This is a genomic window from Ruegeria sp. YTSA144 (genome assembly GCF_059610125.1).
The window spans coordinates 54,068-108,582 of the sequence record NZ_JBXWNA010000008.1 but is presented as its reverse complement, the minus strand read 5'-3'; the positions used below and the strand labels follow the sequence as shown (position 1 = coordinate 108,582).

The window sequence follows — 54,515 nt, the reverse complement described above, 5'->3', positions numbered from 1 at the left end:
CTGGCGATGGTCGAGGCCGAATGCAAGAAACTGCGCAATCTGAACCCGACTGACCCGTATTGCTCGGCCCTCCATGCCTTCACCCACAGTGTTGCCGGCAACACGTCAGAGGCTTGCAGCTTGATGCTTGCCGTCGTGGAACGTTTCAGCGGAAGCCCGGAATTGTTGGGATATTATGGTATCCTTTTGGTGTATGATGACCGGGCCGAAGAAGGCGTTTCAGTCTGCAAGAAAGCGCTGGCGTTGACGCCGCATCCCCCTATTTGGATCGAAGCAAATCTGGCAATCGCAATGATGATGACCGGGGACAAGGCCGCGTGGCAGCATGCCCATAACGTGTTGCGGGTTGACCCCGGGCGCGTTCGTCCCAGGGTGGTGCTGTGCATGCTGTCCGCCGCCGCCGGGAACCATTCCCTGGCGCGCCGACATGCCCGGCAGATTCTGGAATTGCAGCCGGGCTTTACGGCCGAACGCTGGGCCTGGCCCGGCTGTTTCAAGAACAGGCGACACTACGAAAAAGGCGTGCGGCTGTTGTCGGCGGCTGGTCTGTGACAGGTCGTCAGGCTTCTTCCAACACCTTGCGGGCCACGCGAAAACACTCCAGCGCCTGAGGAACACCGCAATAAATCCCGACCACGTGGATGATGGCGCGGATTTCTTCCTTTGAAACCCCGTTGTTGATGGCGCCCCGGCAGTGGATTTCCCATTCATGCATCTTGCCCAGCGCACCGATCATCGACAGGTTCATCATCGACCGGGTCTTGGCGTCGATCACGTCGTCGCCCCACCCAAAACCCCAGCACCAGGCCGTCATGGCTTCTTGAAACGGGCGGGTGAAGTCGTCGGCGGCAGCAAGGTTTTTCTCCACATACTCTGCGCCCAGCGTGTTCTTCCTTTGCTCCAATCCTTTCAGAAACAGGTCTTCGTCGAAAATGTCGGCCATTGCGGGTCTCCGGTGTGTCAGTATGTCAGGCGGTGTCTGTAAAGGTGATCGTAATGCGGTTTCATCCTTCGGTGCACCTGTTTCACACGGTCTGGCGCGTCCGCGATGTCGATATGCGTGCGGGTCTGCGGCGCAAGCCCGGTCGATTTCGCCAGGTTGCCATGGAACGACCCGCCGTCCCACCAACTGAGGGCGGACGGATCACCGCCCGGTTCCCAGCTCAGCGCCTCTTGGATGAACGGAATTCCCACCGCGTCACAGAAGGCCCGGGTCATGCCGTGCGGGTCTTCCAGCAGGTCATCGCTGTCAATGACCGGCGGCGGAGTTCCGTTCAGTGCGGTCAACAGATCGAACAGGGCACGCTGTTCGGGAAAGCCAACCTCGCCTTCGGCAAAGTCCGGCCATTGCTTGTACATCGAAGTGATGGTCTTGGCCGGGTCCCGGATCAGGAAGGCGTGGGTGAAATGCGACAGAAACTCGGCATCCCACATGTGGTTGATGTAATGCGGAAAGTCCTTGAGGAAGACCGGCCCCCGTTTCGCCCGCTGCTGAATGTCCAGCCACACGCTGTCCAATGTCAGGCCTGGCGTTGTCACGTCCCCTGGTTGGAACCGATGCCAAAGCGGGTCTTCACCCTGATACCACGCCTCGCCGAAGGGCTCGTGCAGGCAGTCGAGATCACCGCGTTGCCGCATCATCCACTCGAACGCGGTTGACGTGGACCTTGGTACGGCCCAGAGCGCGAGGATTTTGGGCATGGTCATGACCTCTCGAATAGCTAAAGACGTTTCAACAATTGCCCGTGCGGTGTACCGGGCGCGATACCGAGGGATTTGAAGATGCGCCAGTAAAGCGCGATGTCGTGGCCGATCACCGGTTTGCCCAGCGCGTCTTCAAGCATATCGGCCAGATGCAGCGGGCGCTGGGGCAAGCCACCGGGCCCGGTCCGGAAATTGCACATGCCATTGATCAGGATCGCTTCGGCCCGGGGTGCCTTGTCGGCCACATATTCAAAGCTTTTCAGTGCCAGATCACCATCGAACACCCAGCGGCAGTCATTCACGGCTTCCTGACTGTCGAACCAGCCCTGATCGTAAAAATTCCCGGCCCAGACCACATCAAACCCGGCTTCTTTCAAGAAACCGACCGTGCCCTGCCACCATTCCGGCCAATGATAGGCGGCGTTCAGGGCAACCTTTTCGACGTTCATGTCGCGCAGCGCTTCGACCATGGCATATCCGGCCATGTGAAAGCGGGTGCCATATTTGTCTGACAGGTCTTCGCAGTGTTGCCGGACGCCTTCCACGCCCAGCCCGCAGGCATGGACCCAGTTCGAACCGACCTGACCGCAGACATCGACGCCGTTGCGGGACATGCAGTGCACGAAGTCTTCGAGCATGCCAAAGTTCTGTCTCCGCTGATCCAGCCCGTGCGCATAGTCTGGCACGTGCAGCATCCAGCCATGCACGCCCACCGTTTCGGGGCACATGCGCAGGAAATCCGAGGGCGCGGCGTCAAAATCGAACGGCGGGCAGGTGAACCCGACCTGATGGCGGAACAGTTTGTGTTCCGGGCGCCAGACTTCAGGCATCAGCATCAGCGTGCAACCTCGGCCACTAATCCACAGCCTCGCGCATCCATTGCTGAAGCCGCGCGATGGAGTGTTCCGACATCACGCCGCAGCCCGGATCCAGAACAAGCGGTCCGGGGCGATAGCCCCGCGACTTGAGCCCGCGATGAACGGATTCCACAAGGCGGATGTCTTCCTCGACCGTCGTTTCGCGGTCCTGGACCGCCAGTTGCCGGATGACCGCGCTGTCCGAACCGCCCTCGGTGTACCAGCCGCGCCAGACGGTGCAGTGATCGGCATCAACCGCGCGCCAGTGATAGGTGTTCAGCACGTTGCCGGGATAACACTGGAAGGAAAACATCGGCCACAGGAACCATGACTGGTAATCGCCCGCGTGGGGTACCAACAGGTCGATGGGGTAGGTCATCTTGTCGAGGCTCTGGCATTCCGTCGTGTGACGCAGCACATAGCCGCCGCCCGCATCCGGCTGAATGTCATAGGTCTCGGGCTTGACCACACCTTCGGCAAAGGTCGGGTGATTGGTCGGGCAATGGTAGCATTCCGAGTAATTTTCGATACTGACCTTCCAGTTGCAGTTTTCGGGAATCTCGACCCATTCCAGCGGTTCCAGATCGTCGACATGCGGGACGAATGCGCGGATTTCCTCGCGCACACCGGGGAACCATTCATCCATGGGGGCGGCGTCATCGTCGAGGTTGACGAAGATGAACCCGTTGAACACCTCAGTTCGGACCGAGGTCAGGCAGATCGCACTGCGGTCAAAGCCGGGGACCGATTTGATATTGGGCCCGGCACGCAGCTGTCCGGTCAATTCATAGGTCCACGCATGATAGGGGCAGACAACGACGCGGGTGTTGCCCGCGCCGGTGACCATCTCATGCGCCCGGTGCTGGCAGACGTTGTAGAAGGTGCGGATTTCGCCGTCGCGGCCGCGAATGCAGAACAGGTTCTGGCCGGCGATCTCAAACGCAAAGTAATCCCCTGCTTCCCGGACCTGCGCGACATGGCCCGCAAACTGCCACGTTCGGGCCAGAAGCCCCTGCATTTCCTGCTCGAAAATCGCAGGGTCGGTATAGTATCGCGCGTCCAATGAGTGGGTCAGGGGTGCATTCATTCCGGCTCCTCCGCGTAGAGGCCAAGTTGGTGTCTGCGTTGGTGAAACCGTTCCACCCGCTCGACGATCTCATCGCTGGACACGGCGATCACGAAGGACAGCAGTGTTTCCAACAAGGCGATGGTCGAGACGGATGACGGAAAAAACTGCGGCGTGTCGGCGGCAACGACAAAGCCGTGATGGGCGTTCAGGATCACCGGGCTGGCCGGGCTGTCGGAAATACCGATGACGGTCAGACCCTGTTGCCGTGCCAGCTTGATCGCCTCGATGACTTCGGTGCGATAGGGGTGGCAGGTGATCGCGATCAGCACGTCCTGTTCATCGGCCCAGGCCAGATCATCCACCGGGGTCGAGCCGGGGCGGGGAATCGCGTGGAACTGCTTCATCCCGGTTGACGCAAGATAGGTGAAATTGCGCGCGTTCGAATTGTTGACGCCAACGCCCAGCGTGAAGATCTGGCGGCAGTTCCAGATATCCTCGGCGGCGGATTTCAGGCTCGTTTCATCAATTCCAGCGAAGGTGTCTTCAATATTGCGGATCGCCGCACCCACCATATCGGCATAAAGCCCACCCAGCTCACCTGACTTGCCGATCTCTTGCAGCCAACGGGCGCGGTCGGGAAACGACACGTTGCCCCGTCGAATCGCTTCGCGGAAGGGGGCCCGGAAATCTTCGTATCCTTCGAAGCCCACCTGCCGGGCCATACGCACGAAAGTATTGGGTTTGACCTTGGCCGCCTCGGCAATCTCGCGCACGGTCGAGACCCCAACATCCGTTGGGTTCTCCAACACGTAGCGCGCTGCTTTCTGTGCCTCGGGGGTTAGGGCGTCCCATTCCCGGCTCAGGCGGTCGAGGACGGTTGATGATACATTTGTGTCATTCATGATTGACGATGGTACATTTGTGGAATTAGCCTGTCGAGCAGAAACGCGACTCGGGAAGAGGAAAAATCATGTCCGGGAACGAACTGCCGTCACACGCCCGCGTGGTTATTGTCGGAGGCGGCGTGATGGGGGTCGGTCTGGCCTATCATCTGGCGCATGAAGGGTGGGGCGCTGATACCGTCCTGCTTGAAAAGGCCGAGCTGACCAGCGGCAGCACCTGGCATGCAGCGGGACAGATCACGCATTCGACCTCAAGCTTCGGGCTGGGAAAATGCGTGGATTACAACATCGGGCTGTATTCCGGCCGGTTGGAGGCCGAAACCGGCCAACCGGTCACATGGCATGGCTGCGGATCGTTCCGTCTGGCCTATACCGAGGATGAGATGGACTGGCTGCGCCACACCCTGTCGGTTGGTCGGTCGCTGGGCTTCAATATCGAGCTTGTCGGCCCCGAAAAGGTGGCTGAACTGCATCCGTTCTACAATCTCGAAGGTGTTTTGGGCGCGTTGCACACACCCGATGACGGCCATGTCGATCCGACCAATGTGACGATGGCGATGGCGACCGGCGCGCGTCAGAAGGGCGTCCGCATCTTTCGCAGCTGCCGCGCGACCAACATCACGCAGGCCGGGAACGGTGAGTGGGTTGTTGAAACCGAAAAGGGCACGATCACCTGCGAGCATGTAGTGAACGCAGGCGGAACCTATGCAAGGCAAATGGGCGAGTGGTCGGGGCTGCAACTGCCGATGACCTCGATGACGCACCATTATTTCGTGACCGAACCGGTGCCGGAATTCCAGAACCTGGACAAAGAACTTCCGGTGATCCGCGACGACCGCAAGGTCTCGGGCTATATCCGGATGGAGCAGCAGCGCGGTCTGATCGGGATTTACGAAAAAGAGAACCCGAACTCGGTCTGGCATGACCATTGCCCGTGGGAATACGAAAACTGGCTGTTCGACGCGGATTACGACCGGGTGATGCCGTGGCTTGAGGAAAGCCTGAACCGGATGCCGATCTTTGCCGAACTGGGTATTCAGCGCGACGTTCACGGGGCGATCTCGCATCCGCCGGATGGCAACCCTCTGATCGGACCAGCACCGGGTGTTCGGAACTATTGGTGCTGCTGCGGGACACAGATCGGCATCGGCTGGGGGCCGGGTCTGACCCGCGAACTGGCGCGGTGGATGGTGCATGGTGCCGCCGATATCTCGATGCGCGACTTCGATCCGCGCCGGTTCGGCAGCTATGCCACGAAGGATTGGCAGGTGATCAAGGCCGAAGAAGACTACTGTCTGCGCCATGAAATTCCCTTTCCGCATTTCAACCGTCTGGCCGGGCGACCGATCAAGCCGTCGCCGCTGCATGAGCTGCTGAAATCCAAGGGCGCAGTGCATGAAGAAGTGTATGGTTTCGAACGCCCCCGCTGGTTCGCCCGTGACGGCGTGGAACAGCGCGATCACTATTCCTTCCGTCGCACACCTGCCGACGACATGGTCGCGGCCGAGGTCAAAGCGGTGCGCGAAAGCGTCGGCATCATGGACGTCACCGCCTTCACCAAGGTCGAGGTTTCGGGGCCGGGGGCCTATGCCCTGCTTGACCGGCTGACTGCAAACCGGATGCCGCAGAAGGTCGGCTCGATCACGCTGACCCATATGCTGAACCGTCGTGGCCGTATCGAATTGGAGACCACGATTGTCCGCATGGCCGACGACCGCTTCTATCTGGTCTGTGCGGCCTTCTTTGAACAGCGCCTGCTGGATCATCTGGCGCAGCAATGCGCGGATGAGGATGTGCAGGTAACAGCCCTGTCCGCAGACTGGTCGGCCCTGTCGCTGAACGGTCCCCGGTCGCGGGATGTGCTGGCGCGCTGCACCGATGCCGATCTGACCAATGCCGGGTTCCGCTGGCTTTCCGCGCAGGAAATCAACATCGCCGGTCACAAGGTCTGGGCCTTCCGCATGTCCTATGCCGGGGAACTGGGCTGGGAGCTGCACATGCCCAACACCGCCTGCCTCGACGTCTACAACGCGCTTTGGGCCGCGGGCGAGGCGTATGGCATCACCGACTATGGCAGCTTTGCCATGAACGTGATGCGGATGGAGAAGGGCTTCAAAGGCGCGGGCGAGCTGACCAACGAGGTTACTCTGGCCGAGGCCGACGTGCTGCGTTTTGCGCGCACCGACAAGGATTATCTGGGCAAGGACAAGACGCTCAACACCGATCTGCCCTGGATCTGTGCCTATCTTTCAATTGAACCGGATGGAGAGATTGATGGCCATGGCGGAGAGGCGGTGCTGCTGGACGGGCGCGTCGTCGGGTCCACGGCGTCGGTCGCTTATGGCCACACCGTCGGCAAAATCCTGGCCTTTGCTTACCTCAAGCCCGAAGCGGCCAAAGCCGGGACAGAGCTGGAGGTCGTGATCCATGGCCAACCCCGTGCCGCCCGCGTTCTGGGTGAACCTGCCTACGATCCCGACAGTTTGCTGCCCCGCAGTGACGCCATACTGGAGACCGCGTGATGAGCCTGCCCGATACGATGAGAGCCATGGTCACGATGGGCCATGGTGGACTGGAACAGATGGTGTTGCAGGAAGACTGGCCGCGCCCCGAACCCGCTGCCGGTGAAGTTCTGATCAGGGTCGCAGCCTGCGGCCTGAACAATACCGACGTCAATACGCGGTCCGGCTGGTATTCCAAGACCGTAACGGATGCGACCACCGGTGGCGCATTCGAGGAAGTCGGTGAAGAAGACCCGACATGGGGCGGCAACCCGATCACCTTCCCGCGCATTCAGGGCGCAGATGTCTGCGGCCGTATCGTGGCCGTTGGCGAGGGCGTGGACGGCGCTCGTATCGGCGAGCGTGTCATCACGGATGGCTGGCTGCGAGATCCGGCTGATCCCGGCAACATGAACAAGACAGGGTACTTCGGGTCGGAACGCGATGGCGGGTTCGCCGAATATACCACGACTCTGGCGGTCAATGCGGTGCCGATCACTTCGGACCTGTCGGATGCCGAACTGGCCACGTTCTCCTGTTCTTACTCTACCGCCGAAGGGATGCTGTCGCGTGCCAACGTGACGGAAAAAGACACCGTTCTTGTGCCCGGGGCCTCTGGCGGGGTGGGTGGTGCGTTGGTTCAATTGGCCAAACGCCGTGGCGCGCGTGTGATTGCGATGGCAACCGAATCCAAACACGCCGACGTGGCCGATCTTGGCCCTGATCTGGTTTTGCCCCGCGCACCTGAAGATCTGCGGTCGGCGCTGGGCGACGAGAAGATCACCGTGGTCGCCGATGTGGTAGGTGGCCCTTACTGGCCGAACCTGATCGACGTACTGGAGCGCGGCGGGCGCTACACCTGTTCGGGTGCCATTGCAGGTCCGATGGTCGAACTCGACCTGCGGACGTTCTATCTGCGCGATCTGACCTTCACCGGTTCGACCGTGATTGACCCGCAGGTGATGCAGAACCTTGTGAAATACATCGAAGCGGGTGAGATCAAACCGGCGCTGGCTGCGACCTACCCATTGGAAGAACTGCGGGAAGCGCAAGCCGCCTTCATCGCCAAACAGCATACCGGCAACATCGTGGTGGTGCCATGACGCTGGATGATGTTCTCAGCGCGGCCCGCCAATTGCATCAGGCGCATCCTGACCTTGCCGCGTTTGCATCATGGCCGGACGATCTGACACCGACGGGTTTGCAGCCTGCGCACATGCCGGCGACCGATCTGGTGGGCGATTTTGGCCTTGATGGCGTGGCGCCAACCCATGATCTGGTCGCGGCGATCAAGGCCAGCGCGCATCTGGCGCAATGGAAACACACGTACACCGCAGAGGAAGTCGGCGCGGATTTCCTGAATCGGTACGGGTATTACGAACTGTTCGGACCGACCGGGCATTTCCACTCGACCCAATTACGCGGCTACGTGGGATATTGGGGCGCTGGTCTGGATTATGACTGGCACAGCCATCAGGCGGAAGAGCTGTATCTGACCCTGGCGGGCGGAGCGGTTTTTCGAAGCGACGAGGATGAAACCTTCGTCGGCCCGAACCAGACACGACAGCACAAAAGCTGGCAAAGCCACGCCATGACCACGACGGGCCAACCGATCCTGACCTTTGTCCTGTGGCGCGGCGAAGGGATGGGCGACCTGCCCAGAATGGACGCCGCATGAAAACCACCGGCATCCGAATTTACCAGACCGGACTTCCCTATGCTGGCAGTGCGTATGTCCGGGGTGCGGACAGTGTTATTGAAACTGCCATCGCATCGGTTGTGGCCCGTTTCTCGGCGTCGACCCCGCCTGAATACCTTCAGAACACAACGGATCTGATGAACTACAACACGCGATCTACCGGGTTCGGCGGCCCTGTCGCGAAAGACGGAACGCTTTATGCAGCCGATTTGCCGGGATTGGGTGTAACCCTTGGTTTTGAAAGCCTCGGCGCACCCGTGGCGGAGTATGCTCCATGAAGATTGAAACCATCACCGTTTTTCAGGTCGATTTGCCGCTCGAGCATCCCTATTGGCTGTCCGGTGGGCGTTTGAAGTTCGAAACGCTTGATGCGACGCTGGTCAAGCTCGTAACCGATACCGGTCTGGTCGGCTGGGGCGAGGGCACGCCTTGGGGGCACACCTATGTACCCGCGCACGGGCCGGGTATCCGGGCCGGGATCGAAACGATGGCCCCCTTCATCCTCGGCCTTGATCCGCGTCGCGTGCTGGACGTGGAACGGGCCATGGATATTGCCTTGCCCGGGCATCTCTATGCCAAAAGCCCCATAGATATGGCCTGCTGGGATATTGCCGGTCAGGCGGCGGGCCTGCCGATTGCCGATCTGATGGGCGGCGGATCGCGGACACCGCGCCCGATTGCGTCCTCGGTCGGGGCGAAAACCGTCGAGGAAACACGCGAGGTCATGGAGCGGTATCGCAAGCGCGGCTATATCGCCCATTCAGTGAAGATCGGCGGAGATGTCGAGCGGGACATTGCCCGTGTGCGGGATGTGGAAAGCATCCGGCAGCCCGGAGAGATTGTCCTGTATGATGTCAACCGTGGCTGGACGCGCCAGCAGGCCCTGCGGGTGATGAGCGCCTGCGAAGACCTGCACGTGATGTTCGAGCAACCCTGTGAAACACTGGATGATATCGCGACGATCTCGGGGCTTCATGCATCCCCAGTGTCTGTGGACGAGTCCCTTGTGACCTTGCAGGATGCCGCCCGGATTGCCCGCGATGGTCTGGCCCAGATATTCGGGATCAAGCTGAATCGCGTGGGTGGCCTGACCAAGGCCGCGCGGATGCGCGATATCGCGCTGGCCCATGGGATAGACATGTTCGTGATGGCCACCGGCGGGACGGTTCTGGCCGATACCGAAGCGCTGCATCTGGCCGCCACGATCCCGGATGACCACTGCCACGCGGTCTGGGCCTGTCAGGACATGATCACGGTTGATGTTGCAGGTGGCCGCGGGCCCCGCAACGTCGATGGCCATCTGCATCTGCCCGAGGCGCCGGGGCTGGGCGTGCATCCGGACGAAGCCGCATTGGGTGATCCAGTAGGAGAATATGCTTGAGAATTGACAAGATAACGCTCTGGTCCGTCGAACTGACCAGCCATGAAACCTATCACATGGCTGACGGCAAGACCTGTGCGACCGTGACGTCTCATATCCTGCGCCTTGAGACGGATACAGGTCTGACAGGTTGGGGTGAGGTCTGCCCGATCCCGCATTATCTGCCAGCCTATGCGAATGGCGTACCGGGGGCCATCGCTGAAATGGGTCCCGAGATTCTCGGGATTTCCCCGATCGGGGTCGATGCGCCGATGCGAAAGCTGGACGGGTTTCTGCAAGGCCACAGCTACGCGAAATCGATCGTGGACATTGCGCTGTGGGATCTGTTCGGCCGCGCGGCGGGGGTGCCGGTTTACGCGTTGCTGGGCGGGCGAACACGGGCGGATATGCCGCTTTACCATTCGATCACATGTATCGCGCCGGACGAAATGGCGCGCATCGCCAAGGCGGCCTTCCAGACCGGTATTCGGCAATTCCAGGTCAAGCTGGGTGTCGAGGGTGATTGGCAAGCCGATGCCGAGCGGCTGATCAAAGTGCGCGAGGCCGTGGGAACCGGGCCGCTTGTGTATGGTGACTGGAACTGCGGGGCATCGCGCCTTCAGGCAACCCGAACCGGACGCGCGGTCGCGCATCTGGATGTGATGCTGGAACAGCCCTGCAAGACGCTGGAAGACTGTGCCGCTGTTCGTCAGTCGACGGGTCTGCCCATGAAGATCGACGAAAACGCCTTTGATCTTGCATCGCTGATGCGGGCGCATGAATTGGGGTGCATGGATGCAGTTGCGTTGAAGCTGTCGAAATTCGGCGGTCTGTCAGCGATGCGCCGTGCGCGCGATCTGACCGTTCAGCTGGGCGCCGAGATTTGTGCGGAATGCACCTGGGGATCGGATATCGTCACGGCGGCCTCGTTGCATTTTGCTGCTTCAACCCCGCATGGATCGCTGATGAACACATGCGACTTGTCCTCTTACGTTGCCCCGCGCCTGTGCCCTGACGCACCAAACCGTGAAAACGGTCGGATTGCCCCGCCCGAAGGCCCGGGTTTAGGTGTGACACCTGACCTCGAAATTCTTGGCGCCCCGATTTTGGAGATTGATTGAGATGCTGAAGATCCAGACACAGTCCGAGTGGATAGCGCGTGCAAACGAAGTTTTGCCTGCCGGCGGTTTCGGCAACTTCGATCCGGGTATCATCATCGCCCGTGGCGAGGGCAGCCATGTCTGGGACGAGGACGGGAACGAATATATCGACTATCTGATCGGGTCCGGTCCGATGTTGCTGGGCCATGGCCACCCCGAGGTGATGGAAGCGGTGCTGGAACAACTGCCCAAAGGCATGACCTTCTTCGCCAACAACAGCAAGGGCATCGAACTGGCCGAGGCCATCATCGAAGCCGTTCCCTGTTGCGAGCAGGTGCGTTTTGTTGCCTCTGGGGGCGAGGCGGACATGTACGCCATGCGGCTGGCGCGCGCCTATACCGGGCGCGACAAGATCCTCAAGTTCGAAGGGGGGTATCATGGTATGAGCGCCGAGGCGCAGATGAGCCTGGCCCCCAGCCGTCGGGTCAATTTCCCTCAGGCCGTTCCCGACAGTGCCGGTATCCCCCAAAGCGTGGCCGAGCAGATGCTGATCGCGCCTTTCAATGATCTTGAGGCGGTGGCAGCGTTGCTGGATGAGCATGACGATGTCGCAGCCATCATGGTCGAACCCTTGCAGCGGATCATCCCGCCCGAACCGGGGTTTTTGCAGGGCTTGCGGACCTTGTGCGACAAATTAGGTGTGCTGCTGATTTTTGATGAGATCGTCACCGGGTTCCGTCTGGCTTACGGCGGCGCACAAGAGCGATATGGCGTGACCCCGGATATCTGCACGCTTGGCAAGATCACCGGTGGTGGCTTTCCTCTGGCCGCACTGGGCGCCAGTGCCGAGATCATGAAGCACTTCGACAAATCGAAAGTCGGAGAACAGGGCTGGCTGATGCAGTTGGGCACTTTGTCCGGCAACCCCGTTGCCTCAGCGGCGGGGCTGAAGACGATGGAGGTTTTGCGGCGCGAAGGCACCTATGAACACCTGCGCTCGATTGGGAAGCAGTTGCAACAGATGCAAACGGACGCTTTGAACGAAGCAGGCATTGCCCATCGCATCTGCGGTGACGAGACCTTGTTCGACATTTATTTCACCAAGGCCGAATGTCGGGATTATCGCAGCGCAAACCATGATGACCCGCAGCGCAACGCCACTTACAATGCAACGTTGCGGGCGCATGGGGTCTTCAAGGCTCCGGGCAAACTGTACCCGTCGCTGGCGGTTACCGAAGCGGATCTGGATCAGACCAGAGAGGCCGTTCGTTACGCCGTTGACGCGATTTCCTGAACGCGGGTCGGGTACAACGTAATCTGCCACAACGTAAACGGGTCGCTGTTGAACCCAACAGCGACCCTCTACCTTTGGAAGCCGGGGGTCAGTCTCGCCCCCTCGAATACTGATTAAAACACCGGCAATCTGAAAACTTTTCGATACTTTCGAGACTGGCCCGACTTCCTCTTCGGTATGTCACAGTAATGCCTGATTGTTCCGCCTGCTACAGTGATCAAGTTCACACTAAGCAAATTTATTTTGAATTTTTCCAATCGAATAGATCAGGTCCCGCCTGTTCAAGCAGTTCCGCCGCCATTTCGCGGGCCATCTCAGGCCCATCCTTGACGGGGCCGGTCATATCTCTGCTGGCGGTTTCCGTTCCGTCCGGGCGCAGCACTTCGCCCCGCAACCTTAGGGTGTCGCCGTCCAGTTCGGCAAGGCCGGCGATCGGGGTTTCGCAGGACCCGTCCAGCGCAGCCAGCAATGTGCGTTCGGCCGCCAGGCGGTATCCCGTTTCGGTATGATGAATCGCTTCAAGCATTTCGGCTGCGCGCATGTCGTTGCTGCGCCGTTCGATGCCGATGGTACCCTGCGCGATTGCCGGCAGCATGTCGTCAGGAGAGATGGCGCTGGCCGGAACCTCATCCATTCCCAAACGGCGAATGCCTGCCATTGCCAGAAACGTGCAATCGGCAACCCCGTCTTCAAGCTTTTTCAGCCGTGTCTGCACATTTCCGCGAAACTCGACCACTTTCAGATCCGGCCTCCGGTTCAGCAGCTGTGCACGGCGTCGCAAAGACGAGGTGCCCACCACGGCGCCTTCGGGCAGATCGTGGATCGAGCCCAATCGCGGAGAGATGAAGGCGTCGCGCACATCCTCGCGCGGCAGGAACGTGTCCAGGACCAGCCCTTCGGGTTGTTCAACGGGCATGTCCTTTGTTGAATGCACGGCGATGTCGATCTCGGCGCGCAGCATCGCCTCTTCGATTTCCTTGGTGAACAGGCCCTTGTTGCCGATTTCCTTCAGCGGGCGATCCGCGTCGATCATGGCGCGATTGTCACCGGTCGTCTTGATCACCACGATTTCGAACGCATCCTGTGGCAGATCGAACGCATCGCTCAGGCGCTGGCGCGTTTCATAGGCCTGAGCCAGAGCCAGTGGCGAACCACGGGTGCCGATTCTGAGGGGCGATGCGGGGGTGGGCAGGGTCAAAGTCATGTGCACAGCTTTAGTCGCGTCACATTGCCCTGACAATGGGGGCTGAGCTTGACAAATTGCCGCCGAAGGACGACCCGTTGCCAAAACCTGAATGCTGGGGGCGAACATGGCCGAGACAAAGAAACTGCTGCGGGCGCTGGCGGGCGAAGTACAGGATGTGCCGCCGATCTGGATGATGCGTCAGGCGGGTCGGTATTTGCCGGAATACCGGGCCACACGTTCTCAGGCCGGGGATTTCCTGTCACTGTGTTACAATCCTGAACTGGCAGCAGAAGTTACCTTGCAGCCAATTCGGCGATATGGGTTCGATGCGGCGATCCTGTTTGCCGACATCCTGCTGGTTCCACAGGCGCTGGGGGCTGACCTTTGGTTCGTGACCGGCGAAGGCCCGCGTTTGTCCACCATCACGCAGCAGGCCGAGTTTGATGCGTTGAAACCGGTTGACGCGATTCACGAGACATTGTCACCGGTTTACGAAACGGTGCGCATTCTGTCGCGGGAATTGCCGTCCGAGACCACCTTGATCGGATTCGCAGGCGCGCCGTGGACAGTTGCCACATACATGATCGCAGGGCGCGGCACGCCGGATCAGGGTCCCGCCCATGCGCTGCGCGAAGGTAATACTGCTTTGTTCGAGGCGCTGTTGGATCGCATCACCGCGGCAACGATTGAATATCTGTCCGCTCAGATCGACGCCGGGGCCGAGGTGGTCAAGATATTTGACAGTTGGGCGGGGTCTTTGAAGGGCGAAGCTTTCCGCAAATACGCGGTCGAGCCGTGCCGGGTGATCACGCACGCCATCAAGGAACGCCATCCCGGCATCCCCGTGATTGGATTTCCGCGGGAAGCAGGCGACGGGTACATAGGGTTTGCAAGGTCGACCGGCGTGGATTGCGTGGCGCTGGACAATTCCGTGTCGCCCGAATGGGCAGCTGAGAAGGTGCAGATTGATGGCTGTGTGCAAGGCAATCTGGCATCGTCGCACATGGTTACGGGCGGGCAGGCGCTGGTGGATGAGACCCGGCGCATCGTGCACGCATTCTCCAAGGGGCCGCATATTTTCAACCTCGGCCATGGGATCACACCGGATGCAGATCCTGAGAATGTTCAGCTGATGATCGACACGGTGCGCGGCGGGTAGGGCGCGTGGGAGGGGGCCAGCCCCCTCTTGGCCGCTGGCCAATTCACCCCCGGGATATTTCCGGCCAGATGAAGCGTGCGTCAGGTGCTTTCGGGGGCTTGGAGGTCGCTCAGGATCTCGGTTGTGTGCTGGCCACGGCCCGGGCTGGGTTTCGGATGCCATTGGTGTGTGGAGAAGCGTGGGGCGGCGGCGGCCTGTAGGGTGCCGTCTGTCTTGCGCCAGGATTGACGGGCCGCATTCATCGGATGGGCTGCGGCCTCGTCGGGGCTGAGAACCGGGGCGACGCAGGCATCTGACCCGTCGAACAATTTGGCCCAATGGTCGCGCGGTCTGGATGAGAAGATCTCGGCCAGGCGCCGGGTCAGGTCGGGCCAGAACTTGCGGGTGTATTGTTGTTGGAACGCCGGGTCATGGGACAGGCCCAGGATTTCCAGAAATCGGGCGTAGAATTTTGGTTCGAGGCATTGGACCGAAACAAATCCACCATCCGCGCAGGCGTAGGTTCGGCTCCAATGCGGGCCGTCCAGCAGGCTTTGGCCGCGGGTCTCGGACAGGTTGCCGGTTTGGCGCATCGTCATCAGCAGGTTCATCATATGGGCCGAGCCGTCGTAGATGGCGGCGTCAACCACGGTGCCTTTTCCGGTTCTTTGCGCGTTGATCAAACCTGCCAGGATGCCCGCAAGAAGGTACATGGCGCCTCCGCCGATATCGCCGACCAGGGTTGCCGGGGTTTGAGGCGGCTGATCCGGGAGAGAGGCGTACCAGAGCGCACCGGACAAGGCGATGTAATTCAGGTCATGTCCTGCCGTGTCGGCCAGCGGACCATCCTGCCCCCAGCCTGTCATGCGGCCGTATATCAGTTTTGGGTTGCGGGTCAGGCAAAGATCCGGGCCAAGACCCAGCTTCTCCATCACGCCGGGGCGAAAGCCTTCGATCAGTGCATCCGCCGTGTCAATCAGGCGGCGGGCGGTCGCCAGATCTTCGGTATCCTTCAGATCAAGCGCGATCGATCGTTTGCCGCGGTCCAGAAGCGAGCGGTCCGGCATGCCCGGTGTTACTGCCTGGCCTTTGCGATGGATCGTGATGACGTCGGCGCCCAGATCAGCAAGCTGCATGGCGGCAAAAGGGCCGGGGCCCAGCCCTTCGATTTCGACAATACGTATTCCATTCAGCATCAGCGCCCTCCGTTGTGGCAGAGTTTGCGGGTGGGTTGACGGATTGCAAGTTGGAATTGAGCATGGTCCTGACAACCACTAGAAAATGCGCAGCACGTTGTGCGGAATTGCCCTGTTACAGGCTGGTTCCGCGCGATAGGGTTTCGGTCGGAACGGGGAACGGATATGACGACCATTTTGTCCATCAAAGATCTTCGCAAATCTTACGCCGATGGGTTCGAGGCGCTGAAGGGTGTGTCTCTGGATATTGAAGAGGGTGAGATACTTGCGCTTCTGGGACCAAATGGCGCCGGGAAGACAACCCTGATTTCGACGATTTGCGGGATAACAAACCCGACCTCGGGGGTGGTCACGGTTGGTGGACATGACATCCAGTCCGACTATCGCGCAGCGCGCAGGATGATCGGGCTTGTACCGCAAGAGATCGCGTTGGAACCCTTTGAAAAGGTCTGGAACACGGTTCGGTTGTCGCGCGGGCTGTTCGGCCTTGGCAAGGACAACGCGCGGATCGAAGAGATTCTGCGCAAGCTGTCCCTATGGGACAAGCGCAACAACGCGATCAAGGAATTGTCCGGGGGCATGAAGCGGAGGGTGCTGATCGCCAAGGCCCTGGCCCATGAACCCCGGGTGCTTTTTCTGGACGAGCCAACTGCCGGAGTGGATGTCGAGTTGCGCAAGGACATGTGGGAGCTTGTGGCGGAACTGAAACGGGACGGTGTCACCATCATTCTGACCACACATTATATTGAAGAAGCAGAAGCAATTGCGGATCGCATTGGCGTCATCGACAAGGGAGAGCTTTTGCTGGTGCAGGACAAGGCCACACTCATGTCGCAGATGGGTAAAAAGCAGATCGAAGTCATGCTGACCGAACCCATCGATCGGATCCCCGACAGTCTGGCCAGCCACAATCTTGCCCTCAATGGCGCGGGGGATTGCCTGATCTATACCTACGACACCCATGCGGATCGTACCGGCATAACGACCTTGCTGAATGACGTGTCCGAGGCCGGGTTGGTGTTGCGCGACGTGCAGACCAGACAATCAAGCCTGGAAGAGATTTTCGTCAATCTGGTATCCGGAGAGGCCGCATGAACTGGACCGCGATCGCTGCCATCTACCGGTTCGAAATGGCCCGTTTCTTTCGCACTCTGGCACAGAGTTTTCTGTCGCCGGTTCTGTCAACTTCGCTTTATTTCGTGGTGTTTGGCACTGCCATAGGCAGCCGTATCCAAGAGGTCGAGGGCGTTTCATACGGTGCGTTCATCGTGCCGGGGCTGATCATGTTGTCGGTGGTGACATTGTCGATTTCGAACGCGTCGTTCGGGATTTATTTTCCCAAGTTTCTGGGCACCATCTACGAACTGCTGTCCGCTCCGGTCAATTTCATCGAGATCGTGATCGGATATGTCGGTGCCGCCGCAACGAAGGCGTTGTTTGTTGGGTTGGTGATATTGGTCACAGCGACGTTTTTTGTCGATATTCGGATCGAGCATCCATTCGCCATGGCGGCGTTTCTGATCCTGTCCTGTCTCAGCTTTTCGTTGCTGGGATTCATCATCGGTATCTGGGCCAGCAACTTCGAACAGATGTCGCTGGTGCCGCAGTTGGTGGTAACGCCACTGATCTTTCTGGGGGGTACGTTTTATTCGATTTCTATGCTGCCCCCGTTGTGGCAGACCATCACGCTGTTCAATCCCGTGGTCTATCTGATTTCGGGTTTCCGCTGGTCCTTTTACGGGCTGGCAGATGTGCCGATCGTTTTCAGCCTTGTTGCAATCGTCGCTTTTACAGGGCTGTGCCTGGCGGTCATCGGCTGGATATTCAAAACCGGCTGGCGCATTCGCAGCTGACCCTCGCCAAGGCGTTGCATTTTTGCCCGCCGGGTGTGGGAATTTGGTTCACGTCGCGTTTAACGCCGGCAGAGTCCCTTGTTTACGGGTTGGGGGCACTCTACATCGGCACCCATGAAGCTCAGCCTGCCGTTTGTAAAAAAGCACCCTTGCGTGGCCGTTGTCCGTTTGTCCGGTTCCATTGGAATGGCCGGTCCCGGATCCTTGAACGATACCACCCTGGCCCCGGTTCTCGACAAGGCGTTTCGAAAGGGAAAACCTGTGGCTGTCGCGCTCGAGATCAACTCTCCGGGCGGGTCGCCCGTACAAAGTTCTCTGATTGGCGCCCGAATTCGGCGTTTGTCGCAAGAGCTGGACGTGCCCGTGATCGGGTTTGTCGAAGATGTTGCGGCATCCGGAGGGTATTGGCTGGCTGCCGCTGCGGATGAGATCTGGGCCGATGACAGTTCGGTTCTTGGCTCGATCGGAGTCATTTCGGCAGGTTTTGGCGCGCATGTCTTTCTGGCGCGGCAGGGGTTCGAGCGGCGGATCCATACGGCGGGCAAATCGAAATCGATGCTGGATCCCTTCTCGCCGGAAAAGAAAGAGGATGTAGCGCGCCTGCAAGGGCTGCTGAGCGATATCCATGAAAACTTCATCGCGCATGTCAAAGCCCGCCGGGGTGACAAGCTGGATCAAACGGCCGATCTGTTCACGGGTGAAATCTGGCTGGCGCGTCGTGCGCACGAACTGGGTTTGATCGACGGTATCGCCCATCTGAAACCCAAGATGCAGGAGCGCTTTGGCGACAAGGTCAAGTTCCGCCGTTATGGCGTGCGAAAACCGATCTGGTCGCGGTTCGGGGCCAGCCTGGCACAGGATGCCATTGCCGGATTAGAGGAGCGTGCGGCCTACGCGCGTTTCGGTTTGTGACGTGATCATCAAGGCTGTCACACTTTTTCTGATCGGCATGGGCGTCCTGGCGATGTTCGGAAAACTGCGCTTTCCGGGGCAGAAGAAACTGAGTTCGGCCAAGTGTCCGCGCTGCGGACGGTTTCGCATAGGCAAAGGCCCCTGTGCCTGCGAAAAAGGAGGTCGGACTTGATCACCACTTGGCTGCTGTCAGGTCTTGGGCTGTTGATCCTGCTGCTTGCAGGCGATGCGCTTGTGCGCGGCGCAGTGAACCTGAGCCTGCGTCTGGGTGTTCCGGCGTTGATCGTCAGTCTGACGATTGTGGCCTTCGGCACGTCGGCACCCGAGTTGCTGATCGCCATCAGCGCAGTGAAAGAGAACGCGCCCGGTATTGCGCTGGGCAACGTTGTAGGATCGAACACGGCCAACATCCTGTTGGTTCTTGGCCTGCCCGCATTGCTGGCGACGATTCACACCAGTGAATGCAACAGCCGCAGGAATTACGTCTTCATGCTGCTGGCGACGGTTCTGTTCATCGGGCTGGCTTTTTGCGGCACATTCACCTTCTTCAGCGGTCTGATCCTGCTGGCGGCGTTGAGTCTTGTCCTGATGACTGCCTTTCGTGAGGCGAAAGCACATCGCAAGGCCTGTGGTGAGGCTTGCGCCGATGACGACGAGCTTGAAGGCTTGGAAGAAGCTGACCCTGACATGCCCTACTGGAAGGTGTCGATTTACCTGATCCTGGGGTTGGTGGGGCTTCCGATGGGTGCTCATTTGCTGGTGGACAATGCGACCGTCATTGCAAGAACCTATGGGGTCAGCGAAACGGTCATCGGCCTGACCCTGATCGCGGTTGGAACCTCTTTGCCCGAACTGGCGACGACGCTTATGGCGGCATTGCGCAGACAGGCCGATGTCGCGTTGGGCAACGTGATCGGTTCGAACATGTTCAACCTTCTGGCCATCATCGGGATCGCAACCTGGTTCGGACGCATTCCGGTCGATCCGGAATTCCTTCGGTTCGACCTGTGGGTCATGCTGGGCTCGTCACTGCTGCTGGTTCCGTTTGTATTCCTCAAACGCGACATCTCGCGCGTCTGGGGGTTGGTGTTGACTTTCCTTTATGTGCTTTATGTCATCGTATTGCTGGTGTGATCTGACCAAACGAGGTGAAGCATGACCCGAGCTTTAGTCACCGGCGCCGGTATTCGTCTGGGCCGGGCCATGGCACTGTATCTGGCGGATCGTGGTTTCGATGTGGCCGTGCATTACGCCTCATCCGAAGGCCCGGCGCAGAAGACAGCGTCCGAGGTACGGGCCCTGGGCCGAAAATCCGTGACCCTGAAGGCCGATCTGCTGGATGAAGCTCAGGTTCAGGCGCTGCTGCCCAAAGCGGCCGAGGCGCTGGGCGGGCCGATCACCTGTCTGGTGAACAACGCATCGATCTTCGAATACGACAACATCCGCACGGCAACCCGGCAAAGCTGGGATCGACATCTCGACAGCAACCTGCGCGCGCCCTTTGTGCTGACGCAGGCCATGGCAGATCAGGGGCTGAGCGCTGGCGCAGATGAGAATGGCGAACCGCTTGCAACCGGCCTCATCGTCAACATGGTGGACATGCGTGTGCGCAAACTGACACCCGAGTTCATGTCATACACCATCGCAAAAATGGGTTTGTGGGCACTGACCCGAACGGCGGCGCAGGCATTGTCTCCGACGATCCGCGTCAATGCGATCGGGCCGGGCCCCACGATGCAGGGCCACCGACAAAGCGAAGAGCATTTCCAGGCACAGCGTTCAAATACCGTTCTGGAACGGGGATCCAACCCGTCTGACATAACCGCAGCGCTTGGGTATTTTCTGGATGCACACGCGGTCACCGGACAGCTTTTATGTGTGGACGGCGGTCAGCATCTGGGTTGGAAAACTCCGGATGTTCTGGGTGTAGAATAAGTAATTTTGCTGCAAGTTTTGCACCGCTCTCAATTCTGTTACATGTGCGTTACAAAAATGTCTTTTTTTTCATACACTTGCTAAGTATGCAAAAAAATATCCTTTAAAAACAAGTCCTTGATAAGTTGCCTATTTTTTGTGCAAGTAAAGGAAAGGGCAAGGAAACAAGGGGATTTCCGATTTTCCGGAATTTTATCTTCACACTTATCCACAGAAACCGTGGATTTGTTTTCTCTTGATCTGAAAGGCATGAGATTGCAGCCATTGCCAGAGAATCATATCTCAGGATCATGACCAGCGACAGCGAATCATCCCCTACCGGCTATGCCTGCATTCAGCGCTATGTGAAAACGCTGGACAGTTCTCCGGGTGTCTACCGCATGCTCGATGCAGACAGCCGGGTTCTGTATGTCGGCAAAGCCCGAAATCTCAGGGCACGGGTGTCGAATTACACACGGCCGGGTCATTCGGGGCGGATCGAAAAGATGATCGCCGCGACGGCCTCGATGATGTTTTTGACCACGCGAACCGAGACCGAGGCCCTGCTGCTGGAGCAGAACCTGATCAAGCAGCTCAAGCCGAAATACAATGTATTGTTGCGGGATGACAAAAGCTTTCCGAACATACTGGTCGCCAAGGATCATGACTTTCCGCAGATCAAGAAACACCGAGGGGCGAAGAAGGAAAAAGGTGCCTATTTCGGCCCCTTCGCCAGTGCCGGTGCGGTGAACCGGACGCTGAACCAGTTGCAAAAAGCGTTCCTGCTGCGCAACTGCTCGGATTCGATGTTCGACAGCCGAACGCGGCCATGCCTGCTGTATCAGATCAAACGGTGTTCCGGGCCCTGTGTCGGCCTGATCTCGGAACAGGATTACCGTGAAAGCGTTAAGGACGCTGAACGCTTTCTGTCGGGTCGCTCGACCAAGGTACAGGAGGAACTGGCCGAGCAGATGATGGCCGCGTCCGAGGCGATGGAGTTCGAGCGCGCCGCCGGTCTGCGTGACCGCATCCGGGCGCTGACGCAGGTGCAGACCTCTCAGGGCATCAACCCGCGCGGTGTGGCCGAGGCGGACGTGATCGGCCTGTATATGGACAGCGGTCAGGCCTGTGTGCAGGTGTTTTTCATCCGTGCGAACCAGAACTGGGGCAACAAGGATTTCTATCCGCGCGTCGGGCCGGATGTTTCACCTGCCGAGGTGATGGAGGCCTTTCTGGGCCAGTTCTACGACAACAAGGAACCGCCGCGGCAGCTGATCCTGTCGGACGGAATCGAAAACGTGGATCTGATGCAGCAGGCGCTGGCCGAAAAAGCCGGGCGCAAGGTCGAAATCCTTGTGCCGCAGCGTGGCGAAAAACAGGAACTGGTTGCCGGTGCCTTGCGCAACGCACGCGAGGCTCTGGCCCGCCGCATGTCGGAAAGTGCCACGCAGGCCAAGCTGCTGCGCGGGCTGGCCGAGGCGTTCGAACTGGACGGTCCGCCGGGACGGATCGAGGTCTACGACAACTCTCATATCCAAGGCACCAATGCTGTCGGCGGTATGATCGTTGCGGGCCCCGAGGGATTCATGAAGAACGCTTACCGCAAGTTCAACATTCGCGGTGATGACCTGACACCGGGTGACGACTTCGGCATGATGAAAGAGGTGCTGAACCGCCGCTTCACCAGATTGCAAAAGGAAGACCCGGACCGCGACAAAGGGCTGTGGCCCGACCTTCTGCTGATCGATGGCGGTGCCGGGCAGGTAAGCGCGGTGCATCAGATCATGGTCGAACATGGGGTCGAAGACATTCCCATGGTCGGCGTCGCCAAAGGGGTCGACCGCGATCACGGCAAGGAAGAGTTCCACCGGATCGGCCAGCGCCCCTTTGCGCTGAAACGCAACGACCCTGTTTTGTATTTCATTCAACGCTTGAGGGATGAGGCGCACCGGTTCGCCATCGGCACCCATCGTGCGAAACGCGCCAAGGCCGTGGGTGCTACGCCTTTGGATGAAATCCCAGGGGTAGGGGCTGCGCGCAAGCGTGCTCTGTTGGCCCATTTCGGCAGCGCCAAAGCCGTCAGCCGGGCCAATCTGGCCGATCTGAAAGCGGTCGAAGGGATCTCGGCCGGGTTGGCGCAGAAGGTTTACGACTTCTTCCACGACAAGGGCTAGGCGCGCCGACCCCGCGACAGGATATAGAGGCCCGACGCGACGATCAGCGCGCTGCCGATCCACATGGTAGGGTCCAGGCTTTCACCGAACATGGCCACCCCCAACCCGATGCCGAACAACAGCCGGGTGTATCTGAACGGGGTCACGGCAGACACTTCACCCGTGCGCATGGCCTTCATCAGCGACGCATAAGCCATTACCCCCATCAGCACCGCCCCGGTCAGGTGCAGGCTTGTGTGCACGCTGAGTGAGACCATCGGCGCGCCTTCCCAAAACCGATAGGCCACGCCGGCCACGATGATGCTGAGGAAGCCGTAAAACCCCAGGACTTCGGTTCCAAGCGTGGCAGGGGCTGCACGGCTGGCCAGATCACGCCCGGCAAACCCCAGCATTCCCAGCACCGCCAATATCGACAACAGCGAAAAACTGTCTCCGGTGGGTTGCAGGATGACGACGACGCCGATCATGCCGACAAAGATGGCGCTCCAGCGCCGCCAACCCACTGTCTCGCCGAAGAACAGCGCCGCGCCTGCAACAACGACCAGAGGCGTGGCTTGCAGAATCACAGTGGCCGAAGACAACGGAGTCAGTGCGATGGCCAGAACATAGAACAACCGACCAAAGACCTCGAACAGCACCCGAATTTTCATCGGGCGGGACAGAACGTCAGGGTGCAGCAGCCGCTGCCCGCGCGCCATGGCCACCGCGGCAAATACCACGGACCCGCCCGCGCCGAAAAGAACCAGAACCTGCCAGATCGGCAGCGCGGCTGAGGCGGCTTTCAGCAACGCATCCTCCAGCGCAAAACCGGCCATCGCGGCGACCATCCAGAGGCTGCCGATCATGTTTGACCGTGTGTCGGTTTGAATATGCGCTGTCATCTGGTACTTTCCGGCTGGGCTTGCGCGGCAATCTGACCTTAAAGCCGGGAAAGGCCAAGAGGTACTGTTCTGAGACGTCAGGCCTGCGGCGCTTTGACCAAGCGATTGTGAGTGATGAAGTTTTTTGCCTGATTGGCTTTTCTGTTCCGGACCAGCAATATAGGGTCCAAGCCATGAAGTGGAATTTACCCAATCTCCTGACTGTGCTGCGCCTGCTGGCCGCGCCCGGACTGGCTGTAATGTTTCTGTATTTCACCCGTCCCTATGCGGACTGGTTTGCACTGATCCTGTTCCTGACAGCGGCGATTACCGATTGGTTTGATGGGTATCTGGCCCGCGCATGGAAGCAGGAGACCAAAATCGGAGCGATGCTGGATCCGATCGCCGACAAAGCCATGGTAGTGATCGCGCTTATGATCCTTGTGGGCTATTCGACCGAGCACTGGACACCGTGGCTTGTCCTTCCTGCAACCGTGATCCTGTTTCGCGAAGTTTTTGTCTCGGGCCTGCGGGAATACCTGGGCGATGTGGCCGGCACGCTCAAAGTCACCAAACTGGCGAAATGGAAGACCACGGCCCAGATGGTCGCCATCGCGGTTCTGTTTTCGCAGGGCATCTTTGAACACTATGCCGTGATGGCGAGTTTTGGCATGGATGCCGAGCTGGTCGAGCAGATCATTGCGGGGCAGGTCGAAGACGTGAACCACCTGCGCCTGAATGTCGATGGTATGTACTGGGCCGGTCAGGTCGGGCTGTGGCTGTTGTGGATCGCAGCAACGCTTACATTGATCACTGGCTATGATTATCTACGTAAAGCCATGCCTCATCTGAAGGAGAGCTAACCGATGGATGTTCTGTATTTCGCCTGGGTGCGCGAACGCATCGGCTTGCCAAAAGAAAAGGTCGAAACGCAAGCGGCCACGGTCAGCGACCTGGTGGCTGAACTGAGCGCTCGGGAAGATCGCTATGCCGCGGCGTTTGCCGATTTGTCCGCCCTTCGCGTCGCGTTGGATCAGGAACTGTCAGATTTCGATGCTTCGCTGGCAGGTGTTCGGGAAGTTGCGTTTTTCCCACCTATGACGGGCGGTTGACCGATGCGGATCGCGGTTCAGGAAGAGGCATTTGATCTGGGGGCCGAGGCCAATGCCTTTGCCGCCGGGGATGATGCCAACGGTGCCATCGTTACTTTCACCGGCGTTGTGCGTGACCTTGCAAGCGGTGATCTGGATGTGATGGAGATCGAGCACTATCCCGGTATGACCGAACGTGCCCTGACCAAGATCGCCCAAGAGGCGCAGGCGCGTTGGGCATTGGGCGATGTGCTGGTCATTCACCGTTTTGGACGTCTGGCACCGGGCGACAAGATCATGATGGTGGCCACGGCGGCGCCCCATCGCAAGGACGCGTTCGAGGCGGCCGAATATCTGATGGACTACCTGAAATCCCGCGCGCCGTTCTGGAAAAAGGAAATTACCCGTTCCGGCGCCGAATGGGTTGCGGCCAAAGATCAGGACGAAGACGCTCTGACCCGTTGGTAGCGTCGCGCGGCCATCGCGGTGGTTCTGGGACCCGAGCGAGTTCAATTCTCATCCTGACAGTGGTTCGCGAACCTGCACCAAATCCATGAAAATGGATCGATAGGATGGCGGCAAGCACCACGGATTGAATTACCAAGGCCTTGCGACACAGACAATTCATTCGGAAAAAGCCTGGCCCCGACCAGCGGTGCGTTTGCCCGGCAGATGATCGATAAACTCCGGATCGTTCACCATGCCGTGTCGCTTGGCCACCATCGCAGCTTGATATTCTGGATGGGAACCGAAGCTTTGATGCAATCGTCCTTCCGATTGGAAGGGGCGCAATTGGCACGTTATGGGAATTGCGCAGTGGATGATGTGTTTAGGCTGTCGGTTGGTCTGGAAGACCCCGAAGACCTGATTGCGGATTTGGCGCAGGTCCTTGAGCCGTCCGGGACAGCGGTCGCTCAGTCGGCGTTGTTGATCCGACCGCGCATTTCCTCGGCCTCTTGCCGCGCGGCGCGCAGACCGTCCATGGCTGCGGCCAGTTCTGCCTCTGTCTGGGTCAGCTGATTGGTCAGCTCGGCTTCGCGCTGCTGAAGGTAGGTTATGGCCTGATCGCGGGTTTCTTCCGCTTCGTGCAGTTCCTGGCTCATGCGATCCAGATCAGCGACGTCGCTTTGGCGGACGCGGGACAGGCGGTGTGCCAGCCAGTTGGCAAACCAACCCATGCAGAAGGCCGCAAACAGAATGACGGCAGTGGCGATGATGAATTCGGTTCTGTTCAACTTACTGGTCCTCTGCATCCGCATCAGGTGCGGTCGTTTCGGTCTGATCCGTTTCAGGCGCGTCAGCCTCGGCCTCAGCCTCAAGCGCTTCGAGACCTGTTTCCGAGGCCTCGACAGGCTCGGGGCGGATCAGCCGGAACTCGATCCGCCGGTTTTCCTCGCGGCCTTCTTCGGTGTCGTTGTCCGCGATGGGCTGTGTTTCACCGTACCCGACGGCAGTATAGCTGCTGGTGGGAATGCGCCGCCCGCGCAGCTCGTTCAGAATCGATTGCGCCCGTGCCTGGCTGAGCTGCTGGTTCATCTCTTCGCGGCCCTGGCTGTCCGTATGGCCCTGGATCTCCAGCCGGATCGGCCCGCAGTCGCGCAGGATGTCGGCGATCTGGTTCACCGTATCGCGCGAGTCGGATGCGATCGTTGCCGATCCGGGTTCGAACGCAATTTTGCTGACGGTCTGGATTTCGGCGATCTGCGCTTCGCAGACTTCAGGATCGGGCAGCGCGTCTTCGGGCTCTGGCGGCGGCTGATAAGTGATCGTCAGGGTGAATTCCTGCCCTTCGCCCAGCTTGTCCGACAACTGACCTGCGATCCGGGCCTTGGCATCTTCTTCATGGCTGAGGCCAGTCAGTTCGACCGAGCCTGGTGTTACGGTCAGGGCTCCGTTGTGAAGCTGGGCCAACGCCTCCAGGCCGGCCAGAACACGCACCGGCCAATCTGCCGGAAGCCTCGGCGCGATGCGGGTCGCGGTATAGACCTGATTCGAGCCGAAGGCCGCGCGGGCATAGCTGTCGACCATGTCCCGCAACGTTTCATCCCCCAGACGCCCTCGCAGTTGCACAAGCCCTTCGGGGCTGCGGGTCGCCGAGAACTCGATGGGCCCGGTCTGTTCGCTGGTTTCAGGTTCCGGCAGCACGGCATGCAGGGCAAAGACCTGAGGCAACGCTGTTTCAAGTTCACCTACAACCCGGTCAAACAAGGCTGGATCGGTGCCTTGTGACGCGACCAGGGTGATGTCCGCATCCGACATCGTGACCGAGCCTTTGCCGATTCTGGCCAGTGCCCGAATGCTCTTCTCGGCGGCTTCGGGCCAGCGTGGCGAGGGCTCGCCCAGACCGATGGTGCAGGAATATGGCCCCGACAAGCCGGCATCGCGCGCAGCGGTCACGATCCGGTCGCGCGCTTTTGCATCCTGTGCCGAACAGGCGTCAAATTGCCCACCGTCTTCGTTGATCAGAAAACGCAGCGTAAAGGGCGTAATGACGGGCCGGGGGGCCGAAATCGCCAGCCCGATCCGCAGGCTGGGCGGTGCGGCGCGGGTCAGATCTTGTTCGAGACGTTGTTTTTCCTGTTGGCTGTCCGCAATGGCGGTGATTTTGACCAAATCGGCGTTTGCGGAAATTTTGGCACGCGGCAGGCTGGCCAAAGCCTCGATGGCATAGGATATCGCTGCATCCCAACCGTCGGGCTTGGGGTAATCCGCCGTTTCCATCAGGTCCGAGACCGCGATGTTGCGGTCGAGATTGCTCAGCCGTCTGATCAGGTCGTCCCTGTCTTCACTGGCGGGGATCAGACCGATGATCGAGATACCGTGATCATTGCGCAGAATTTCTGCCGAAAAGCGTGGTGACGCCAGGGCAGAGGTCGCTTCGACCTCCATTTCGTCGATTACGCGGGACGCATCGACCTCGGTCCCGGCTGCGGTCAGCGCGTTGAACCGTGTCGCCTCATCCGGTGCAATCCCGGTCAGGACCACGCGCAAGCCGTCTGACTCGACCTCGGCCCAGTCGTGCCCTTTGAGGTCAAGCGCCCGGCGCACGGCGAATTCCGATGTCTCTTCGATCTTTGTGACGGCATAGCTGGCTGCCAAAAGCGACAGCCCGGCTGACACAAGAAAGATCAGGGAAACAACGATAAAATACGGCAGACGCATATTTGGGTTTGACACTCCTCAGGCGGTTGGGCCGATCTTTACAGGCCCCGTTCAGCAGGTGCAATCAGAGCAACAGGGCGACGCAGAGGAAGATCAGCGGAATCAAGCCAGTGTCGCGGTTGACCCTGAACAATTGCAACAGCCTGGCATTGTCTTCGATGTCCAGCGCGCGGAGTTGCCACATCATGTGCCAGCCCATTGCCCAAGGTCCACAGAGCGCAACACCCAATGCCAGCATCGAGGCATCCGGCACCCCTGCATCGACGATGGCCAGCCCCATCAGCGACACGGTCGCCACCAAAAAATACTTCAGCCACCGCGCTGTATCGGCTCCGAACAGACGAGCGGTTGATTTGATGCCGATCAGTTCGTCATCCTCGGCATCCTGATGCGCATAGATGGTATCGTAGAACAGGGTCCACGCGATTCCAGACAGGTACAGCGTCACCGCTGGCCATCCCACGGAACCGCTATGCGCCGCCCAGGCCAGAAGGGCGCCCCAGTTGAAAGCCAGCCCCAGGAACACCTGAGGCCACCACGTAAACCGTTTGGCAAACGGATAGATTGTCACGGGCAGCAGGGACAGTACGCCCATGGCGATTGCCGCCTGATTGAAGCTGAGAAGGATGCCAAGCGCCAGAATGCATTGCAGGACCATCCACGCCGCGGCCTGCCGGACACTGACCTGACCCGAAGGAATCGGGCGCGAGCGAGTGCGTTCGACTTGCCCGTCGAATTCCCGGTCCGTGATGTCATTCCAGGTGCAACCGGCGCCCCGCATCAGAAAGGCCCCGAATGCGCATCCCATGGCGATCCAAAGATCTTCCCAACGTGGCTGACCGTCGTTCAGGATCGCCAGCGCCAGCCCCCACCAACAGGGAATCAGCAGCAGCCATGTCCCGATGGGCCGGTCCGCGCGGCTGAGGCGCAGATAGGGGCGGGCAAAGGCCGGGGCACGGGTGTCGACCCAGTTGCCACTGACGGCATCAGCGACTTGACCATCTGGTGTTGGGGCATTGCCTTGCATATGTAGGGTCTCATGAGTGCGAAGATCAGACTGTATGTAGAGCAGCCCTTGGGTCAGGGGCAATCGGTTCCTTTGACGCGCGACCAGGCGCACTATCTGTTTGGTGTCATGCGCCTTGCGGTCAAAGGGCAGGTCGCCCTGTTCAACGGACAGGACGGAGAGTGGTTGGCCGAAGTCTCGGAGGCGGGAAAACGCGGCGGGACGCTGACCTGCCTTAAGCAGACGAAACCGTTGCAGTTGCCGCCCGATCTGTGGTTCCTGTTTGCACCGATCAAAAAGGCCCGCACCGATTTCATCGTGGAAAAAGCCGCCGAAATGGGCGCGGCGCGTATCATGCCGGTGCAGACCGAGTTCACCAATTCCGAACGCATCCGACAAGATCGGTTGCAGGCCCATGCCGTCGAGGCGGCCGAACAGTGCGGCGGAACCTTCGTGCCCGAGGTTGCCGATTTGCAGCGGTTGGATCGGCTGCTGGATGCATGGCCCGAAGATCGACAACTGATGTTCTGCAACGAAGCCGAGGTTGGATCGGCCCTGCGACTGGCCGCCAATGAAAAAGGACGGCCCTGGGCGATTCTCATCGGTCCCGAAGGAGGGTTTTCCGACAAGGAACGCGCGCGTCTGACGGGGTTGCCCTATGCGCATGTTGTCAGCCTTGGCCCGCGTATCCTGCGGGCCGACACGGCGGCAGTCGCTGCGCTGACCATGTGGCAGCAGGCGCTGGGGGATTGGGCGTGATCCGAGAGGCCTCGCCGTCTGATGCCCCGGCCATTGAGGCGTTTTTGGCCAAACATCCCGATACTTCCATGTTTCTGCGCAGCAACCTGTTGGCGCACGGGATTGGATTTGGAGACGATGACCACTCCACCCGGTTCTTCATTTGGGGGAAGGATCGCATCCAAGGCGTATTCGGCCTGACCAAAAAGGGTTACCTGATGGCGCAACTGCCCGATTGCTCGCCAGAGGCCGCTCAGGCCTTTGCGGGCCGGATCGCAGGTCAGACCGTACTGGGCATGACAGGGGCTGCACAACAGGTTGAGATGATATTGGACGCGCTAGGGCTTGGACAGGCCTGTTACCGCCTGCATCATGATGAACCCCTGTACCGCCTGGATCTGGGCAAAATCCCAGAGGCACCGATTCCATTTCGTGCCCTGTCCGAGGCAGACCGCCCGTTACTGACGCGTTGGTTTGCGGATTACTTCGAGGATACCGACCAGGCCAAAGGGCAAGAGGCGCATGATATGGCCTCCGAACGGATCACCACCGATATTCAATCAGGCAGGGCGATTGTCATGCTGGAAGACGACGCCCCCGTAGCCATGGCCGCCATCAATGCATCAGTCCGGGATCAGGTTCAGGTCGGCGGTGTATTTGTGCCGCGCGAGAACAGAAACCGTGGGCTCGGGCGCAAGGTCACAACAGCTGTGCTGCAAAAGGCGAGGACCGAGGGCGCGAACACGGCCATCCTGTTCGCCAACAATCCACCTGCCGCGCGAGCCTATGAGGCGATGGGGTTTCAGCAGATCGGCTGGTATCGGATCGCCCTGTTGCAAACACCACAAAAGGTGCTGTCATGAGTTTCATCCGACCCGAGGCCAAACTGGCCCTGTGGCGCTGGCGCGAAGTGTTGGTTGCCGGGTTTGTCCTGATCCTCGGTCTCAGCTGGATCAACGGGCCCGGTGGTCTGCTGGGGTGGATCGGTTGGCTGCTTGTCGCTGTCGCAATCGCCCTGGCGGTGATCGGGGTGCAGCGCGCGCGGTTCAGGACCGGCTCCGGCGGACAGGGTGTCGTGACCGTCGATGAAGGTCAGATCACCTATTTCGGCCCACTGGATGGCGGTGTCATCGCCACGCGCGAGATCGAGCGGCTGGCGCTCGATCCGACCTCGACGCCGGCGCATTGGGTGTTGGAACAACCGGGTCAGGCCGTGCTTCACATTCCTGTGAATGCGGAAGGGGCCGAGGCGCTGTTCGATGTCTTCTCGGCGCTTCCGGGCCTGAAAACCGAGCATATGCTGGCCGAACTGAACAGTGGATCGGCCCATCCGGTAGTAATTTGGGAGCGTACGCCCTCGCGCCCTGCACACCTTCGGCTGCATTGACACCGGCGCGGTTTGCCCCCACGACTGGCCAAAAGAAAGACACATCAGGATCGGAGCACGGTTCATGTCCATCCCTCAGTCCGGCGGCGGTCCGATCGAACGCCACGAGCAATTGGCCGAATATCTGGAGTCGGGCTGCAAGCCCAAGGCAGACTGGCGCATCGGCACCGAGCATGAGAAATTCGGCTACTGCAAGGACACGCTGAAACCGTTGCCCTTCGAGGGCACCCGTTCGATTGTGGCCGTGCTGGAAGGTTTGCGGGATCGGCACGGTTGGGCCGAAGTCCGCGAAGCGGGTCATCTGATTGGTCTGGAAAAGGACGGCGCCAATGTCAGCCTGGAGCCGGGCGGCGCGCTGGAGCTGTCGGGTGCTCCGCTCGAGACCATCCACGAAACCTGCGATGAGGTGAACACCCACCTGCGTGAGGTGAAAGACATCGCAGATGAGATCGGCGTGGGTTTCATCGGTCTGGGCGCGGCACCGACCTGGACACACGAGGAAATGCCGTTGATGCCCAAGGGGCGTTACCGGCTGATGAACGACTATATGGAAAAGGTCGGCACCATGGGCCGCGCCATGATGCGGCGGACCTGCACGGTTCAGGTCAACATTGATTTCGGGTCCGAGGCCGACATGGTGCAGAAACTGCGCGTGGCGCTGGCCTTGCAGCCGGTGGCAACGGCGTTGTTTGCGAACTCGCCCTTTTTCGAAGGCAAGGTAAATGGCCAGAAAAGCTGGCGCAGTTACATCTGGCGGCATCTGGACGATGCGCGTACGGGCATGCTGCCTTTCGTGTTCGAAGACGGATTTGGGTTCGAACGTTACGTGCAATACGCGCTCGATGTTCCGATGTATTTCGTCTATCGCGACGGCCAGTACATCAATGCGCTGGGCATGTCTTTCCGCGACTTCCTGAAAGGCGAACTGCCCGCGCTGCCGGGGGAAACACCCACGCTCAGCGATTGGGCCGATCACCTGACCACCGCCTTTCCCGAAGCACGGATCAAGAAATTCATGGAAATGCGCGGGGCCGATGGTGGACCATGGCGGCGCCTGTGTGCCTTGCCCGCCTTCTGGGTTGGCCTGACTTACGATCAGACGGCCCTGGACGCGGCCTGGGATCTGGTCAAAGGCTGGGACACCGAGACCCGCGAGGCGCTGCGTGTCGCGGCGGCCAAGGACGGGCTTCAGGCACAGGTCGGCAACATCAACATGCACGATCTGGCGCGTGAGGTTGTTGCGATCTCCGAGTCAGGCCTGAAAGCCCGCGCCTATCCCGGGGCCGGTGGACTGGTGCCGGACGAGACCCATTTCCTCAACGCGCTCAAGGACAGCATCCAAAGCGGGAAAGTGCCTGCGGATGAGTTGCTGGAACACTACAACGGCGACTGGAACGGTGATCTGACCCGGATTTTCCCCGAATACAGCTATTGATCCGCCCGGTCCCGCTTGCATTCGCGGGGCTGGCCCGATAGCAGGTTGGCGACCAAATTCAGAGGGCGTCATGGACGATCTTAAGGCAAAATATCTGGGCCAAATCGCCGAGGCAGGCGACGAGAACGCGCTTGAGGCGATCCGCGTCGCCGCCGTGGGCAAAAAAGGCGAAGTCGCGCTGAAGATGCGCGAGTTGGGTAAAATGACGCCCGAGGAACGCCAGGTGGCAGGCCCCGCGCTGAATGCCCTGAAGGATGAGATCAACTCGGCCCTGTCCGCCAAAAAGGCCGCTTTGGCCGATGCCGCGCTGGATGAGCGTCTGCGCACCGAATGGCTGGATGTCACCCTGCCGACACGCCCGCGCCGTCAGGGCTCGATCCACCCGGTCAGCCAGGCGACCGAGGAACTGACCGCGATCTTTGCCGAACTGGGATTCTCGGTGGCCGAAGGGCCGCGGATCGAAGACGATTGGTACAATTTTGACGCGCTGAACATCCCCGGACACCACCCCGCGCGGGCCGAGATGGACACGTTCTACATGCACCGCGCCGAGGGCGACAATCGCCCGCCGCATGTTCTGCGCACCCATACGTCTCCGGTCCAGATCCGCTCGATGGAGAAACAGGGCGCGCCGATCCGCGTCATCTGTCCGGGCGGTGTGTATCGCGCCGACTATGACCAGACGCACACGCCGATGTTCCATCAGGTCGAAGGGCTGGCCATCGACAAGGACATCTCGATGGCGAACCTGAAATGGGTTCTGGAAGAATTCGTGAAGGCGTTCTTTGAGGTCGACGATGTCGAGCTGCGCTTCCGCGCCTCGCACTTCCCGTTCACCGAGCCGTCGGCCGAGGTCGATATCCGCTGTTCGTGGGATAACGGTCAGCTGAAGATCGGCGAGGGCGACGACTGGATGGAGATTTTGGGCTCGGGCATGGTCCACCCCAAGGTGATCGCCGCCGGAGGGATTGATCCGGATGTCTATCAGGGCTTTGCGTTCGGGATTGGGATCGACCGTCTGGCGATGCTGAAATATGGCATTCCGGATTTGCGGGCGTTCTTTGATTCTGATCTGCGCTGGCTGCGTCACTATGGGTTTGCGGCGTTGGATATGCCGAACCTGCATGGTGGTTTGAGTCGGTGAGTGAATGGGCGATCCCGTTCGCAACCGGGGTAGTTGCCGGACTGGTTGGCGCTTGGGGTGCGTACTTCTTTGCTCTTAGACGTGACAAAGAAGAACGCAGGCGTGAACGCATTGTTACTCATCTGATTGAAGCCTATCGCAATCTTGAGGATGCGGCTGGTAGAAACCCTTTGCCGGAGGAAAAGAAACGGCGAGTGGAGTCTTCACTAGGTGCCATTTTCTTGTTTGGCTCGAAAGACGCCGCTGAAGAAGCTAAGCGCCTCACCAAAGAAATCGCGCTGGGCACCGGTAGCATGTTGCCGCTTCTAATGATCCTTCGGCGAGACTTGCGAAGTGAATTGGGATTGGAGCGGCACGAAGTCGAGCCAAATTTTCTTCGGTTTGATTCTGAGAACTAGTATGCGCGTCGCAAAGGCCGATAGGTCTCGGCGCCATCGGTCGTTTATTGAGGTGCCATTGGTTCGAGCCCAATGGACGACACCGCCCGCACGGGCTGGCGATTTGTCTCCGTTAGCCCTCCGTTTGAACGGCACACGGATTTGGCTAGCATAAATTGCCCACCACTCCCCGAAGATCGCCATCCCGCGGTCTGGCAATGGCGCGGCTTGTGATCTAGCCTGACAGACGGGCGACAGCGCGGCTTGTTACATGTTCCCACGGGGTTGTGACGTGACATGGGCCTCAGGCTGGGTAGGGTCAGCCGAATGACATATCGACTGCTCTGCCTGTTTCTGCTGATCGCCACCCAAGCTGCCGCCGTGGATACCTGCCATGGCGATATTGCGTGTAAGATTGGTGACCGTTCCTATCATGTGCGGGAACCCGAGGGCTGGGACGGGCAAAGCCCTCTGCCGGTATTGCTGCATTTCCACGGCTGGGCGCGGCAGGGGACCGTGGTGGTGAACCATGAACGCATAGCCGGGGCCACGAAACTGCGCGGCGTGTTGTTGGTGGCCCCGAACGGGCTGGGCAAAAGCTGGGATTTTTGGTCTGCGGATACGCGGGATGTGCCCTTTGCCGACGCGGTGCTGGAGGAAGTCGCCAAGCGCTATCCGATTGACCCCGAACGCATCTATGTTTCGGGCTATTCCTATGGCGGTGCGATGGCGTGGCGCTATGTCTGCCAGTCGGGCAATGACATCTCCGCCTTGCTGGCCGTTGCGGGCAGCATCCGCCAGACCGAAGATTGCCCCGAAGCCCCGCGCGAGGTGCGCCATGTGCACGGGCTGGACGACACGGTGATGGATTTCCCCTTTGGGCCGGGCGGCGACAAGACCTATCCGGTGGCGCTGTGGCGCGAGAAATACAACTGCAACGGTGCAACCCCGCGAGGGGATTGGAGCGTGAAGCCCTTTCTGACGCTCAGCCGTGTGGAATGGACCGATTGTGTGCAGGGGCAGGTGGTGCTGGACACCCATCCGGGTGGGCATTTCATCCCCCATGGCTGGATCGGGCGGCAACTGGACGAGCTTTTGGGCCGCACCCCCACCTATCCGTGACCCGCAGCGCTTGCACCTTGGCGCATTCTTTGTCATTGCCTGTGCCGACTGGATGTTTGCCAAAAAAGGCCCCGAGCAATGAAATTCACTTTGTCCTGGCTGAAAGACCACCTCGATACCGATGCGTCGGTTGATGAGATCACTGAGGCGTTGACCGACCTTGGCCTTGAGGTCGAAGAGGTCATCAACCCGGCTGACAAGCTCAAGGACTTTACGCTGGGCTATGTGAAACACGCGGAAAAACACCCCGACGCCGACAAGCTGCGCGTCTGCAAGGTGGACACGGATGAAGGCGAATTGCAGATCATCTGCGGCGCGCCCAACGCCCGCGAAGGCATTACCGTCGTCGTCTGCAAGCCGGGCATGTATATCCCCGGTCTGGACCTGACGATCAGCGTCGGCAAGATCCGCGGTGTCGAAAGCTTTGGCATGATGGCGTCCGAGCGCGAGCTGGAGTTGTCGGACGAACATGACGGCATCATCGAGTTGCCCTCGGGCGAGGTCGGTGACAGATTCGTTGATTGGCTTGCCGAGAATGACCCCGCCAAGATCGATCCGGTGATCGAGATCGCGATCACTCCGAACCGGCCCGATGCGCTGGGCGTGGAAGGCATCGCGCGTGATCTGGCGGCGCGTGGGATCGGCACTCTGAAACAGCGCGACTACGTGCCGGTGCCAGGCGATTTCGAAAGCCCGATCAAAGTATCGATTGACGAGGATACGCTGGATGGTTGCCCGCATTTCACGGGCCGCCTTATCAAGGGCGTCAAGAACGGCCCCAGCCCGCAGTGGTTGCAGGATCAGTTGAAGGCGATCGGGCTGCGTCCGATTTCGGCGCTGGTGGATATCACCAACTACATGACCTTTGACCATAACCGCCCGCTGCATGTGTTTGACGCGGACAAGGTGCAGGGCAACCTTCGCGTTCATCGCGCCAAAGGCGGTGAAACCCTGGTGGCGCTGGACGAAAAGGAATACACGCTTCAGCCCGGCATGATGGTTATTTCCGATGACAAAGGGCCGGAATCCATCGCAGGCATCATGGGCGGTCAGGAAACCGGCTGCACCGAGGACACTGTGAATGTGTTCCTGGAGAGCGCGTTCTGGGATCATGTGCAGATCGCGCTGACGGGTCGGGCGCTGAAGATCAATTCGGACGCGCGGTATCGGTTCGAACGCGGCGTGGACCCTGAATACACGCTGGAAGGGCTTGAGCACGCAACCCAGTTGATTCTGGACATCTGCGGCGGTGAAGCGTCCAAAGTGGTCGAGGCGGGCAAAGCGCCGAACCACGCGCGCGCGTACAAGTTGGATGCCGAACGGGTGCAGTCTCTGGTCGGGATGGACATTCCCGAAAGCGAACAGCGTCAGACGCTGACCCGGCTGGGTTTCCGTCTGGAGGGCGAGATGGCCCACGTGCCCAGCTGGCGCCCCGATATCATGGGTGAGGCCGATCTGGTGGAAGAGGTCGCACGAATCGCCTCGTTGACCAAATTGCAGGGCAAGCCCTTGCCGCGTGTCACCGATGGTATTCCCAAGCCGGTGATGACACCGATGCAACGCCGCCAGTCCATGGCGCGCCGCACCTGCGCCGCGCTGGGTTACAACGAATGCGTCAGCTATACGTTCATCGATCAGGCTTCGGCTGCTTTGTTCGGTGGAGGTGACGATGCGACCATGCTGGAAAATCCGATCTCGTCCGAGATGAGCCACATGCGCCCCGATCTGCTGCCCGGATTGTTGCAGGCCGCGGCCCGCAATCAGGCACGCGGATACGCCGATGTCGCCCTGTTCGAAGTCGGCCCCGTTTTCCATGATGGCGAACCCGGCGACCAGAAAACCCAGATCGCCGGCCTGCTGGTTGGCCGCAACGGCCCCAAGGATGTGCACGGGGCCTCGCGCCCGGTGGATGTCTTTGATGCCAAGGCGGATGCCGAGGCCGTTCTTGCGGCGATCGGAGCACCGGCCAAGGCACAGATTCTGCGCGACGGCGATGCCTGGTGGCATCCGGGTCGTCACGGCAAGATCTGCCTGGGGCCGAAAAAGGTGCTGGGTGTCTTTGGTGAGCTGCACCCGCGCGTGTTGCAGGCGATGGATATCAAGGGTCCGGCAATGGCCTTTACGATCTGGCCGGACGAGGTTCCCTTGCCCCGCAAGTCCGGTGCCACACGTGCCGCATTGGAATTGCGTGATTTGCAAGCGGTCGAACGGGATTTTGCCTTTGTCGTTGATGAAAACGTCGAGGCGCTGACATTGGTGAATGCGGCGGCAGGCGCCGACAAGGCGCTGATCGAAGATGTGCGTGTCTTTGACGAATTCATCGGCGGCAGCCTGGGTGAAGGTAAAAAATCGCTGGCCATCACGGTACGTTTGCAGCCCACGGACCAGACGCTGAAGGAAAAGGACATCGAAGCGGTGGCCGAAAAGATTATCGCCAAAGTCTCCAAGGCGACCGGCGGTGTTCTGCGGGGCTGATGCAGGGCCGCCTCCGGCGGGAGTATTTCAGAAAAGATGAAGGGGCGGTGGCGCCCTTTTGCGTGTTTACGGAGGACGAAAGATGCTGAATGTGTACCTCTCTGGCGAAATCCATACCGATTGGCGCGAACAGATCATCGACGGCGCACAGGGGTTGGATATCACCTTCAACGGCCCGGTGACGGACCACGCGGCAAGCGACGATTGCGGCGTTGCCATTCTTGGGGAAGAGCCGAACAAATACTGGCATGACCACAAGGGTGCGATGGTCAACGCGATCCGGACCCGCAAGGGCATTTCGGATGCTGACGTGGTGGTTGTCCGGTTTGGCGACAAGTACAAACAGTGGAACGCGGCTTTTGATGCGGGTTATGCCGCAGCGCTGGGCAAATCCATCATCGTGCTGCACGGTCCCGACCATCAGCACGCGTTGAAAGAAGTTGATGCAGCCGCGTTGGCCGTGGCGGAAAAGCCCGCGCAGGTGGTCGAAATCCTGCGGTATGTGCTGACGGGCGCACTGCCGGGCTGAGCTTTGCGAAGAGGGTGCCAGCTTTGGCACCCTTCCTATCGCGAAACCGTTTAAGCGCGTGCGGGTATGGTCTTGCCGCGCTGCACCGCCGGGCGCTGCATGAAACGGTCGACATAGGCGACGACATTGGCGTAGTCGTCCCAGCCGACAACCTCTTTCGCGCCATAGAAGTCCAAAGCATTCAGCCAGGGGGCAAGAGCGATATCGGCGATGGAGTAATCGCCTGCGATCCAGTCCTGCCCGTCCAGTTGCATGTTGACCACGTTCAGAAGGCGTTTGGCCTCGTTGATATAGCGTTCGCGCGGTCGGGGGTCTTCGATTTCGCTGCCTGCGAATTTGTAGAAAAAGCCAAGCTGACCAAACATTGGTCCCACGCCCCCCATCTGGAACATCAGCCATTGCGTAATGCGATGCTTGTCTGCTGCGCTTTGTCCCAGCAACTTGCCTGATTTCTCGGCCAGATACAGCAGGATCGCGCCGCTTTCGAACAGGGTCAGCGGCTTACCGTCCGGCCCGTTGGGATCGATGATGGCGGGGATTTTGTTGTTTGGGTTCAGCGACAGAAACGCGGGGCTTTTGACATCCGCATCCGATAGCGTCACCAGATGGGGCTCATAGGGCAGGCCGGTTTCCTCCAGCATGATCGACGCCTTTACGCCGTTTGGAGTCGGATAGGAATACAGTTGAATCCTGTCCGGGGATTGCGCGGGCCAACGCGCCATGATCGGATGAGGGTTGTTGTCCAGCATTGGGGGCTCCTGTTTGGGTGTCTGTGTAAAAGCTAGGGGCCACGCCTGATTAAATTAAGCCCTTTGCAATGTGCATTTCCGGTCAGGCCGTGTTTTCTGGCGAACAGAGGGGAATTCCAGTGAAACTGGCACCTAGACCGGAAATCAAACTTGGCTCACAATCTGGTGACCCCCGCGAAAACCTCGCGGGTTTCTTGCTGTTGAAAGGAGATGGGCGTGGATGAGGTCGTAACACAGGTGGGAGCATATGCCCCGCTGATCATGAGTGCCGTCAAGGCGCTTGTCGTTCTGATCCTGGGCTGGATCGTAGCTGGTGCAATCGGCGGCATGGTTCGCCGCCGGATCAATTCGACGCCGCATATTGATCCGACGCTTGGGAACTTTTCGGCAAGCCTGGTCAAATGGGCCATTCTCGCCATGGTTCTGGTTGCCGTTCTGGGTATCTTCGGAATTGAAGCCACCAGCATCGTCGCCATTCTGGGTGCCGCATCGCTGGCCATCGGTCTGGCGCTTCAAGGCACGCTCAGCGATCTGGCGGCCGGTGTGATGCTGGTTGTCTTCCGGCCCTACAAGTTGGGTCAGTTTGTTGATATCGGCGGCACGTCGGGCACCGTAAAGGACCTGAACCTGTTCACGACCGAGCTGGTGACGCCTGATAATGTGCAGATCATCGTTCCGAACGGTCAGTCATGGGGTTCGATCATCACGAACTACTCTGCCCATGACACGCGCCGTGTCGATCTGGTGTTCGGAATCGACTATGGGGACAGCGCGGACAAAGCCATGCAGATCATTCTGGATGTGGCCAAAGCGGACAGTCGCATTCACAGCGACCCGGAACCATGGGTTCGGGTTACGAACCTGGGTGACAGTTCGGTGGATCTGACGGCACGGCTGTGGTGCTCGGCACCAGACTATTGGGATGTCAAATTCGAGCTGACGAAAACGATCAAGGAAGCCTTTGACGACAAAGGTATTTCGATCCCTTATCCCCATTCGGTGGAGATCCAGAAACAGGGGTGACGGCTCCCGCCCGTCGATCGGGCATTCGAAAATGCCCTCCTCCCGTTGGGCCGGGCACCGCGCAAGGGCGCGGTGCCCTTTTCTTTGTTCAAACCGTCGCCTCGAGTCCGACCGCGCCACGCCTGCGGCGTGGCGCTATGCCCAACGCTGGAAATCGCTTTTCAAAAGCGATTTCAGGGGCGGGAGTGTTCACGACTTGACGATCACGTTGGGTGAAACAACGTCGATACCAAGGGCCTTGCCGACCGCATAGTAGGTCAGCTTGCCAGCGTGGACGTTCAGGCCTTCCAGCAGATGCGGATCGTCCTGACACGCCTGTTTCCAGCCTTTATCCGCCAGAGACAGCATGAACGGCATCGTGGCGTTGCCCAGGGCGATGGTCGAGGTGCGCGCAACGGCGCCCGGCATGTTGGCAACGCAGTAGTGCATGATGCCATCGACATCGTAGATCGGATCGGCATGGGTGGTGGCTTTTGACGTCTCGAAGCACCCACCCTGGTCGATGGCAACATCGACAAGTACGGCACCGGGTTTCATCGTCGACAACTGAGCTCGCGAGACAAGTTTCGGAGCCGCAGCGCCGGGGATCAGAACGGCACCGATGACCATATCTGCATCCTGGATCAGCTCGGCCGTGGCGCCTGCGGTCGAATACTGGTTCTTGAAGGTTCCGCCAAAGACGTCATCCAGATAGCGCAGCCGCGGCAAGGAGCGGTCCAGAACGGTGACATCCGCGCCCATTCCGGCAGCGATCTTTGCCGCATGAGTTCCTACGACGCCGCCGCCGATAACGACCACTTTGGCAGGGCCGACACCGGGTACGCCACCCATCAGAACGCCGCGCCCGCCATTGGCCTTTTGCAGTGTCCACGACCCGACCTGAGGGGCCAGGCGACCGGCGACTTCGGACATCGGTGCCAGCAGAGGCAGGCCGCCGTTCGCGTCGGTTACGGTCTCATAGGCGATGGCAGTACAACCTGATTCCAGCAGGTCATGCGTCTGATCCGGGTCCGGAGCCAGGTGCAGATAAGTGAACAGCAGCTGCCCTTCGCGCAGCATCTTGCGTTCCACGGCCTGGGGTTCCTTGACCTTCACGATCATGTCGGCGGTGGCAAATACTTCTTCCGCAGTGTCGATGATATGCGCGCCTGCCGCGACATAGGCGTCATTGTCGAAACCTGCGCCGATGCCTGCACCGGATTCGATAAGGACTTCGTGACCACGTGCAACAGCTTCCTGAGCAGCATTGGGCGTCATCCCGACGCGGAATTCCTGGGGTTTGATTTCCTTGGGGCAACCGATTTTCATGGGGGTCTCCGTTCCTAAACTGCTTAAATTATGTGCATTTCGCAGCGCAATTTCTGTGAAAGAAAACGTGTCGATACGCTTTTCTTTGGAAGAATTTCGCGTAACATGTCGAAATCTTGCATAGGACTTGCATAAATGAGCTTGGATGCGACTGATCGAAAGATTCTTGCGGCACTTCAGAAAAACGGCAGGATGTCGAATTCGGAATTGTCTGAACAGGTCAACCTGTCTCCGTCCGCTTGCCACCGGCGTGTTCAGCGGCTGGAGGTTGAAGGCTACATTCGCAACTACGTGGCTTTGCTGGATGCGCGGAAGATGAACGTGCCGACAACGGTCTTTGTCGAGATCACGCTACAGGGTCAGGCCGAAGAGGTTCTGGATGCGTTTGAAAAAGCGGTGGCCCGGATACCGGATGTGCTGGAATGCCATCTGATGGCCGGTACGGCGGATTACATTCTGAAAGTCGTGGCGGAAAACACCGAAGATTTCGCCCGCATCCATCGCCAATACCTGTCGCGCTTGCCCGGGGTGGCGCAAATGCAAAGCTCGTTTGCCCTGCGTACCGTGTTCAAGACCACTGCCTTGCCCGTCTGATTGTCATAAAGGTCCGGGATAGGTGAACAGAAAAAGGTGGGTCAGGTTGAAGCCGAAATGCATCATCACAGGTACCCACAGGCGCCTGGTTGCATAGTATCCCAATCCGCAGGCCAGCCCGAGAATGGAAGCAAAACCCACGAGCGCCGGACCTCCGACGAAATTGGCCAGTCCGAACAGCAGGCCGGCAGCGATCACCCCGGGTGACATCAATCCTGTCACCGAGGCAATGCTGATGAACAAAACCAGCAACGACAAGCCGATGCCTGTCCGCCGGGACAGCGCCATCAATTGCGCTGATATCAGAACAAGCCAGGGCCAGATCGCGAGCAACGCGGAAAGAAGGAATGTCACAATCGTCTCATCTGTTTCACGCACCCCGTGATGCCGCACCAAAACGAGGCAATGCAAGCAGCCATGGTGAAGCGCAATGCATTGCGTCAATTCAGACGCTTGTATCCCGCGGGCCAGATGTACAAATTCAGGGGAAAGACCGTATACCCGCGCTGGACCTGATTTGCAGGCGTGACAACAGCCGCAGGACTCGTGACCCTCGCATCAATTTATCTGATGACATCAGGTGGTTACACGGGCCCGATATGGTCCGAACCCGAAGACCGAGAAGGAGCTGACCTTGGACAACGAAAAAACTGGCGCCCCCAAAGACTGGCTGGAAGCCGAGCTGGAGGACACGCTGGACGAAGATTTCGAGATAGAATTCAGTGAGCCGATGCTGTCGATGGAAGTCCGGAAAATCTATCGGGAACAGCATCCGGACATGTTGGATCGCAAGGTTTACTTCCGCAACCTGCTGCGCCTGCAAGCTGAACTGATCAAGGTTCAGGACTGGGTACAGCATACCGGGGCCAAGGTCTGTATCCTGTTTGAAGGCCGTGACAGTGCCGGTAAAGGGGGCGTGATCAAGCGGATCACCCAGCGTCTGAACCCGCGCGTGGCGCGCGTGGTCGCGTTGCCGGCACCCAGCCGCCGCGAGCAAAGCCAGTGGTATTTCCAGCGCTATGTACCGCATCTGCCGGCGGCGGGAGAAATCGTTCTGTTCGACCGCTCGTGGTACAACCGGGCGGGGGTCGAGCGGGTGATGGGTTTTGCGTCCGAGGACCAGGTTGAACAGTTCTTTCAGGACGTCCCCGAATTCGAACGGATGCTGGTGCGGTCAGGGATCATTCTGCTGAAATACTGGTTCTCGATCACGGACGAGGAACAGCAGTTGCGATTCCTCATGCGTATTCACGATCCGATGAAACAATGGAAGCTGTCGCCGATGGATCTGGAATCCCGCATCCGCTGGGAATCCTACACAAAGGCCAAAGAGGATATGCTTTTCCGAACCAATATTCCCGAGGCCCCGTGGTACATCGTCGAAGGCAATGACAAGAAACGCGAAAGGCTGAACTGCATCGAGCATCTTTTGACAAAAATCCCGTACGAGGACGTGCCTCAGGAAAAGGTCAATCTGCCCGACCGCAAGTACAACCCGGAATACGAACGCCGCGTTTTGCCGGATGAGCTTTACGTACCAAAGATCTATTGAAGCAAAATCAGGCTCTGAGCCGGAATATGCGAGGCCGACACGGCCGGCCTCGCACAGGGTCAACTGATCAGGCTGCATCCATCATGCAGTCAAAGTGGAAGAAGTTGACCATTGTGATGTCACAGTCATCGACGTCGGCGGTTTCGGTGCCCGCAGGCTCGGATTCCGTTTCCGGCGTGGCGTCGGCGGTCGGCATCATGTCGATATCATTGGTGTCTGCCACGTCCGTGTCGCCGTTCACATCGTCACCCCAGTTGAACTCGTCAAACTGCGCTTGCAGGTTTTCGAGGAAACTGGCGATTTCATCCAGGAAAGCCTGAACGTCAAAGCAGAATGCTTCGGGCTCACCGCCATCAACCACTTCGGTGTCCGGCGTTTCGGGTTCCGGCTCTTCGGTTTCGGTGACGTCGGTATCTGGTGCATCGGGTGTTGGTTCTTCGGTTCCGGGCATTTCGGGTTCCGGTTCCTCGGTCTCGGTGACGTCAGTATCCGGCGTTTCGGGCTCCGGCTCTTCGGGCTCCGGCTCTTCGGTCTCGGTGACGTCGGTGTCTGGTGTCTCGGGTATAGGCGCTTCGGTTCCGGGAGTCTCAGTTCCTGGCTCTTCGGTTTCGGTGACGTCAGTATCGGGTGTTTCGACTTCCGGCTCTTCTGGTACGGCAACTTCGTCCGGCGTGGTTGGCGGAACGGGCGGTGTGTTCGTATTGCCGTTGTCCAGCATGACTGCCGCGTCGGTTGCGGCAAAGTTCTGGGTGACCATCACCGCATCAAAGCCCTGCATGTCACCGGTTTCGACGCCGATCCCGATATATTTGAAATCCGGATTCAGGATATTGGCGCGGTGGCCCGGGCTGTTCATCAGGTTCTGGTGCAACTGCGCCACGTCATCGCTGATGCCGGGCTGCCCGCGTTCGGACTGCCATGCGATGTTTTCGCCGGTCCGCCAGTTTCCCTCAAGATCGAATCCGGCGTCTTGCATCCGCTGGGTTGCACTGGAACCGCCCGAACCGGTGTGACTGAACGTGTCTGTGTCCAGCATCCAGGTGCTGTGATCTTCGGATGAATCGTTCAGCTGCGTCTCAAGTTGCAGCGGGTTGAGCCCGCGGGATGTGCGTTCCTGGTTTATCAGCCCCAGCATCTCGCGTTCGAATGTACTTGCAGTCGACATTTTTGCCTCCGTTTGTGTTTGTGTCCTTCCGGACGGGCTCACTTAGAGGTGGGGGTGTCGACGGTGGTAGGGGGCGGTTCACTTCAGGCGAGTTTTGGCAACCCGATGCTACCGATGCGGGATTCGCTGCGCTGCAAAATGCCGGGCAAAATGTTGCTGGTGAGGAAATGGCGGCTTGTCGCACAGCCGGTACCACGAGTCGGCGGATTGAAACCGATCCCCGAAACGACAAACCCCCGGGCGATGCCTCGGGGGTCGTCAAATAGTGTCATCCAAAGCTGGACGAGGAAAGTCTTAGAGCAGACCTTCGCGCTGTGCTTTCTTGCGTGCCAGTTTACGGGCACGACGGATCGCTTCAGCCTTCTCGCGCGCTTTTTTCTCGGACGGTTTCTCGAAATGTTGCTTCAGCTTCATTTCACGGAACACGCCTTCGCGCTGCAGCTTTTTCTTCAGGGCACGAAGCGCCTGATCGACGTTGTTGTCGCGAACACTAACCTGCATGTGGTTGTCACCACCTTTCTAGATAGAGTTGCAAGGAAATTGCAGGAGTTGGCCGTATAGCAAAGCCGCTCTAACTTGTCTAGTACTGGGGCCGACAACCGGAGAACCGCCATGACGACCACATATGAAGATGCAAAACAGCAGCTTTTGGATGCAATGCTGATCCATGTTCCCTTCGATGGGTGGTCGGAATCCAGTTTTCGCGCCTCCATTTCCGATTGTGGTCTGGATGACGGCCTGGCGCGCGCGATCTGTCCGCGTGGGGCGGTAGATCTGGCGCTGGCGTACCACGCGCGCGGCGATCAGGCGATGCTGGACCGCATCAAGTCCGAGGACCTGAGCGGGCTGAAATTCCGTGACAGGATTGCCGCTGCGGTTCGGTTCCGGTTGCAGGCCGTCGAGGACAAAGAGCTGGTGCGCCGGGGCATGACGCTGTTTTCCTTGCCAACCCATGCGGCAGATGGTGCCAAGGCGGTTTGGCAGACCTGCGATCTGATCTGGGATGCGCTGGGCGACACCTCGGATGATGTGAACTGGTACACGAAACGGGCCACTTTGTCGGGTGTCTATTCCTCGACGCTGCTGTTCTGGCTGGGTGATGACAGCCCGGATCATCAGCGCACGTGGGAGTTTCTGGATCGCCGGATCGCTAATGTCATGGAGTTTGAAAAGTTCAAGGCACAGATGCGCGACAACCCGGTGTTGAAACCGTTTCTGGCGGTTCCGAACTGGCTGGCGGGTCAGGTGAAGGCTCCGGTAAAAATGCGGGCCGATCTTCCGGGGATGCTGAACCCCCGAAAGTAGCGCGTCTTGGTGCTGGGCCTTGGCCCTGATGCCTGTTAGGCATTGGGCAAAGGAGGTGCCTATGACCCAGATGATGCGCGCTGTTGAGATCACCGAACCGGGTGGTCCCGATGTTTTGCAACTGACCGAGCGTCCGATTCCCGAACCGGGTGCAGGGCAGGTCGTTCTGAAAGTGGCCTATGCCGGGGTGAACCGCCCGGATGCGTTGCAGCGCGCGGGCGCTTACGATCCGCCGCCCGGTGCCAGCGACCTGCCGGGGCTTGAGGCTTCGGGCGAAGTGGTCTCGGTCGGGGCCGGGGTCGAAGGACTGTCCGTCGGCGATCAGGTCTGCGCGTTGCTGCCGGGCGGCGGCTATGCCGAATATGTCGCCACCCCTGCGGCCCATTGCCTGCCGGTCCCTGCCGGCATGGGACTGAAAGAGGCGGCCTGCCTGCCCGAGACCTTTTTCACCGTCTGGTCCAACGTGTTCACGCGGGGCGGGCTGAAGGCAGGCGAGAGATTTCTGGTCCATGGTGGCTCGAGCGGGATTGGCACGACGGCCATCCAGTTGGCCAATGCTTTTGGGGCCCGCGTTTTTGCCACCGCAGGGTCGGATGAAAAATGCGAGGCTTGCGTCAAATTGGGTGCGGAAAGGGCGATCAACTACCGCGATGAGGACTTTGTGGCCGTCATGCGGGCCGAAGGCGGGGCAAACCTGATCCTCGACATGGTCGGTGGCGACTATATCCCGCGCAACGTCAAAGCTCTGGCCGAGGATGGGCGGCTGGTCCAGATCGCGTTTCTGCAAGGCCCGGTGGTCGAGCTGAACTTTGCCCTGATGATGGTCAAGCGCCTGACCCTGACCGGCAGCACCCTGCGCCCGCAAAGCGATCTGGCCAAGGCCCGGATTGCGCAGGACCTGCGCGAAGCTGTCTGGCCTCTGCTTGAGGCCGGCAAGGTTGCGCCTGTCATGGACAGCGAGTTTGATCTGGCCGAGGCTGCCGCCGCCCATGCACGCATGGAAAGCTCGGGCCATATTGGCAAGATCGTTCTGAACGTCGCGGGCTGAACTCTGCGCGCGCGGGGCAGACCCGCGCGTTCACGCAACCGCGCGGCGGTACAGGTGCCATGTGGCATGACCCAGAACCGGCATCACTATGATCAGGCCCAACAGCATCGGCAGGGCTCCCAGAAACAGAAGGGCCGCCACGATGAAACCCCAGGTCAAGATGACGCCGGGGTTGTGACGCAACACGCGAAACGACGTCACGACCGCCACCGGCAATCCGACTTGCCGGTCAAGAAGTAACGGAAAGCTGACGACGCTGACGGCCAGAGCGCAAAGAGCGAATACGAAACCAACGGCGAGTCCGACAACCATCATGGTCCAGCCGGCAGTCGTCGTGAAAGCCTGCGTGGCAAAAGTGCCAAGTGATGCGGGGGCTTCAGGCCCCATTGTATGCGTATAGATGCTCTGCGCCACCATCAGCCAGATCAGCAGAAGCATCACCAGATAGAAGCCCAAAACCAGAATTGCGCCGAATGCCGGTGAGCGGAATACGCCGAACGCATCCAGCCAATGCACCGTGCTGCCTTGTTCACGTTTGCGGCTGATCTCGTACAAACCCACAGCTGCCACCGGACCGATCAAGGCAAAACCTGCGACGAGAGGCGCCAGAAGTGGAACCATGTTGACGTTCAGGGCAAAGCCGAACATCAAAAGCCCCGCGATCGGGTAGATCAACACAATGAATATGGCATCCGCCCGTGTTTCGACAAAGTCGTGATACCCCGCCCGCAGGCAAGCGCGCAGATCCTGCACCGTCAATGTCTGCACCATCGGCAAGTGTTTGGTATCTGCGCTTCCGAGTTGTGAAACGCTATCCGAGACATGATCACTGGCCGCCCCCAGATTCCGGGCGGCCCAACTGATCGGATTTCCGATTGTTTTAGCCATTTTCATCCCCTTTCCTGGCGAGAATTGCGCCGCGGAATGGATCCGGCATTTGGTTGTCCGCGGCCGGACCAGCCGACAACGCCTGGTCGCAGTATAGCACAGTTTGGCGGAATCCTGATCAACACTGTGGCACCAGACGGATTGCCCTGCATTGCAGTCATGTTAGCTTGATGTCAGGCAAGAGGAGGTCAGGATGCAGACAACAGCGAAAACGGTGGTATTGCACGAATTCGGCGGGCCCGAGGTGTTGCGGATCGAAGACAGGCCATTGGGCGACCCCGGACCGGGTGAAATACGTATCCGCCATCATGCCTGCGGTCTTAATTTCATCGATGTTTATCAACGCACTGGATTGTATCCCCTGGAACTCCCCCATGCTTTGGGGATGGAAGCGGCGGGTGTCGTCGAGGCCGTCGGGGACGGGGTAACGCACCTGCAACCCGGTCAACGGGCCGCGTATGCGGCAGCCCCGCCCGGCGCGTATTGCGAGGCCCGCGTCATGCCTGCGGCACAGGTGTGCCCTCTGCCGGACGACATCTCTTTCGACGCTGCCGCGGCTATGATGTTGAAGGGCTTGACGGTTGAGTACCTGTTTCACCGAACCACTCCGCTGAAACGCGGGGATACTGTGCTGTTCCATGCAGCGGCGGGCGGGGTCGGACTGATCGCCTGCCAATGGGCGAAATCCGAAGGGATCACCCTGATCGGTACGGCGGGGACCGACGAGAAATGCAGCCTCGCCCGGTTCAACGGGGCTGCGCATTGCATCAACTACCGATCCGAGAATTTCGCCGAACGGGTGGCCGAGATCACCAAAGGCAAGGGCGTGGACGTGGTGATGGATTCCGTCGGGGCGGACACGTTCGATGGGTCGCTGAACTGCCTGAAACCCTTGGGGATGATGATTTCCTTCGGCAACGCCTCAGGGCCGGTGCCGCCATTCGATATCGGTGTTCTGGGTCGGAAAGGATCGCTCAAGATCACCCGACCCACCTTGTTCACCCATATTGCGGACCACTCCGTGTGTCAGGCAATGGCGCGCCGCTTGTTCGGCAAGGTCGAGGGCAGAGAGGTCAAGATCCACATCGATCAGCGCTTTGCGCTGGATCAGGTGGCCGATGCACATCGCGCGTTGGAAGCGCGGCAGACGACCGGCAGTACGATTCTGGACCTTTGATGCGAAACCCGGCCTGTCAGGCCGGGTTCAACTTTATCCGGAGTGCCGTTCAGAACCGGTAAGAGACACGAACCTGCAATGTGGTTGCGTCGACATCCACATTGTTTCCGTTGAAGTTATCGAATTCGTGGTACAGCAGCTCTCCGCCAATGCTGACATTCGGGGCCACGATCTGTTCATAGCCTGCGCCGATGAACCACCCGTCATCACTGCCCAGGGTGTCGGTGCCCGCTTCGGCGTAGCCTGCCGTGCCGTACAGCAAACCTTGCGGGTTTACCTTGTAGCCGGCGCGCGCTTTCAACCGCCAGACATCTTCAACAGTTGCCGCGCCGGACAGGCCCACGTCAGTCCAGTCATAGTCAAAACCGCCGCCAACGACCCAGTCGCCCAGATCATAGTCGTAACCCAGGATGATACCACCGATTACGCCATCGCCGTCGACCCCGGACAGGCTGGTGTCCACATCGGCATAACCCAGTTGCAGACCGCCATAAAACCCGGTCCAGTTGCCCGAGGATTGCGCCATTGCCGATCCCGCGACCACGGTTGCGACAGTGGTGATGAGAGCCAATTTCAAAGTCATCTCATTTCCTTTCGATTGTCACTCTGCTCAAGTGAAATTCAGTTCACCTATGCAGACCATTACGATCCGCTCGCGTTATCGGATCAGTGATACCTACGAATTCCAGCCCGTATTCTGGCGTTGAAACAAAAAACAGACACGCCGGTGCCCTCTGAAAACGGCCACTTCTGATAAAGATGAGATAGGACGAAATGAGAGGTCTTCAAACGACATGCGGCGGCGGAACATTCCGCCGCCGACACGTCTGAAAGTTTCAGCGGGTTATTGCTTCTGCAATTCAGCAGGGGTCTTGTCCGCGATGTCTTCCCATTTTGCGCCCGCGCTTTCGATAAAGCCCGGGATGTCGCCTTCCCAGCGTTCCTGGATGTCTTCCGACAGGTTCAGGTACAGCTTGTTGTCGACGATTTTCCAGTAGTTCGGGTCGCCGTCGAACTTGAAGCCCATGGCTGTGCCAAAGGCACAGTAGCCCCCGTAGGCAGGCAGGTAGGCTTCCGGGTTGGCTTCGAAGGCGGCTTTGTTTTCCTCGGACGAGAAACGGTACAGCGCATCGTCGTGCAGCGCGGTGATGCGATAGTCGCCCTTGGTCGCTTCACCAACGGTGAAATAGGCAACCGGGTCATAACCCTGCATGGCCAGACCAGTCGAGCTTGCGTTGATGTCCACACCAGCGGCCAGAGCGGATGTTGCCAGTGCAACGGACAGAGCGACGCCACCGATCAGAGATTTAAACTTGTTCATTGTTCCACCTTTCGTGAAAGGAGCCTCGTCTGTGTGCCGATCGAGGGCCCCGGATTGTTGTCCTGTGTGGCCCGTAATTGACCGTCACGACAGCGATCTGGGAAGCAGGCGGATCACGTTCAAAACAATGAATCGTGATTGTGCGTCAGAGAGGAGCGTCTGTTCAAAAATGCAGACCTGACATTACGCGTCCGGTTCAAAATCCAGAACAAACGCGATGACTTTGCAGACCGCCATTTCACATGGCCTCAGCAGGGCGCCGCTGAGGCGTGTCTGATACAGGTTCATGCTGATATAGTCGGTGCCGCCCAATTCGTGCGCAACCAGCTTGTGGGATTTCCCCTTTGCCATCTGTTGGCGCACGACGACATAGCGCCGATCCCCCGATGAACCGGTAAAACTGCCTTCGGGCAGCGCGAAAAACGCGGAAACGAAAGCGTCCGGCGGTGTCACGACTTTCCGATTTTCGGTTCAGTCCCGGCCTTGATCCGTGCGACGTTGGTGCTGTGACGCCAATAGATCAGAAGGGTCAGGATAATCCCCAGGATAAAGGATTGTCCGTTTGTCAGAACCAGCACCCAGGTCGTTGAAAGCGCGGCCGCGGCCAGCGCGCCGACCGAAGATATCCGCCAGATCGCCGCCGCCACCAACCAGCTGAGACAGCACGCAACTCCGACGCGCCAGTCCAGCGCCAGCCAGAGGCCCAGAAAGGTGGCCACGCCTTTCCCGCCCTTGAAACCCAGCCAGATGGGAAAGCAATGACCCAGAAAGGCAAAAAGGGCTGCGATCTGTGCGGCGTCTTCTCCGGCATAAGCACGGGCAATCAGAACCGCCACCGCGCCCTTGGCCGCGTCGAACAGCAAGGTCAGCGCCGCGGCGGCTTTGTTGCCGGTGCGCAGGACGTTGGTTGCGCCGATATTTCCGGATCCGATTTCGCGCAGATTTCCCAACCCCATGACCTTGGCAAGCAGCAGGCCGAAGGGAACGGAGCCCATCAGATATCCAACCACCGCCCACTGGAGCAGTTCGCTAGTCGAGTTGTCGATCGGGGGCATCAGGAACTCCGGAACACTTCTTTACCTGCAACATAGGTCGAAATGACCTTACCTTGCATCCGCTGGCCGTCAAATGGAGTGTTCTGAGATTTGGATTTTAAGGCAAAGCGATCAAGCACAAAAGGCACATCCGGGTCGAACAGAACCAGATCCGCCGGGGCGCCTTCCGACAATCGGCCGCTTTCCAGACCAAGCCGTTTGGCCGGGTTCAATGCCATCGCCCGGAACAGGGTTGGCAGGTCCAACTGGTCGGCATGATACAGGCGCAATGCCGCAGGCAACAGCGTTTCCAGCGCCACCGCGCCCGAGGCGGCTTCTTCGAACGGCAGCCGTTTGCTTTCCTCGTCCTGCGGTGTGTGCATCGAACTGATCGTGTCGATCAGACCAGTGCGCACCGCCTCGATCACCGCCTGCCGGTCATCCTCGGACCGCAACGGAGGCTTGACCTTGAAGAAGGTGCGATAGTCGGCCACGTCCAGCTCGTTCAGCGTCAGGTGATGGATCGAGGTGCCAGCGGTGATGTCCAGCCCGTTGCGCTTGGCCCGTTCCAGCGCCGGCAGGGCGCGGGCCGTGGTGATCTGATCCGCGTGATAGGCCGCGCCCGTCATTTCGAGCAGCGCGATGTCACGGTCCAGCCCCATGCGCTCGGCCATGGGCGAGACCGCAGGCAATCCGCGCAGGGCGGCGAATTTGCCGCTGGTGGCCGCGGCGCCATGGCTCAGGCCCGGATCCTGAGGGTGGGCAATCACCAGCGCGCCGCAGGATTTCGCATAGGTCAGTGCGCGGGAAAACACCTTGGTATTGGTGATGACGTGATCGCAATCGGTGAAGGCCACGGCGCCTGCGTCCTGCAAGAACCCGATTTCCGTCATCTCACGCCCGTTGCGCCCCTTGGTCAGCGCGGCCATCGGCAGAACGTTGACCGGTGCATCCGCCTGAGCACGCCGGGTCGCGAATTCCAGCGTTTCCGGTGTATCGACCGCCGGCAGTGTATCCGGGCGGGTGACGATGGTGGTCACACCACCGGCCGCGGCAGCGAGACCCGCGGATTTGTAGCTTTCCTTGTGCCGCTCGCCCGGCTCGCAGACCTTGACGCCGATATCCACGATGCCGGGGGCGAGGCACTTGCCGCCGCAGTCGATGACCTGAGCGTCAGCGACGGGCGCGTCCCCGTAGCCCTTGCCCTGAATAAGGCCGTCGGCAATGTGCAGCCAGCCGGGATTGTCCGTGCCGGTTTCAGGGTCGATCAGGCGGGCATTGGTGAAGATCAGGGTGGTCATGGAATGGCCCTTTCAATCGCGGCTTTGGTGGCGGCCGGGTCTGACTGGTACTTGATCAGATGCTTGTCGCCGGATTTGGTGACAACCTGGACGAAGCTGCCCATGATATTCACGGCGGTGATCTGGTTCAGCGGCACGCTGCGTCCGCCGGGACCGGTCAGTGTTGTGTCTGACATTTCCCAATTGGCGACCAACTCTTCCGAGGCCAGATACCAGGCGCGTATGCCGATGGCAGCAAGGCCGGCGGGGGCTCCGGTCCAGACGTAGGGATTGCCGATCAGCCAAAGCACGATCATCGCACCGGCCATGGCCACAGCAGCCAGCCAGGCGTTGGTGCGGATATAGGCCCCCTTGTCCGGGGCGAAGATCACAGGATCAGCCATAAGATGCCTCCGAAGACCAAAAGCGCGACCAATGCCAGTATGGCCGATCCGACGCGGCGGGGGGTGTCACCCGCTGTGACGGTTTGCGGAGCGGAAAAGGGCTTGGCGCTTTCGGTTTCAATGGTCCCCCCGGTCCAGTTCGTGGCCTCTTCCGTGAACAGGCCGATCAGGCGCAGGCGCGGATCGGGGTTCAGCGTCGCCGGGTGCCCGTTGAAAGCCGCGCTGCGAAGGACCATGACCCAACCGTCGACAGAGGCCAGAGCGTTCCGGTCCAGCTGATCCGCAGACACGCCGCAGCCCTCGGTCAGGTAGCCGTACAGGCCGAGGTCCTCGAGGTCGGAGACCGGGAAAACATCGATGTGGCTGGAATCCAGCCCGTCGACCCCAAGCACCTGATCGGCGGCACCCGGTTCGCGCAGGAACTTCGCCTCTTCCGGGCGCATGTCCAGCGTAAACAGGCGCAAAACGCCGCGTTCGTGGGGGGCAACGGTCAGATCGCTCATGCGGCCTCGCGCAGATTGCGGGCCAGCAGGTCCATGGCGGCCATTCGGACGGCGACACCCATTTCCACCTGTTCCTGAATGACGGACCGGTTGATGTCGTCCGCCAATGTGCCGTCGATCTCGACCCCGCGATTCATCGGGCCGGGATGCATCACGATCGCGTCTGGCTTGGCCTGCGCCAGCTTTGCGGCGTCCAGCCCGTAGCGGTGGTAGTATTCGCGTTCCGAGGGGATGAACCCGCCATCCATCCGTTCTTTCTGAAGGCGCAGCATCATGACGACGTCAACATCCTTCAGGCCCTCGTTCATGTCATCGTAGATCTCGGCCCCGAACTCGGCGAATTGCGCGGGCACCAGCGTCGGCGGCCCAATCAGGCGGATGCGGTTTTCCATCTTGCCCAGCAGGATCAGGTTCGAGCGGGCCACGCGGGAATGGGCCACGTCCCCGCAGATCGCGATGTTCAGCCGGTGCAGGCGACCCTTGGCGCGACGGATGGTCAGGGCGTCCAGCAGGGCTTGCGTGGGGTGTTCATGTTTGCCGTCACCGGCGTTCAGAACGGCGCAATTGACCTTCTGCGCCAGCAGATCGACCGCGCCGGAATGCGGGTGCCGCACCACCAGAAGATCCGGGTGCATCGCATTCAGCGTCATCGCCGTGTCGATCAGTGTTTCACCTTTCTTGATCGAACTGGCCTGCATCGCCATGTTCATCACATCCGCACCCAGGCGCTTGCCCGCCAGTTCGAAACTGGCCTGTGTGCGGGTCGAGTTTTCAAAGAACATGTTGATCTGGGTCAGCCCCGACAGAACGTCCGAATGCTTGGTCGACTGGCGGTTCATGGCGACATAGGTCTCGGCCAGATCCAGAATTTCGGTGATATCGGATTGCGACAGATGCTCGATGCCAAGAAGGTGACGATGGGCGAAACGCATGGGCGGGCTCCTGTCTGACAATCGCGCCGCTTATAGGAAGCCGGGCG

At 59.6% G+C, this 54,515-nt stretch carries 60 protein-coding genes (1 of these 60 cut by a window edge); 34 read left to right on the top strand and 26 right to left on the bottom strand.

The features are described from left to right. Positions 1–552, top strand: the end of a protein-coding gene (locus AC2FF8_RS16715) for a hypothetical protein (RefSeq protein ID WP_496880257.1). Its footprint begins 1,068 nt before the window's first position; the window shows 552 of its 1,620 coding nt (coding positions 1,069–1,620); its start codon lies off the left edge, out of view; its stop codon occupies positions 550–552. A 7-nt stretch (positions 553–559) separates the two neighbouring features. Here AC2FF8_RS16715 and AC2FF8_RS16710 read toward each other — a convergent pair whose 3' ends face one another. Genes AC2FF8_RS16710 through AC2FF8_RS16690 form a run of 5 tightly spaced genes read right to left on the bottom strand, consistent with a single transcriptional unit; the run spans position 560 to position 4,532 of the window. Further along, a complete protein-coding gene (locus AC2FF8_RS16710) occupies positions 560–943 on the bottom strand; it encodes a carboxymuconolactone decarboxylase family protein (RefSeq protein ID WP_257599882.1) in 384 nt (127 codons plus the stop codon). Positions 944–960: 17 nt separating this feature from the next. After that, a complete protein-coding gene (locus AC2FF8_RS16705) occupies positions 961–1,701 on the bottom strand; it encodes a sulfotransferase-like domain-containing protein (RefSeq protein WP_496880256.1) in 741 nt (246 codons plus the stop codon). A 20-nt stretch (positions 1,702–1,721) separates the two neighbouring features. Then, positions 1,722–2,540 (bottom strand): aspartate racemase/maleate isomerase family protein, encoded by an 819-nt coding sequence (locus AC2FF8_RS16700; protein WP_496873733.1) that lies wholly within the window; start codon positions 2,538–2,540, stop codon positions 1,722–1,724. Between the two features lie 19 nt (positions 2,541–2,559). Then, positions 2,560–3,648 (bottom strand): aromatic ring-hydroxylating oxygenase subunit alpha, encoded by a 1,089-nt coding sequence (locus AC2FF8_RS16695; RefSeq protein ID WP_496880255.1) that lies wholly within the window; start codon positions 3,646–3,648, stop codon positions 2,560–2,562. Continuing rightward, complete coding sequence (locus AC2FF8_RS16690; protein ID WP_170346254.1) at positions 3,645–4,532, bottom strand: MurR/RpiR family transcriptional regulator; 888 nt, start codon at positions 4,530–4,532, stop codon at positions 3,645–3,647. Before AC2FF8_RS16690 ends, AC2FF8_RS16695 begins: the two co-directional genes overlap by 4 nt. 68 nt (positions 4,533–4,600) lie before the next feature. Between AC2FF8_RS16690 and AC2FF8_RS16685 the strand changes: the two genes are divergently transcribed. From AC2FF8_RS16685 to AC2FF8_RS16655, 7 genes are read left to right on the top strand one after another with little or no spacing between them, the layout of a single operon-like run. After that, positions 4,601–7,054 (top strand): FAD-dependent oxidoreductase, encoded by a 2,454-nt coding sequence (locus tag AC2FF8_RS16685; RefSeq protein ID WP_496880254.1) that lies wholly within the window; start codon positions 4,601–4,603, stop codon positions 7,052–7,054. Next, entirely contained in the window at positions 7,054–8,136 is a 1,083-nt protein-coding gene (locus AC2FF8_RS16680; protein ID WP_496880253.1) for an alcohol dehydrogenase family protein, read from the top strand. Before AC2FF8_RS16685 ends, AC2FF8_RS16680 begins: the two co-directional genes overlap by 1 nt. Further along, positions 8,133–8,711 carry a dimethylsulfonioproprionate lyase family protein gene (locus AC2FF8_RS16675; protein WP_496880252.1) on the top strand — a complete coding sequence of 193 codons (579 nt, stop codon included), beginning with the start codon at positions 8,133–8,135 and terminating at the stop codon, positions 8,709–8,711. Before AC2FF8_RS16680 ends, AC2FF8_RS16675 begins: the two co-directional genes overlap by 4 nt. Beyond that, on the top strand, positions 8,708–9,010 hold the full coding sequence (locus AC2FF8_RS16670; RefSeq protein ID WP_496880251.1) for a hypothetical protein: 303 nt from the start codon (positions 8,708–8,710) through the stop codon (positions 9,008–9,010). Before AC2FF8_RS16675 ends, AC2FF8_RS16670 begins: the two co-directional genes overlap by 4 nt. Beyond that, positions 9,007–10,113 (top strand): mandelate racemase/muconate lactonizing enzyme family protein, encoded by a 1,107-nt coding sequence (locus tag AC2FF8_RS16665; RefSeq protein ID WP_496880250.1) that lies wholly within the window; start codon positions 9,007–9,009, stop codon positions 10,111–10,113. Before AC2FF8_RS16670 ends, AC2FF8_RS16665 begins: the two co-directional genes overlap by 4 nt. Further along, a complete protein-coding gene (locus AC2FF8_RS16660; RefSeq protein WP_170346258.1) occupies positions 10,110–11,213 on the top strand; it encodes a mandelate racemase/muconate lactonizing enzyme family protein in 1,104 nt (367 codons plus the stop codon). Before AC2FF8_RS16665 ends, AC2FF8_RS16660 begins: the two co-directional genes overlap by 4 nt. A gap of 1 nt (position 11,214) precedes the next feature. Further along, entirely contained in the window at positions 11,215–12,486 is a 1,272-nt protein-coding gene (locus AC2FF8_RS16655; protein WP_496880249.1) for an aspartate aminotransferase family protein, read from the top strand. A gap of 238 nt (positions 12,487–12,724) precedes the next feature. On the opposite strand, the gene hemC is transcribed toward AC2FF8_RS16655, so the two are convergent. Continuing rightward, positions 12,725–13,690 carry a hydroxymethylbilane synthase gene (gene hemC / locus AC2FF8_RS16650; RefSeq protein ID WP_496880248.1) on the bottom strand — a complete coding sequence of 322 codons (966 nt, stop codon included), beginning with the start codon at positions 13,688–13,690 and terminating at the stop codon, positions 12,725–12,727. A 106-nt stretch (positions 13,691–13,796) separates the two neighbouring features. Here hemC and hemE point away from each other — a divergent pair, with 106 nt between their 5' ends. Next, on the top strand, positions 13,797–14,831 hold the full coding sequence (gene hemE, locus AC2FF8_RS16645) for a uroporphyrinogen decarboxylase (protein WP_496880247.1): 1,035 nt from the start codon (positions 13,797–13,799) through the stop codon (positions 14,829–14,831). 80 nt (positions 14,832–14,911) lie between these two features. On the opposite strand, the gene AC2FF8_RS16640 is transcribed toward hemE, so the two are convergent. Further along, complete coding sequence (locus AC2FF8_RS16640) at positions 14,912–16,006, bottom strand: CaiB/BaiF CoA transferase family protein (RefSeq protein WP_496880246.1); 1,095 nt, start codon at positions 16,004–16,006, stop codon at positions 14,912–14,914. Positions 16,007–16,171: 165 nt separating this feature from the next. Between AC2FF8_RS16640 and AC2FF8_RS16635 the strand changes: the two genes are divergently transcribed. The 6 genes from AC2FF8_RS16635 (at position 16,172) to uvrC (ending at position 22,859) form a co-directional block, all read left to right on the top strand. Beyond that, entirely contained in the window at positions 16,172–17,101 is a 930-nt protein-coding gene (locus AC2FF8_RS16635; protein ID WP_496880245.1) for an ABC transporter ATP-binding protein, read from the top strand. Continuing rightward, on the top strand, positions 17,098–17,859 hold the full coding sequence (locus tag AC2FF8_RS16630; protein ID WP_170346264.1) for an ABC transporter permease: 762 nt from the start codon (positions 17,098–17,100) through the stop codon (positions 17,857–17,859). Before AC2FF8_RS16635 ends, AC2FF8_RS16630 begins: the two co-directional genes overlap by 4 nt. A gap of 114 nt (positions 17,860–17,973) precedes the next feature. Further along, positions 17,974–18,771, top strand: a complete 798-nt coding sequence (locus AC2FF8_RS16625) for a S49 family peptidase (RefSeq protein WP_170346265.1) — start codon at positions 17,974–17,976, stop codon at positions 18,769–18,771. A gap of 171 nt (positions 18,772–18,942) precedes the next feature. Then, the gene (locus tag AC2FF8_RS16620; protein WP_170346465.1) at positions 18,943–19,905 is read left to right on the top strand and encodes a calcium/sodium antiporter; all 963 of its coding nucleotides are present in this window, start codon (positions 18,943–18,945) and stop codon (positions 19,903–19,905) included. Between the two features lie 21 nt (positions 19,906–19,926). Then, complete coding sequence (locus tag AC2FF8_RS16615) at positions 19,927–20,706, top strand: SDR family oxidoreductase (protein ID WP_496880244.1); 780 nt, start codon at positions 19,927–19,929, stop codon at positions 20,704–20,706. Positions 20,707–20,996: 290 nt separating this feature from the next. Then, the gene (uvrC, locus tag AC2FF8_RS16610; protein ID WP_480683527.1) at positions 20,997–22,859 is read left to right on the top strand and encodes an excinuclease ABC subunit UvrC; all 1,863 of its coding nucleotides are present in this window, start codon (positions 20,997–20,999) and stop codon (positions 22,857–22,859) included. On the opposite strand, the gene AC2FF8_RS16605 is transcribed toward uvrC, so the two are convergent. Continuing rightward, the gene (locus tag AC2FF8_RS16605; RefSeq protein ID WP_496880243.1) at positions 22,856–23,740 is read right to left on the bottom strand and encodes a DMT family transporter; all 885 of its coding nucleotides are present in this window, start codon (positions 23,738–23,740) and stop codon (positions 22,856–22,858) included. The two genes, uvrC and AC2FF8_RS16605, sit on opposite strands and share 4 nt — an antisense overlap. A gap of 173 nt (positions 23,741–23,913) precedes the next feature. Here AC2FF8_RS16605 and pgsA point away from each other — a divergent pair, with 173 nt between their 5' ends. The 3 genes from pgsA to AC2FF8_RS16590 are packed head-to-tail and all read left to right on the top strand — an operon-like array spanning position 23,914 to position 25,278. Then, entirely contained in the window at positions 23,914–24,582 is a 669-nt protein-coding gene (gene pgsA / locus AC2FF8_RS16600) for a CDP-diacylglycerol--glycerol-3-phosphate 3-phosphatidyltransferase (protein ID WP_170346269.1), read from the top strand. Positions 24,583–24,585: 3 nt separating this feature from the next. Then, positions 24,586–24,831: a molybdopterin converting factor subunit 1 gene (gene moaD / locus AC2FF8_RS16595; protein WP_010443581.1), complete on the top strand. Its 246-nt coding sequence runs from the start codon at positions 24,586–24,588 to the stop codon at positions 24,829–24,831. A gap of 3 nt (positions 24,832–24,834) precedes the next feature. Next, positions 24,835–25,278 (top strand): molybdenum cofactor biosynthesis protein MoaE, encoded by a 444-nt coding sequence (locus AC2FF8_RS16590; protein ID WP_170346270.1) that lies wholly within the window; start codon positions 24,835–24,837, stop codon positions 25,276–25,278. A gap of 156 nt (positions 25,279–25,434) precedes the next feature. On the opposite strand, the gene AC2FF8_RS16585 is transcribed toward AC2FF8_RS16590, so the two are convergent. Then, complete coding sequence (locus tag AC2FF8_RS16585) at positions 25,435–25,575, bottom strand: hypothetical protein (protein ID WP_496880274.1); 141 nt, start codon at positions 25,573–25,575, stop codon at positions 25,435–25,437. Between AC2FF8_RS16585 and AC2FF8_RS16580 the strand changes: the two genes are divergently transcribed. Next, complete coding sequence (locus AC2FF8_RS16580; protein ID WP_496880273.1) at positions 25,516–25,830, top strand: hypothetical protein; 315 nt, start codon at positions 25,516–25,518, stop codon at positions 25,828–25,830. The genes AC2FF8_RS16585 and AC2FF8_RS16580 overlap by 60 nt on opposite strands. Here AC2FF8_RS16580 and AC2FF8_RS16575 read toward each other — a convergent pair. The 3 genes from AC2FF8_RS16575 to ubiA all read right to left on the bottom strand — a co-directional run bounded on the left by AC2FF8_RS16575 (position 25,725) and on the right by ubiA (position 28,999). Continuing rightward, complete coding sequence (locus tag AC2FF8_RS16575) at positions 25,725–26,045, bottom strand: hypothetical protein (protein WP_117870533.1); 321 nt, start codon at positions 26,043–26,045, stop codon at positions 25,725–25,727. The two genes, AC2FF8_RS16580 and AC2FF8_RS16575, sit on opposite strands and share 106 nt — an antisense overlap. Before the next feature lies 1 nt (position 26,046). Continuing rightward, positions 26,047–27,972 carry an OmpA family protein gene (locus AC2FF8_RS16570; RefSeq protein ID WP_496880242.1) on the bottom strand — a complete coding sequence of 642 codons (1,926 nt, stop codon included), beginning with the start codon at positions 27,970–27,972 and terminating at the stop codon, positions 26,047–26,049. A gap of 64 nt (positions 27,973–28,036) precedes the next feature. Then, complete coding sequence (ubiA, locus tag AC2FF8_RS16565; RefSeq protein ID WP_480683531.1) at positions 28,037–28,999, bottom strand: 4-hydroxybenzoate octaprenyltransferase; 963 nt, start codon at positions 28,997–28,999, stop codon at positions 28,037–28,039. A gap of 12 nt (positions 29,000–29,011) precedes the next feature. Here ubiA and AC2FF8_RS16560 point away from each other — a divergent pair, with 12 nt between their 5' ends. From AC2FF8_RS16560 to AC2FF8_RS16520, 9 genes are all read left to right on the top strand, one after another. Beyond that, positions 29,012–29,737: a 16S rRNA (uracil(1498)-N(3))-methyltransferase gene (locus AC2FF8_RS16560; RefSeq protein WP_496880241.1), complete on the top strand. Its 726-nt coding sequence runs from the start codon at positions 29,012–29,014 to the stop codon at positions 29,735–29,737. 68 nt (positions 29,738–29,805) lie between these two features. Continuing rightward, positions 29,806–30,579: a GNAT family N-acetyltransferase gene (locus AC2FF8_RS16555; RefSeq protein WP_496880240.1), complete on the top strand. Its 774-nt coding sequence runs from the start codon at positions 29,806–29,808 to the stop codon at positions 30,577–30,579. Beyond that, positions 30,576–31,103, top strand: a complete 528-nt coding sequence (locus AC2FF8_RS16550) for a hypothetical protein (protein ID WP_496880239.1) — start codon at positions 30,576–30,578, stop codon at positions 31,101–31,103. Before AC2FF8_RS16555 ends, AC2FF8_RS16550 begins: the two co-directional genes overlap by 4 nt. Before the next feature lie 64 nt (positions 31,104–31,167). After that, entirely contained in the window at positions 31,168–32,538 is a 1,371-nt protein-coding gene (locus AC2FF8_RS16545; protein WP_170346276.1) for a glutamate--cysteine ligase, read from the top strand. Positions 32,539–32,608: 70 nt separating this feature from the next. Further along, the gene (gene pheS, locus AC2FF8_RS16540) at positions 32,609–33,682 is read left to right on the top strand and encodes a phenylalanine--tRNA ligase subunit alpha (RefSeq protein WP_496880238.1); all 1,074 of its coding nucleotides are present in this window, start codon (positions 32,609–32,611) and stop codon (positions 33,680–33,682) included. Beyond that, positions 33,679–34,080, top strand: a complete 402-nt coding sequence (locus tag AC2FF8_RS16535) for a hypothetical protein (protein ID WP_496880237.1) — start codon at positions 33,679–33,681, stop codon at positions 34,078–34,080. The genes pheS and AC2FF8_RS16535 overlap by 4 nt, the downstream gene beginning before the upstream one ends. A 306-nt stretch (positions 34,081–34,386) precedes the next feature. Next, a complete protein-coding gene (locus AC2FF8_RS16530; RefSeq protein WP_496880236.1) occupies positions 34,387–35,181 on the top strand; it encodes a CE1 family esterase in 795 nt (264 codons plus the stop codon). 78 nt (positions 35,182–35,259) lie between these two features. Beyond that, the gene (gene pheT, locus AC2FF8_RS16525) at positions 35,260–37,656 is read left to right on the top strand and encodes a phenylalanine--tRNA ligase subunit beta (RefSeq protein WP_496880235.1); all 2,397 of its coding nucleotides are present in this window, start codon (positions 35,260–35,262) and stop codon (positions 37,654–37,656) included. A gap of 82 nt (positions 37,657–37,738) precedes the next feature. Continuing rightward, on the top strand, positions 37,739–38,185 hold the full coding sequence (locus AC2FF8_RS16520) for a YtoQ family protein (RefSeq protein ID WP_170346281.1): 447 nt from the start codon (positions 37,739–37,741) through the stop codon (positions 38,183–38,185). A gap of 50 nt (positions 38,186–38,235) precedes the next feature. On the opposite strand, the gene AC2FF8_RS16515 is transcribed toward AC2FF8_RS16520, so the two are convergent. Continuing rightward, complete coding sequence (locus AC2FF8_RS16515; protein ID WP_170346282.1) at positions 38,236–38,934, bottom strand: glutathione S-transferase family protein; 699 nt, start codon at positions 38,932–38,934, stop codon at positions 38,236–38,238. 261 nt (positions 38,935–39,195) lie between these two features. Here AC2FF8_RS16515 and AC2FF8_RS16510 point away from each other — a divergent pair, with 261 nt between their 5' ends. Then, on the top strand, positions 39,196–39,957 hold the full coding sequence (locus AC2FF8_RS16510; protein WP_425079052.1) for a mechanosensitive ion channel family protein: 762 nt from the start codon (positions 39,196–39,198) through the stop codon (positions 39,955–39,957). Positions 39,958–40,146: 189 nt separating this feature from the next. Here the strand turns inward: AC2FF8_RS16510 and ald are convergent, their stop codons facing one another. Next, complete coding sequence (ald, locus tag AC2FF8_RS16505; protein WP_170346284.1) at positions 40,147–41,265, bottom strand: alanine dehydrogenase; 1,119 nt, start codon at positions 41,263–41,265, stop codon at positions 40,147–40,149. A 135-nt stretch (positions 41,266–41,400) separates the two neighbouring features. Here ald and AC2FF8_RS16500 point away from each other — a divergent pair, with 135 nt between their 5' ends. Further along, the gene (locus tag AC2FF8_RS16500) at positions 41,401–41,859 is read left to right on the top strand and encodes an Lrp/AsnC family transcriptional regulator (RefSeq protein ID WP_170346285.1); all 459 of its coding nucleotides are present in this window, start codon (positions 41,401–41,403) and stop codon (positions 41,857–41,859) included. 3 nt (positions 41,860–41,862) lie between these two features. On the opposite strand, the gene AC2FF8_RS16495 is transcribed toward AC2FF8_RS16500, so the two are convergent. Then, complete coding sequence (locus tag AC2FF8_RS16495; RefSeq protein WP_496880234.1) at positions 41,863–42,213, bottom strand: CPBP family glutamic-type intramembrane protease; 351 nt, start codon at positions 42,211–42,213, stop codon at positions 41,863–41,865. A 280-nt stretch (positions 42,214–42,493) separates the two neighbouring features. Between AC2FF8_RS16495 and ppk2 the strand changes: the two genes are divergently transcribed. After that, positions 42,494–43,411 (top strand): polyphosphate kinase 2, encoded by a 918-nt coding sequence (gene ppk2 / locus AC2FF8_RS16490; RefSeq protein WP_496873757.1) that lies wholly within the window; start codon positions 42,494–42,496, stop codon positions 43,409–43,411. Between the two features lie 67 nt (positions 43,412–43,478). On the opposite strand, the gene AC2FF8_RS16485 is transcribed toward ppk2, so the two are convergent. Further along, positions 43,479–44,576 (bottom strand): CAP domain-containing protein, encoded by a 1,098-nt coding sequence (locus AC2FF8_RS16485; RefSeq protein ID WP_496880233.1) that lies wholly within the window; start codon positions 44,574–44,576, stop codon positions 43,479–43,481. A 294-nt stretch (positions 44,577–44,870) separates the two neighbouring features. Beyond that, positions 44,871–45,077, bottom strand: a complete 207-nt coding sequence (rpsU, locus tag AC2FF8_RS16480) for a 30S ribosomal protein S21 (RefSeq protein ID WP_005614280.1) — start codon at positions 45,075–45,077, stop codon at positions 44,871–44,873. 111 nt (positions 45,078–45,188) lie between these two features. On the opposite strand from rpsU, the gene AC2FF8_RS16475 reads away from it, so the two are divergent. Both AC2FF8_RS16475 and AC2FF8_RS16470 read left to right on the top strand, forming a co-directional pair. Further along, positions 45,189–45,881 (top strand): COQ9 family protein, encoded by a 693-nt coding sequence (locus AC2FF8_RS16475; RefSeq protein WP_170346288.1) that lies wholly within the window; start codon positions 45,189–45,191, stop codon positions 45,879–45,881. 61 nt (positions 45,882–45,942) lie between these two features. Further along, a complete protein-coding gene (locus tag AC2FF8_RS16470; protein ID WP_170346289.1) occupies positions 45,943–46,929 on the top strand; it encodes an NAD(P)H-quinone oxidoreductase in 987 nt (328 codons plus the stop codon). Between the two features lie 30 nt (positions 46,930–46,959). Here AC2FF8_RS16470 and AC2FF8_RS16465 read toward each other — a convergent pair whose 3' ends face one another. Continuing rightward, on the bottom strand, positions 46,960–47,817 hold the full coding sequence (locus tag AC2FF8_RS16465; RefSeq protein ID WP_210093361.1) for a DUF2189 domain-containing protein: 858 nt from the start codon (positions 47,815–47,817) through the stop codon (positions 46,960–46,962). Positions 47,818–48,010: 193 nt separating this feature from the next. Between AC2FF8_RS16465 and AC2FF8_RS16460 the strand changes: the two genes are divergently transcribed. Next, positions 48,011–48,994 (top strand): quinone oxidoreductase family protein, encoded by a 984-nt coding sequence (locus tag AC2FF8_RS16460; protein WP_496880232.1) that lies wholly within the window; start codon positions 48,011–48,013, stop codon positions 48,992–48,994. Positions 48,995–49,043: 49 nt separating this feature from the next. Here the strand turns inward: AC2FF8_RS16460 and AC2FF8_RS16455 are convergent, their stop codons facing one another. From AC2FF8_RS16455 to AC2FF8_RS16420, 8 genes are all read right to left on the bottom strand, one after another. After that, positions 49,044–49,577, bottom strand: a complete 534-nt coding sequence (locus tag AC2FF8_RS16455; protein WP_170346292.1) for an outer membrane protein — start codon at positions 49,575–49,577, stop codon at positions 49,044–49,046. Between the two features lie 261 nt (positions 49,578–49,838). After that, positions 49,839–50,315, bottom strand: a complete 477-nt coding sequence (locus tag AC2FF8_RS16450; RefSeq protein ID WP_170346293.1) for a YHS domain-containing (seleno)protein — start codon at positions 50,313–50,315, stop codon at positions 49,839–49,841. 183 nt (positions 50,316–50,498) lie between these two features. Then, the gene (locus AC2FF8_RS16445; protein WP_496880231.1) at positions 50,499–50,768 is read right to left on the bottom strand and encodes a hypothetical protein; all 270 of its coding nucleotides are present in this window, start codon (positions 50,766–50,768) and stop codon (positions 50,499–50,501) included. Continuing rightward, a complete protein-coding gene (gene plsY, locus AC2FF8_RS16440; RefSeq protein ID WP_170346295.1) occupies positions 50,765–51,370 on the bottom strand; it encodes a glycerol-3-phosphate 1-O-acyltransferase PlsY in 606 nt (201 codons plus the stop codon). Before plsY ends, AC2FF8_RS16445 begins: the two co-directional genes overlap by 4 nt. Next, entirely contained in the window at positions 51,370–52,650 is a 1,281-nt protein-coding gene (gene pyrC / locus AC2FF8_RS16435; RefSeq protein ID WP_496880230.1) for a dihydroorotase, read from the bottom strand. The genes plsY and pyrC overlap by 1 nt, the downstream gene beginning before the upstream one ends. Next, a complete protein-coding gene (locus tag AC2FF8_RS16430; RefSeq protein ID WP_496880229.1) occupies positions 52,647–53,033 on the bottom strand; it encodes a hypothetical protein in 387 nt (128 codons plus the stop codon). Before AC2FF8_RS16430 ends, pyrC begins: the two co-directional genes overlap by 4 nt. Beyond that, entirely contained in the window at positions 53,018–53,536 is a 519-nt protein-coding gene (locus tag AC2FF8_RS16425) for a hypothetical protein (RefSeq protein WP_496880228.1), read from the bottom strand. The genes AC2FF8_RS16430 and AC2FF8_RS16425 overlap by 16 nt, the downstream gene beginning before the upstream one ends. Then, positions 53,533–54,468, bottom strand: coding sequence for an aspartate carbamoyltransferase catalytic subunit (locus AC2FF8_RS16420; protein ID WP_170346299.1), 936 nt, complete (start codon positions 54,466–54,468; stop codon positions 53,533–53,535). The genes AC2FF8_RS16425 and AC2FF8_RS16420 overlap by 4 nt, the downstream gene beginning before the upstream one ends. Between the last annotated feature and the right edge of the window lie 47 nt (positions 54,469–54,515).

What these genes read in the sequence shown, in the direction of transcription:
- AC2FF8_RS16700 (WP_496873733.1), bottom strand. Translation starts at nt 2,540, where the DNA reads ATGCTGATGCCTGAAGTCTGGCGCCCGGAACACAAACTGTTCCGCCAT.
- AC2FF8_RS16680 (WP_496880253.1), top strand. Translation starts at nt 7,054, where the DNA reads ATGAGCCTGCCCGATACGATGAGAGCCATGGTCACGATGGGCCATGGT.
- AC2FF8_RS16475 (WP_170346288.1), top strand. Translation starts at nt 45,189, where the DNA reads ATGACGACCACATATGAAGATGCAAAACAGCAGCTTTTGGATGCAATG.
- AC2FF8_RS16675 (WP_496880252.1), top strand. Translation starts at nt 8,133, where the DNA reads ATGACGCTGGATGATGTTCTCAGCGCGGCCCGCCAATTGCATCAGGCG.
- AC2FF8_RS16685 (WP_496880254.1), top strand. Translation starts at nt 4,601, where the DNA reads ATGTCCGGGAACGAACTGCCGTCACACGCCCGCGTGGTTATTGTCGGA.
- uvrC (WP_480683527.1), top strand. Translation starts at nt 20,997, where the DNA reads ATGACCAGCGACAGCGAATCATCCCCTACCGGCTATGCCTGCATTCAG.
- moaD (WP_010443581.1), top strand. Translation starts at nt 24,586, where the DNA reads ATGGATGTTCTGTATTTCGCCTGGGTGCGCGAACGCATCGGCTTGCCA.
- AC2FF8_RS16470 (WP_170346289.1), top strand. Translation starts at nt 45,943, where the DNA reads ATGACCCAGATGATGCGCGCTGTTGAGATCACCGAACCGGGTGGTCCC.
- pheT (WP_496880235.1), top strand. Translation starts at nt 35,260, where the DNA reads ATGAAATTCACTTTGTCCTGGCTGAAAGACCACCTCGATACCGATGCG.
- AC2FF8_RS16460 (WP_496880232.1), top strand. Translation starts at nt 48,011, where the DNA reads ATGCAGACAACAGCGAAAACGGTGGTATTGCACGAATTCGGCGGGCCC.
- rpsU (WP_005614280.1), bottom strand. Translation starts at nt 45,077, where the DNA reads ATGCAGGTTAGTGTTCGCGACAACAACGTCGATCAGGCGCTTCGTGCC.
- AC2FF8_RS16615 (WP_496880244.1), top strand. Translation starts at nt 19,927, where the DNA reads ATGACCCGAGCTTTAGTCACCGGCGCCGGTATTCGTCTGGGCCGGGCC.
- AC2FF8_RS16515 (WP_170346282.1), bottom strand. Translation starts at nt 38,934, where the DNA reads ATGCTGGACAACAACCCTCATCCGATCATGGCGCGTTGGCCCGCGCAA.
- plsY (WP_170346295.1), bottom strand. Translation starts at nt 51,370, where the DNA reads ATGCCCCCGATCGACAACTCGACTAGCGAACTGCTCCAGTGGGCGGTG.
- AC2FF8_RS16560 (WP_496880241.1), top strand. Translation starts at nt 29,012, where the DNA reads ATGAGTGCGAAGATCAGACTGTATGTAGAGCAGCCCTTGGGTCAGGGG.
- AC2FF8_RS16500 (WP_170346285.1), top strand. Translation starts at nt 41,401, where the DNA reads ATGAGCTTGGATGCGACTGATCGAAAGATTCTTGCGGCACTTCAGAAA.
- AC2FF8_RS16605 (WP_496880243.1), bottom strand. Translation starts at nt 23,740, where the DNA reads ATGACAGCGCATATTCAAACCGACACACGGTCAAACATGATCGGCAGC.
- AC2FF8_RS16635 (WP_496880245.1), top strand. Translation starts at nt 16,172, where the DNA reads ATGACGACCATTTTGTCCATCAAAGATCTTCGCAAATCTTACGCCGAT.
- AC2FF8_RS16710 (WP_257599882.1), bottom strand. Translation starts at nt 943, where the DNA reads ATGGCCGACATTTTCGACGAAGACCTGTTTCTGAAAGGATTGGAGCAA.
- AC2FF8_RS16430 (WP_496880229.1), bottom strand. Translation starts at nt 53,033, where the DNA reads ATGGCTGATCCTGTGATCTTCGCCCCGGACAAGGGGGCCTATATCCGC.
- AC2FF8_RS16655 (WP_496880249.1), top strand. Translation starts at nt 11,215, where the DNA reads ATGCTGAAGATCCAGACACAGTCCGAGTGGATAGCGCGTGCAAACGAA.
- AC2FF8_RS16705 (WP_496880256.1), bottom strand. Translation starts at nt 1,701, where the DNA reads ATGCCCAAAATCCTCGCGCTCTGGGCCGTACCAAGGTCCACGTCAACC.
- AC2FF8_RS16590 (WP_170346270.1), top strand. Translation starts at nt 24,835, where the DNA reads ATGCGGATCGCGGTTCAGGAAGAGGCATTTGATCTGGGGGCCGAGGCC.
- AC2FF8_RS16550 (WP_496880239.1), top strand. Translation starts at nt 30,576, where the DNA reads ATGAGTTTCATCCGACCCGAGGCCAAACTGGCCCTGTGGCGCTGGCGC.
- AC2FF8_RS16690 (WP_170346254.1), bottom strand. Translation starts at nt 4,532, where the DNA reads ATGAATGACACAAATGTATCATCAACCGTCCTCGACCGCCTGAGCCGG.
- AC2FF8_RS16510 (WP_425079052.1), top strand. Translation starts at nt 39,196, where the DNA reads ATGAGTGCCGTCAAGGCGCTTGTCGTTCTGATCCTGGGCTGGATCGTA.
- hemE (WP_496880247.1), top strand. Translation starts at nt 13,797, where the DNA reads ATGGCCGAGACAAAGAAACTGCTGCGGGCGCTGGCGGGCGAAGTACAG.
- AC2FF8_RS16555 (WP_496880240.1), top strand. Translation starts at nt 29,806, where the DNA reads ATGTTTCTGCGCAGCAACCTGTTGGCGCACGGGATTGGATTTGGAGAC.
- AC2FF8_RS16545 (WP_170346276.1), top strand. Translation starts at nt 31,168, where the DNA reads ATGTCCATCCCTCAGTCCGGCGGCGGTCCGATCGAACGCCACGAGCAA.
- AC2FF8_RS16465 (WP_210093361.1), bottom strand. Translation starts at nt 47,817, where the DNA reads ATGGCTAAAACAATCGGAAATCCGATCAGTTGGGCCGCCCGGAATCTG.
- AC2FF8_RS16670 (WP_496880251.1), top strand. Translation starts at nt 8,708, where the DNA reads ATGAAAACCACCGGCATCCGAATTTACCAGACCGGACTTCCCTATGCT.
- pgsA (WP_170346269.1), top strand. Translation starts at nt 23,914, where the DNA reads ATGAAGTGGAATTTACCCAATCTCCTGACTGTGCTGCGCCTGCTGGCC.
- AC2FF8_RS16695 (WP_496880255.1), bottom strand. Translation starts at nt 3,648, where the DNA reads ATGAATGCACCCCTGACCCACTCATTGGACGCGCGATACTATACCGAC.
- AC2FF8_RS16520 (WP_170346281.1), top strand. Translation starts at nt 37,739, where the DNA reads ATGCTGAATGTGTACCTCTCTGGCGAAATCCATACCGATTGGCGCGAA.
- AC2FF8_RS16425 (WP_496880228.1), bottom strand. Translation starts at nt 53,536, where the DNA reads ATGAGCGATCTGACCGTTGCCCCCCACGAACGCGGCGTTTTGCGCCTG.
- hemC (WP_496880248.1), bottom strand. Translation starts at nt 13,690, where the DNA reads ATGACTTTGACCCTGCCCACCCCCGCATCGCCCCTCAGAATCGGCACC.
- AC2FF8_RS16450 (WP_170346293.1), bottom strand. Translation starts at nt 50,315, where the DNA reads ATGAACAAGTTTAAATCTCTGATCGGTGGCGTCGCTCTGTCCGTTGCA.
- pyrC (WP_496880230.1), bottom strand. Translation starts at nt 52,650, where the DNA reads ATGACCACCCTGATCTTCACCAATGCCCGCCTGATCGACCCTGAAACC.
- ubiA (WP_480683531.1), bottom strand. Translation starts at nt 28,999, where the DNA reads ATGCAAGGCAATGCCCCAACACCAGATGGTCAAGTCGCTGATGCCGTC.
- AC2FF8_RS16665 (WP_496880250.1), top strand. Translation starts at nt 9,007, where the DNA reads ATGAAGATTGAAACCATCACCGTTTTTCAGGTCGATTTGCCGCTCGAG.
- AC2FF8_RS16625 (WP_170346265.1), top strand. Translation starts at nt 17,974, where the DNA reads ATGAAGCTCAGCCTGCCGTTTGTAAAAAAGCACCCTTGCGTGGCCGTT.
- AC2FF8_RS16570 (WP_496880242.1), bottom strand. Translation starts at nt 27,972, where the DNA reads ATGCGTCTGCCGTATTTTATCGTTGTTTCCCTGATCTTTCTTGTGTCA.
- AC2FF8_RS16630 (WP_170346264.1), top strand. Translation starts at nt 17,098, where the DNA reads ATGAACTGGACCGCGATCGCTGCCATCTACCGGTTCGAAATGGCCCGT.
- AC2FF8_RS16455 (WP_170346292.1), bottom strand. Translation starts at nt 49,577, where the DNA reads ATGACTTTGAAATTGGCTCTCATCACCACTGTCGCAACCGTGGTCGCG.
- AC2FF8_RS16530 (WP_496880236.1), top strand. Translation starts at nt 34,387, where the DNA reads ATGACATATCGACTGCTCTGCCTGTTTCTGCTGATCGCCACCCAAGCT.
- AC2FF8_RS16640 (WP_496880246.1), bottom strand. Translation starts at nt 16,006, where the DNA reads ATGCTGAATGGAATACGTATTGTCGAAATCGAAGGGCTGGGCCCCGGC.
- AC2FF8_RS16485 (WP_496880233.1), bottom strand. Translation starts at nt 44,576, where the DNA reads ATGTCGACTGCAAGTACATTCGAACGCGAGATGCTGGGGCTGATAAAC.
- AC2FF8_RS16420 (WP_170346299.1), bottom strand. Translation starts at nt 54,468, where the DNA reads ATGCGTTTCGCCCATCGTCACCTTCTTGGCATCGAGCATCTGTCGCAA.
- pheS (WP_496880238.1), top strand. Translation starts at nt 32,609, where the DNA reads ATGGACGATCTTAAGGCAAAATATCTGGGCCAAATCGCCGAGGCAGGC.
- ald (WP_170346284.1), bottom strand. Translation starts at nt 41,265, where the DNA reads ATGAAAATCGGTTGCCCCAAGGAAATCAAACCCCAGGAATTCCGCGTC.